Here is a 55,239-nt window from a genome sequence, read left to right as displayed (position 1 = left end):
TAACAAGCGGATCATTGAGCTGGCCGGGAATATTCCGCGCCTTGGACGGTTGCCGGACCCCGATGCCACCGCCACCGCCCATTCCAAACTGTGCGGCTCGACCGTGAAGATCGACCTCAAGATGGAGGGCGACACCGTCACCGACTTCGCGCATGACGTGAAGGCGTGCGCGCTGGGACAGGCCTCTTCATCCATCATGGCAAGTCACGTGGTCGGCTCGACTGCGAGCGAACTCCGTGAGTTACGCGAAACTGTTCGCAAGATGCTCAAGGAGAACGGCGCTCCTCCCGAAGGCAAATGGGAAGAGATTAAATTCCTCGAGCCGGTCCGCGACTACAAGGCGCGTCACGCCTCCACGCTCCTCACCTTCGATGCCGTGGTCGATGCGATCGGTCAGATCGAGGCCAAGGCGAAGCAGCCGGCCACTGTACAAGCCTGAGGCTGAGGATCTTACTTCTGCGGCGGCGCGGCCGGCGTCGCTACGCCCCCGGTCGGGACCAGCGCTTCCGCTGTCTTGGTCGACTTGGCAGGCTGCGGCTCCGGTTCCTCGCCGAACCTTGCCTGCGTCTTTGGCGCAAGCTCCGCCATTGCAGGCGCAGTGACGTCCACATGTGGCAGCACGTCGGACACCAGGTCAGTCGTCACGAGATTGGTCAGCTTCAGCTCAGAGGCATCGAGCTCATGCAGATCTTCCCACGGCGGCACGTTCAGCGAGAGCGACAGCAGGTCCCCCGCCCCGCCCATGTCGAAGGTGTATTTGGCGAGCCGGCCGATGTCGCGTTCCACGATCATCAAATCCTGCGCGCTGTAGCTTGCCGCCTTGGCATCGTCGGCGCGATCGCCCATCCAGATCTGATGGACGCGAACATGGGCCGCATCAGGCACATACCGCTTCTTGCCCGCCAGCAGCAGGAACACGCACATGGATTCACAATAAGCCTCCGAAGCGACCCTCGGACGGGCGCCCTTCTCGCCGCGATTCTGCTGCGTGACGCCGACGGTGGTCAGGAGACCGAGATTGCGGAAACGCCGGCCAAGCGTGATCGCGTCGTTGACCGAACCGCCGCTGGAGTCGAGCACCACTGTGGCGCCCCCGAGCTGCCGGCCGCGGGCGAAGTCGTCAAAGTCCTTTGGTGTGTCTGCAGTGATAATACCGACCGCGCTGACCCAGCCGCGGCAATTGGGCTCGCAGGCAACCCAGCCAAACTTCATCGGCAGCTTGCGCTCTTCGAGCGAGGCGCCAGCGCTGGCCGGCGAGCCAAAGGTCGCGATGGCCCCCGCCAACACGATGCCGCAAGCGGCGGTTCCCACCAGCAACCAACCACGAAGGTTGAGCGACTTCAGAACTCTCAAACTGGTTCCTTCCCCAAGCCCCAAAAGCAATCAGGCAAGCCCCGTTCCAACGTTCCATTGAGTCTACACATGGACGTCACAAAAATGGTATCCGGGGGAATACAGATCGTCCATAGGTACTTGCTGCACTGCTCCCTGAAAGCAGGCAAAATATGGCGCGCATACAACAGCTTCCTGTTCCCTGCGCTGGAACCGTGCATTAACGCGCACAGGATGTCGGCACATCGCACATGAAGCACTCAGCCTGCGAGCATTGTTCCGTACCCGCTGCCCAAGTACTGCGGCTGCCGCGCAGATTCGGTCGCGCGCTGATTTGGCTCTACCGGCATACACTGTCGCCGCTGGTCGGCTACAACTGCCGACATCTGCCGACCTGCTCCGTGTACGGCGACGAAGCCATCGAGCGCTTCGGACTCTGGGCCGGTGGCTGGATGACAGTCGCCCGGCTGTTGCGCTGCAATCCCTTCGGTACGTCAGGCATCGACAACGTGCCTCTCACTGCGCCGCAAAGCGCGCGCTGGTATTTACCATGGCGCTACGGCCGTTGGCGCGGCGTCAACGCTTCGTAGGTATGCTGCGGTGCTTTACGCATTGCTGCCCTGAGTGGAACCGGAACTTTCACCTCGCGTTGTTGTGTTGCTCCCACGGGAGGAAACAACAATGCGCTGGAAAATCAGCCATCATTTCCATTTCGGGCCTGGTTTACATCTTGGCTTCAATCCCAGGGATCACGATCCACGTACCGTCGACGTGATCGCCATGGTCGCTTTGCTCGTGCTGGTCGTCGGCTCCGGCTGGTATCTGGCAACGAGCCTTGCAACGCCGCCAAGCACGACAGCATTCATCGTGCCGAGTCAGAGCGTGCACTGGTAGCTAGCGGAACCAGAAGAATCGTCCCGATGGCGGCGGGATTGGCTCGGGGGGACGCGGCCGCTTCGGACGCGGCGGCTTCGGCGGCGGCTCGGCGGACGAGGACGCCTCCGCGGCAGGCAGCGCATCGCTCCCCGCGACCTTCACCGACAGCAGCAAATTCGACTCGTTCATGCGCCAGCGATAGCCGACGCCGAAATCGATGGGCTGGGCGCGCGAGAACAATTCGGCGTAACGCTCCTGATAGCGGCCGGGGAATTCGTTGATCGGACCGAGATAGCGGCCGAACGGGAAGAAGCGCCATTGCCGCGGATTGTAACTGGCGAGAGGAATGCCGGAATCATCCTGGATGATGGTCGCGCTGTTGGCGAGCAGCCAGTCACGCGCGACAGTGAAATTGCCGGAGTGCAGCAGATAGGACGCGCTCTTGATAAGGCTGTTGCCCGGGCCGAGCGTCTCGCAGAATTTCAGGAAGCCTGCGGCGCGAGCACCAGGATTGGAGAGATCCGTCGAGAAATAATACAGCGTGCGTGCCTCACTGTCCGCCCCCGCGAAGGTGATGCGGACGCCGCGCGTGGCGTTCGGCCCAGGATTGTCATTGCCTGTGTGCACCCCGCCTTTGTCGTCGAGCGCGACCATCTCGACGTTGCGGATGGTTTTGCCGGAGCGCGCCAGGAAGACGTAGAGGATCGGCAAGGTGCCGTTGACCTGATTGGTGTGCAGGTCGACTTTCATCTGCTTAGTGATGAAGAAGGAAAAGCTCAGGATCGAACCGAGCGAGCGCTCGACATTGTACAGCGCGGCATCGACGGAGCCTCGCGACAGCCTGGTCAAATCAGGCACCGCGCCGACCGGCTCGAGCGCGCCGAGCACATAGGTGCTGGCCTTGGAATAGAAGGCGTTGGCGTAGAGGAAATCCGGGCCACTGAACAAATAGAACATCGTCGGCCGCGGCGCGGCGAGATTGACGTCGGACCAGCTCCGGATTTTCGATAACTGCCGCTGCTCGAGCTGGGCGAAGGCGCCGTCGAAGAATTTTGCGTGATGCTGCCAGGACGGGTCCTTGGTCAACGCCGTCAGCGGCGAATCCGCCGAAGGCTGCATGCCCGCGAGGAAGCGCGCGGTGTCGTCGAAAGTCACCTCGGCCGCACGCGTGGACGAGATGGCCGCAGCCATAAGGGCAAGGGCGACGGCCGCAAGTCTCATGGGTCGAAACATGTCTATTCGCGATTGTGTGACGTAGCAGCGGCGACCGGCCGCCTGCGGAAAACAGCATAAATCAACAAGCCCGCGAGCATGACGAGCATGCCCGACAGCGACTGCACGGGCCGCTCGGTCAAGAGGTAGTACATCATGAACGCGGTCACGAGCAGGAAAACGAGCGGCGTGAACGGGTATCCCCAGGCGCGGTAGGGCCGCGGCAAATCAGGGGCGGTGATGCGCAGCTTGATGACGCCGGCCACCGTGAAGAACGAGCAGAATAGAAGTGCAAACTGGATGAAGTCGAGCACCGCCTCGAAGCTGCGCGTGAACAGCAGCAGGTTGGCGACCGCGAGCTGAAACAAGATGGCGTAGGCCGGCGCACCTCTCACCGATCGCTTCGAGAACACGCGCAGCGCCGGAATGTCCTCCCCCATCGTCATCATCACGCGCGGGCCGATCCACATCATCGCACTGATCGAGGAGATCAAGCCGACGCAGATCATCGCGCCGACGATCCGGCCGCCCAGCGCGCCGAAGATGGCGCTGCCGGCGACGCTTGCGACATCGAGCTGGCCGGCCAGCGCGCTGATTGGTGTCGCGTAGAGGAACACGGCGTTGAGCGCGACATACAGCACCAGAACGATCAGCGTGCCGGCAAGCAGCGCGCGCGGCAGACTCTGCTGCGGCGTGTTCATCTCGCCGATGATGTAGGTCGCGGCATTCCAGCCGGAGAACGAGTACATCACGAAGACGAGCCCGATCGCGAAAGGCGCGCTCCCGATATGGGCGAGATCGCCCGCGTGCGGTGCAAAGGAGATCGGCTGCGGAGTCCCGACGACGAAGCCGGCTATCAGGAAAGCGACAATCAGCACGACCTTGAGGATGGTCGAGATCAACTGAAAGGTCGACGAATGCCTCACGCCGGTCAATTGCACGATCGAGACCAGCCAGACCACGCCGATGGCAAGCGGGATCGGCGGTAAGTCGGGTATCACCGACTTGGCGTATTCGCCGAAGGCCATGGCCGCAAGCGCCACCGGCGCCGCAAAGCCGACCGTCGCCGAAACCCAGCCGGCGAGAAAACCGAAGGCCGGGTGATAGGCGCGACCGAGGAAATTGTACTCGCCGCTCGAGCGCGGAAACATCGCGCCGAGCTCGCTGTAGGAGAATACCCCGCACAGTGCGACGATGCCGCCGACCGTCCAGAGCGCGAGGATGGAGAAGCCCGAGGGGATATCCTTGACCTGGAAGCCGAGGCTGGTGAACACACCGACCCCGATCATGTCGGCAACGACGATCGCGGTCGCGACCAGAACGGAAACCCCGGAGCCGCCGGTCAGTCGCCCCGTCCAGGGCGCAGTTCCCGCATCTGATGCCGTCATCTGGGTCCCTAACCTCAGGCGTCGAGCCCCGTGAGAGGCATCGTGCAGATTGGCTCAGTCAATTCAAGCAGGGTTAACAAGGGTTAAATGAGGCGGCCAAAATAGGTAATTGGCCACCTTCTTTGCCCCTTTTGAGCCAATAAACCCGTGGTCGCCCGCGCAAACGCGCCCGCCTCTCCCACAATCGCGACACGATTGCGTGGTCTTTCTCGGTCATTCCGGATGTGGGGAAGTTTCTCCGGACACTTAACGTCGCCTAAACGCCAGTCGGCTCAATTGTCTTAATGATTGCCGATGGTTCGTGACTTGGGGTCATGCTTGGGGTCATGGGTGGATGGTCGGGGCCGTTCCGAAATTGAAAGCAGACATGCGCGCTGACCGGACCAAGGCGTCCGGGGCGCGCGGTCGTGCGCTTCGGATCGCCCTGATCTCAGGCTTGGTGCCACTGTCGCTCACCTTGGTTCAATGCGGCCAGTCGCCGAACCCGACAGCACTCGCCGCAAGCTCGCAGGCCAATGTCCAGGTCGTTGCGAAGACCAACCCGCAGGCTGCCACTCGACAGGTCGCAAGCGGCGACACGTTCGAGGATCGCTTCCCTGCCCCGCAGTTCAAGGAGCGCTTTCCTTCGGCGAGCGAGAGCTTCCTGCAGCGACAGATGTCGGACTTCTCGCCCAAGCGCGCCGTGCAGCAGCAGCCGGAGCAGGCGCCCTACAAGGTTGCCTCGCTCGCGCCGCAGGTCCCATATCAGCGTCCACCGCGCCAGGATCTGACGACACTCGTCAGCATGAAGTCCTCGGCCTTCCCCTATTTCGGCAACAACCCCGCCTCCGACGCGCCGTTCCTCAACATCTCCAAGGGCGACCGCCGCGGCCATCGAAGCTATTCGGGACGCGTGTTCTGGCAGGACGAAACCTATAACGACAGCCGCGTGCTGGTGCACGTCCCCGAACATTTCGACGTGCGCAAGCCTGGCGTGATCGTGGTGTTCTTCCACGGTAATGGCGCGACGCTCGAACGCGACGTACGCGACCGGCAGCTGGTGCCGCAGCAGATCACCGATTCCGGCGCCAACGCCGTGCTGCTCGCGCCGCAGATGGCCGTCGACGCCGCCGATTCCAGCGCCGGAAAATTCTGGCAGCCCGGCGGCCTCAAACGCTTCATGGAGGAATCGGCGAACCACCTTGCGCAGCTGACCGGTGATCCCAACAGCGCGCGCGCCTTTGCCAACATGCCGATCGTGATCGTCGGCTATAGCGGCGGCTTCCTCCCGACCGCCTGGAGCCTCGAGGTCGGCGGCATCAGCGATCGCGTCCGCGGCGTCGTGCTGCTCGATGCGGTCTACGGCGAGATGGACAAGTTCGCGTCCTGGATCGAGAGCCACCGCTCCGGCTTCTTCGTCAGCTCCTACACGCACTACACGGCGCGGCGCGACCGCGAGCTGATGAGCGCGCTCAGGCAAAAGGGCATCGGTGTCTCCGAGGACATGGACGGCCCCTTGCGTCCCGGCAGCGTGGTGTTCGTCGAGACCGGTGAGGGCATCACCCATCGCGACTACGTCAACCGCGCGTGGACGCAATACCCGCTCAAGGATGTTCTGGTGAAGATGTCGGCAACGCCGGCGCTGGCGCTGACGCGCGTCGCAGCTACCAGCTCATCAGCATCGAGCCGCTAATATTGCGCATGCCGGCATTTCGGCGCGCTGCCTGCAGTTCTCTCAGCGCATGATCAAGATGTGATGTTGATGGCCCACGATCCCCGGCAGCCACCGGATTGTTTCCGCTGGCCACGACCATAATTTGCCGGCCAAGTTGAGTTCGAGCTCTGCGGGGACAGGCAGTGCGTCAAGGACTGTACAAGGTCGACTTCCACACGGTTCACGGGACCGGCTGCGGTGTCGTGTACGTGACTGAAGGCAAGATGCGCGGCGGCAATTCGGCTTTCGCCTTCATCGGAACCTATACAGGCCAAGGCGACAGCATCAAGGTCAAGATCTCAACCGAGCGCTACAACGACGACCCGTCGTTCAAGGCCTTGTTCGGCATCGACCGGATCATGCTGACGCTCGCCGGCCGCGAGGATGGCGACACGGCCGAGTTCGAGGGCACCGCACTGCAACTGCCGGGCGTTGCCTTCCGCGCCGTGCTGAGCCGGCTCAGCGATTAGGCCGCCGGCTCTGAGATCAGCCTCTCGAGCTTCAGGTTTTGGGCAGCTTCGGAATGCTTTCGGCGAAGCCGTTGAAGCAGGCCAGTCGCTCGTCCTCTTCCTTGAAGAATTTGCAGTCGGCGTAGCCCTTGGCCTTCGCCGGCTTCGGCTTTGGCGCGGGCGGGATAATAGCGTCGTAGCAGTTGAGCCGGTCCTTGGTGCCATCGTCGAGGTCAAGGCAGGCCTGGAGCCGTGCCGCGATCGACTGCGGCTTGCCCTTCGGCGCCGCGGCGGCCGGCTTGGCAGCCGCCTCCTTTGCACCGGCCTTGGTCCCTTTGGGCTTGACCTGCACCAGCGGTTTGTCCCCCACCATCGGTGGCTTGTCGGTTTGCGCAAACGCGGAGGCTGAATAGAGCACCGCGGCAACCGCCAGAATCATCCTCATTTCAGTCAACTCTCTTTGGTCCCCATGTCTGGCCTTCTAGCGCTCTCCCGCGCCGTTTGCCAAGCGCCTTGCGCCGGGCAAGGACAGCCATCAGACCAGGACGGCAGCCGCCGGCCGGGGCCGGCTCACGACCAGCAGGACCAGCGCCAGGACGACGAAGCCGACCGCCACGAAGCCTGTGCTGTGCAGCAGGTCGCGGGCAAACAACAGCCCTCCGACGGCAGAGCCAATGGCTTGGCCGATATAGAGGACCGACGTATTGAGCGCGACGGTTGCGGGCGCGAGCGCCGGGGCGGCCGCGACCAGCCGCACCTGTTGCATCGAATTGGTCGAGGCAAAGCCCAGTCCCCAGATCGCAACGCCTGTCGCCATCAACACGAGGCTGCCCGCGCCAACTGCCCACCCCGCAATGCCCGCCAGTAACAGGCACGTGAACAGCAGCGACGTCCGATATGGCCCCCACGTGTCGACGATGCGGCTCGCCACGACAACGCCGAGGAAGCCGCACACGCCATAGATACCGAACACGAGGCCGATTGCGTCCGGACTCGCATCCGTCAGCTTCTTGAGCAGCGGGCCCATGAAGGTGAACACCGCAAACTGGCCGGACATCTGCAGCATCGTGATCGCGAGCAGCAACAGGATCGCCCTGCTACGGCCGACCTCGCTCCAGGTCTTCAGGTCGACCGGGGTGCCCTTCAGGCCGGCGGGCAAGCGCACCAGCAGCAACAGGACGCTCACACACCCGAGCGCACCGATCATGCCATAGGCGGCGCGCCAGCCATAGCGGCTGGCGATGAAGGTGATCAGCGGAAGGCCGACCGCGGCCGCGAGTGACCAGCCAAGGAAGATATACGCGATCGTGCTGCCGCGCCGCTCCGCCGGCACGATCAGCGCCGCGGTGCCGGCCGCCTGCGGCGTATAGAGCGCGCCGACCGCGAGCATCGCCAGACGGATGACGAGGAGGCTTGCGTAGTCCGGTGCAAAGGCGGAGGCGAGATTGCCAAGGGCAAGCACCGCGAGCGTGGTCGTGAGCAACATCCGCCGCTCGATGCGGCTGGTCAGCCACGCCGTCAGCGGCGAGCCGATACACAGCGTGATCGCGCCAAAGGTGATGAGCAGCCCGGCCGCACGGATGCTGATGCCGAGCCCGGTCGACAACTCCGGCAGCATCCCCGCCGGCGCCAACACCGAGCAGCCAGTGACGAGATTGCCAAGCATCAGGGCTGTCGGCGTGAGGCGGCCGGCGCGGGTATTTTCCATGCAACTGCATGTAGAGCAGGCGTATGGCCAGTTAAAGGGTGTCGTCCGAAATAGTTGGCGCACTGCCCCGGCTTTTGCGCGCCACTTTCTTGGAAATGCCGGATTGCACAGGCCGAATCGCCTGATATATCGCTCGTTCCCGCTTACCTGCGCTCGTTCGCAGGAGTGAGCCTCAGGAGAAAAGCAATGTCCGACCAGCCCAAATCCGAATCCGGCTTTCAATATTCCCTCAGCAACCTGAAGCCCGTGACCCCAGCCGCCAAAGTCACCCTCACCTTCCCCGACGGCGCCCGGCGCGAATACGAGAAGAGCATCACCGGCCTCGAGATCGCCAAGGGCATCTCGCCCTCGCTCGCCAAGCGCACCGTGGCGATGACGCTTGATGACGTGCTCACCGATCTCAACGATCCCATCGAGGCCGACGCCAAGCTCAGGCTGATCTCGCGCGACGAACCGGAGGCGCTCGAACTGATCCGCCACGACTGCGCCCACGTGCTCGCGGAAGCCGTGCAGACGCTGTGGCCGGGCACCCAGGTCACCATCGGCCCGGTGATCGAGAACGGCTTCTATTACGACTTCTTCCGCAACGAGCCGTTCACGCCGGAAGACTTTGCCGCGATCGAGAAAAAGATGCGCGAGATCATCGCGCGCGACAAGCCTTTCACGAAGGAAGTCTGGGACCGCGAAAAGACCAAGCAGGTGTTCCGCGACAAGGGCGAGGCGTTCAAGGTCGAGCTGGTCGACGCCATTCCGGGCAACGAGCCGATCAAGATCTACTACCAGGGCGACTGGTTCGATCTTTGCCGCGGCCCGCACATGACCTCGACCGGCAAGGTCGGCAACGCATTCAAATTGATGAAGGTGGCCGGCGCCTATTGGCGCGGCGACAGCAACAACCCGATGCTGACCCGCATCTACGGCACCGCCTTCGCCAAGCAGGAGGACCTCGACGCTTACCTCAAGCAGATCGAGGAAGCCGAGAAGCGCGACCATCGCAAGCTCGGACGTGAGCTCGACCTCTTCCATTTCCAGGAGGAAGGTCCCGGCGTCGTGTTCTGGCACCCGAAGGGCTGGACGATTTTCCAGCAGCTGATCGCCTATATGCGCCGCCGCCTGACCGGCGATTACAGCGAGGTCAACGCGCCGCAGATCCTCGACAAGGTGCTGTGGGAGACCTCGGGCCATTGGGGCTGGTACCGCGAAAACATGTTCGCGGCGCAGTCGGCCGGCGACGAGGCCGAGGACAAGCGCTGGTTTGCGCTGAAGCCGATGAACTGCCCCGGTCACGTGCAAATCTTCAAGCACGGCCTGAAGAGCTACCGCGACCTGCCGCTGCGCCTCGCCGAGTTCGGCGTGGTGCATCGCTACGAGCCATCGGGCGCCATGCACGGCCTGATGCGCGTGCGCGGCTTCACCCAGGATGACGCGCATATCTTCTGCACCGAGGACCAGCTCGCCGAGGAATGCCTGAAGATCAACGATCTCATCCTGTCGACCTATGCCGATTTCGGCTTCACCGGCGATCTCACCGTGAAGCTGTCGACGCGGCCGGAAAAACGCGTAGGCACGGATGCGATGTGGGATCACGCCGAGCGCGTGATGGCGACGGTGCTGCGCGAGATCCAGGCGCAGAACAACCACATCAAGACCGAGATCAACCCGGGCGAAGGCGCGTTCTATGGGCCAAAGTTCGAATATGTGCTACGCGATGCCATCGGCCGCGACTGGCAGTGCGGCACCACGCAGGTTGACTTCAACCTGCCGGAACGGTTCGGTGCGTTCTACATCGACCATGACGGCGGCAAGAAACCGCCTGTGATGGTGCACCGTGCGATCTGCGGTTCGATGGAGCGCTATATCGGCATCCTGATCGAGCACTATGCCGGCAACTTCCCGCTCTGGCTTTCGCCGGTGCAGGCAGTCGTCACCACCATCACCTCGGAGGGCGACGAATACGCCAAGGTGGTGCTGGAACAGGCGCGGCGCGCGGGTCTTCGGGTCGAGATCGACCTGCGCAACGAAAAGATCAACTACAAGGTCCGCGAGCACTCGCTGGCCAAGATCCCGGCGCTGCTCGTGGTCGGCAAGAAAGAGGCCGAGACGCATTCGGTCTCGGTTCGCCGACTCGGTAGCGACGGCCAGAAGGTGATGACGACCGGGGAGGCTATCGCCGCCCTGGTCGACGAGGCGACCCCGCCTGACGTCCGGCGGGCGCGCGGCGCGGCCTGATCCCTGAAATCGATCTAAACTCGCTTTCGGTTGCGGGCGTGCATGCCTATCTCGGCATGGCACGCCCGCCGACCAGCCGAAGAGGCCATCGCAATGCCAGATGCCATCGAACTCCTGAAAACCCGCCGCTCGGTCAAGCCGCGCGAGATGACCGGCCCCGGCCCCTCGCCGGCTGAGCTCGAGACCATTCTCACCATCGGCGCGCGCGTGCCCGATCACGGCAAGCTCGCCCCGTGGCGCTTCATCATTTTCGAGGGCGATGCGCGCCAGCGCGCCGGCGAGGTGATTGCAAGAGTCTTTGCCCGGAAGAATCCCGGCGCCCCCGCCGCCGATATCGAGACCGAACGCAAGCGCCTCACCGATGCGCCGCTGGTGATCGGCATCGTCAGCTTCACCAAGCCGCATCCCAAGGTGCCGGCGTGGGAGCAGGAGCTGTCGGCCGGCGCCAGCGCCATGAACATCGTCACGGCCGCCACCGCGCTCGGCTACGGCGCGGCCTGGCTGACCGGCTGGTTCGCCTTCGATCGCGACGTGCTTGATGGCCTCGGCCTCAAGGCCGACGAGAAACTCGCAGGCCTCGTGCACATCGGCAAGCCGACCAAGCCGAGCGAGGATCGTCCGCGACCGGTGCTTTCCGAAATCGTGACCCGTTTTTGATCGAAGTTTTGTTGACGCTTCTGATGTCTTGCGGCTTTGCTCCCGGCGAGTGAGGAAGCCCGCATGAAGCGTCGTGAATTTCTGGTCGGGGCAGCGATGCTGGCCGGCACGATGGCGCGGAGCCGCGCTGGCGACATCCCCGCTCCCGCACCCGACAAGCTGCGAGGCATCACCGCGTTCTTCGAAAACGAGGTGACCACCGGCCGTTTGCCGGGCGCGATCGTTCTGGTCCAGCAGCACGGCAAGCCTGTTTATTTCAAGATGTTCGGCGTACGGGATGTCAGGACCCGCCTGTCCATGACGCCGGACACGATCTTCGCCCTCCATTCCATGACCAAGCCGATCACCAGCCTCGCGGCCATGATGCTGATCGACGAGGGCAAGCTTGCGCTTACCGATCCCGTGTCGAAATACATTCCCCTCTTTGCCGCTACAAAGGTGGGAATGGAAATCACCAAGCCCGACGGCTCGATGGCGCTCGAGATGGTGCCGCCTGTTCATCCGGTGACCATCAGGGATTTGATGCGGCACACCTCGGGCATCACCTACGACTATATCGGCGGAAGGTGGGTCGAGCTTGCCTACAGGGCTGCGCATATCTTCGAAGGCCCCTTCAACAACCGGGAATTCGCCGACCGTATCGCGAGGCTCCCGCTCGCGCGCGAGCCGGGGACGCTGTGGCGCTATGGTCATTCCACCGATGTGCTCGGAAGCGTCATCGAGATCATCACCCAGCAGTCGCTCTACGATGCGCTGAAGCAGCGCATCTTCGATCCGCTCGGCATGACCAGCACCAAATTCGTGCTGTCGACACCGGACGAGATCGAACGGATGGCGCGACCGCTGCCGAGCGACCAGATCCTGCTCGATGGCGAGCGCGAACGTCTCGACCATCCGGAATGGCAATCCGGCGGCGGCGGCCTGCTCTCGACCATCACTGACTATCGACGCTTCGCGCAAATGCTGCTCAGCGGCGGCGAGCTCGACGGCAAGCGTTACCTCAGCCCGACCGCCTTCAAGGCCATGACGAGCGATCAGATCGGGCCCGGCTCCGGCGTCGAACGCGACTATTTCTATTACCCCGGCGATGGCTTCGGCTATGGCTACGGAATTGCGGTCCGAACCGATCCCGGCAACGCCAAGCCGCCGCCGGCGGGCTCGATCGGCGAATTGAAATGGGACTCAGGCAGCGGCACCTATTTCGGCGTCGACCCCAAACTCGACATGGTCTACATCCTGATGGAGCAGACCCAGAACGAACGCGGCCGCATCACGCCCGCGTTCAAGGAACTGGTCTACGGCAGCTTTTCGCCCGCATGAGTCGTTTGTTCGAGCATGATCTTTTCGGAAAACCGCTGCGCACTTTTCCGGATCATGCTCATGCCGCCCGTGAGGTGCGCTGACCGAACTCGGCCAGCAGCTTTGCGATCTCGCCAGCCGGGCGCGCCGCGCTGAACAGAAAACCCTGCACCTCGTTGCAGCCTTCGGCGCGGAGCCAGTCGAGCTGATCCTCGGTCTCGACGCCCTCCGCGGTCGTGGTGATGTTGAGGCTGCGGCCAAGCCCGGAGATCGCACGCACGATCGCGACGCAATCGGGCCGCTGCGCCAGATCCTTCACGAAGGAGCGGTCGATCTTGATCTTGTCGAACGGGAAGCTGCGCAAGTAGCTGAGGCTCGAATAGCCCGTGCCGAAATCATCCATGGAAATGCCGACACCCAGCTCGCGCAATTGATGCAGGATCGCCAAATTGGCGTCGGTCTCGGCGAGGAAGATCGATTCGGTGATTTCCAGCTCGAGCCGCTTCGGCGACAGGCCGGATTGCGCCAGCGCCGAGATCACGACCTGAACCAGATTGCGGCTGCGGAATTGCGCCGGCGACAGATTGACCGCGACCTTGACGTCTGACGGCCACTTCACCGCTTCATGGCAGGCCTCGCGCAGCACCCATTCGCCGAGCTGGGTGATCAGGCCGATGTCTTCCGCGACCGGAATGAATTCCGCCGGCGAGACCATGCCCTTGTCGGGGTGACGCCAGCGCAACAGCGACTCGAAACCGGAGATGCGGTCGGAGGCGATCGACACCAGCGGCTGGTAGTGCAGCTCGAACTCGCCATTGGCAAAGGCGCGGCGCAGATCGACCTCCATGTCGCGGCGCTTCTGCGCCTGCAGGTCCATCTCGCGCTCGAAGAAATGGTGCACGCCGCCGCCGTCGGACTTCGCCCGGTACAGCGCCATGTCGGCGTTGCGCATCAGTTCCTCGGACGTGGTGCCGTCGCCCGGCGACAGCGCGATGCCGATGCTCGCGCCGATGACCATTTCCTGACCGTCGATGTCGTAAGGCGCCTTCAGTATCTCGATCAGCAGCGTCGCGCAGGCGCTCGCCTCGTTCGGCGAAACGTCCGCGGCGAGGATCACGGCGAACTCGTCGCCACCGAGCCGCGCTGCGAGATTGGCGCCGCGAACCGCGGTGGTGAGGCGTTCGGCAACTTCTTTCAACAGGCGATCGCCTGAGGGATGCCCGAAGGAATCGTTGATGTTCTTGAACAGGTCGAGGTCGATATAGAGCACGCCGACCCGTTTTCCCGCAGCCTGGTCGAGCGCCTGCTTCAAGCGCTCCTGGAAATGTTCCCGGTTGGGCAGGTCGGTGAGCCCGTCGTGGTGCGCCATATAGGCGATCCGCGCTTCCGCCTTCCGCCGCTCGGTGATGTCGGCCACTGCGACCAGATAACCGTCACGGTCGTTGAAGGGGACGCGGCGGCCAAAGGTGAGCACTTCGATCTCGCTGCCGTCGGCGCGCAGGTGCCGCCAATTGCGCTGGGAGTGATAGGTTTCTCCGACGCGCTCGAGCGCCTCGGTGTGGCTTTCCCACTCGTCCTCGGGCCAGATCTGGTGCAGCTTCATGCGCAGGAAGGCGGCGCGACTATAGCCGTAATGCTGGACAGCGGCGTCATTGACGCTGAGGAACTGCCTGGTCTCGGCGTCGAACACCCACATCGGCATCGGGTTGTTGTCGAACAGCAGGCGGAACGAGGCGTCGCGCCGCTTCATCGCAGTGACATCGGAGATGGTCAGCGAAATGACGTCGGCGAAGGCCGTCGCGCTCATGCGCAGATGACGGCCGTCGCTCTCGATCTCGAGCTGCTCACCGCGGCCGCCCAAAACCGCTTTCAGCAGGAACTCCAAGATTTCGGCCGCGGCAAGCAGTGTGGTGCCATGGCCGATCTTACGCCACAGCAGGCCGCCGCTCGCGACATCAAGCAGCAGCTCCGCGCTCTTGTTGTGATGCACGATTTGGAAATCGGACGGCTGACCATTGGCATCGCGCAGCGTCGCCAGCGAGACCACGGCATCGTCGGTCGCGGAAAAGATCGCATCCAGCAGATTGTACTGCGCACCGCGCTCGTTGACATAGGCGCCGACCAGCGTCGCGCCCCAGCGCGAGGCAGTCGGGAGCGCCAGCAGATCGTAGGTCCTGACCATGCCGTCGCGCACGCAATGGGCGCTGGCTTGGTGCGGCCGTCCGTTCTTGAGCGCGCTTGACACCGCTTCCGACAGCGCTGTGGCGCAATCCGGCGCCAGCTCCTCGACCGGAATGTCCCAGCGCTCGTCGCCGAGCCATTTCTGCACGTAGCGTCCGCTGCGCGACAGTTCGAGCGTGCCCTCACCCTTGAGCAGCGCGATGTGATCGGCCATCCGTCCAAGGCTGCCGAGCATCACGTCTTCATATCGCGGCAGCCGGTCACCCGGCCTCAATGCGGCACGCCATTTGCGCTGAAGCACCGGGATGTCGTCGAACATTTCGGTGGCCGGTTTGCCCGGCATCTTCTTCGCGGCACTCATTGCAGTCCCCAACGCACTTTCCGTGCGCATCCAAGGGCTGGCTCGCTTAATGGCGTGTAAAAAGGACGCAGACGCAGGTTCCGGATCAGTGATTATGACAGTTTTAAGTCGCGCGTTGGTTAGTGGGCGTTAGAGACTGTGACGGTTGCTTGAAATGCGGGGTGTCTCTTTTGCGAACAGCTGCATCCACGTCGTCATTGCGAGCGTAGCGAAGCAATCCAGGGTCTTTCCGCAGACGCATTCTGGATTGCTTCGCTACGCTCGCAATGACGGAGCAAAGCAGACACACCTTCGCATCCTCGCGGCTACGACGCCTCCCCGGCCAATCGCTCAATCACGAGATCCAGCAGCGCGCGCAGGCGCGCGAGCCGCCGGAGATCGCGGTGATAGCCGACATAGGTGTCACGGCCCGGCGGGCTCACGCCGATGTGGAGCGCGACCAGGCGGCGGTCGCGATCACCGAGCGGACGCGGCAGCACTGCGAGGCCGCCACCTGCGGCGCAAAGCTCGGCCTGCACCTGCCTGTTGTTGCTGCGCGCGGCGATCTCCGCCTTCGGCAAATTGCGCTTCAGCCAGACGGCGTCGGGCATCTCGGCGAATTCGGCGTTCATGGTCACGACGCGGACACCGCTGCCGTCGCCGGCGCGCGGCGGCTTGCAGCCTTTCTTGCCGTAGAGCGCATAGGGAATGTGCAGCAGTTTCCTGGAAATGACCTCGGGCTCGCTGAACGGCTTGATGCGAAAGACGAGATCGGCTTCGCGCCGCGGCAGGCTGTAGAGCCGGGCATCGGTCAGGAGCTCGACAATCACCTTGGGATGGCGCTTGCCGAAGGCCGCGATGACCGGCGACAGCATCAGCGTGCCGAACCAGTCCGACGAGGACAGACGCAAGGTCCCGTCGAGCTGCGTCTCGGCACCTGTCGCCTGCCGCTGCAGCGCGAGCGCCTCCTCCTCGATCCGCTCCGCATGGGCGAGCACAGCCATGCCTTCGTCGGTGAGGACAAAACCGTCGGCCGTGCGCTGGAATAGCGTTTGCCCGAGCGCATGCTCCAGCACACGCAGCCGCCGTCCCATCGTCGGCTGGGTCTGCCCGATTTTTCGCGCGGCAGCCCCTAACGTACCCTCGCGCGCAATCGCCAGGAAGATGCGCAGATCGCTCCATTCCATCGGATCCCCCGCCCATTCAAAAATGCACGAATATCGTACGCTATTGTTTCTTCTCATGCAAAAAATCATGGGCATATTGGAGGCCGACAACGGGAGCAAGACGGCCATGACCAGACCATCGACGATGCGAGCAGGCGTGCTGGAGACCCACAACGCCCCCTTGCGCATCTCAACCATCTCCACGCCCGAGATCGGCCCGCGCGAGGTGCTGGTGCGTATCCGCGCCAGCGGCGTCAATCCGCTCGACACCAAGATCCATGCCGGCGCGGCCGCGCATGCGCGCCAGCCGCTGCCGGCGATCCCCGGCATCGATCTCGCCGGCGTGGTCGAGCAGACCGGGCGCGAGGTCTCGCGCTTCAAGGTTGGCGATGAGGTCTATGGCATGACCGGCGGAGTCGGTGGCGTGCAGGGATCGCTCGCCGAGTTCGCCGCCGTCGATGCCGACCTGCTGGCGCTGAAGCCAGCCAATCTCAGCATGCGCGAGGCTGCCGCCCTGCCCCTCATTTTCACCACCGCGTGGGAAGGCCTGATCGACCGTGCCGCCCTGAAGGCCGGACAGAAGGTATTGATCCATGGCGGCGCGGGCGGCGTCGGCCATGTCGCGATCCAGATCGCGCGCGCGTTCGGCGCGGAGGTGTACGCAACGGGCTCGGCCTCACAGCGCGCGACTATCGAAGGTTTTGGTGCTGTATTCATCGACCGCGACAGTTCGGTCGAGGCCTATGTCGCCGAACATACCGGCGGCCGCGGCTTCGACATCGTCTACGACACCGTCGGCGGCAAGGTGCTCGATGCCTCCTTTGCGGCGGTGCGCCACTTCGGCCATGTCGTCAGCGCGCTCGGCTGGGGCACGCATGCGCTGGCCCCGCTGTCGTTCCGCGCCGCCACCTATTCCGGCGTGTTCACGCTGCTGCCGCTGCTGTCAGGCGAAGGCCGTGCGCATCACGGGGAGATCATGGCAGAGGCCACGCGCCTCGCTGAGGCCGGCAAGCTCGTGCCGTTGCTGGATGCCAGGCGCTTTTCGATGGAGAGCGTTGGCGAGGCCTATGCGCTGATCCGCGATCACGCCGCCAAGGGCAAATTGGTGGTCGATATCTGACGGCGCAGAACTGCCGCTAATCCTCGCTCGACGCCGCCGAGCGGTTGCGCAAATAGGCCTGCGACAATAGGAAAAATAGTGCGCGCTCGCCGTGATATTTGGCTGACGGCCGCGTGCGTTCGAAGCCGTCGGCAAAGATCTTGCCGGACTGGTCGGAGACCTGCCACCGCCAACCGAACCGTTTGCGCCTGGTAAGGATCACTTCGAACATGCCGACGCGCTTTGGTCCCCTGCCCCTTGCCGGCTACGCGAGCCGCCAAGGCTGCGCCGGCGTCCCCCATTGGACGGATGCCCGACATATAACCCAGCAGGATGGAAAGCGAATGAAATTGATTATCGGAAATGCGTATCTTGCAAAGGTAATAGCGAAGTCGAGGTGAGGCCGGAATAAGCCGATGTCGCCGGTGTTCTCTATCTCCTTCGCTGGCGGCTTGGTCGCGCTTACTGCAGTATTCAAAGCGAAACACAGTGGGAATGCCCGGTAAGCGAACGCTCACCGAGCCTTCACAACAAATGTTAGCGGCCAACCCGTGCCTGGAGGTGCGCAGGATAGCGCTCGCCTTGCACCGCGACCGTGGCGAGCACGTCTGCAATGGCCGCAAGATCGGCTTGCGACAGCGTTACTGCAGCCGCGCCGAGATTTTCCTCGAGCCGGTGCAGCTTGGTGGTGCCGGGAATCGGCACGATCCAGGGCTTTTGCGCCAGCAGCCAGGCCAGCGCGATCTGCGCCGGCGTCACTTTCCGGGACGCAGCGATCTCGGCGAGCAGATCGACCAATGCCTGATTGGCCTTGCGTGCGTTGGATGAGAAGCGCGGTACGATGTTGCGGAAGTCGCTGCTGTCGAACGTCGTGCTCTCGTTGATCGCGCCGGTGAGAAAGCCTTTGCCGAGCGGGCTGAAGGGCACGAAGCCGATACCCAGCTCTTCCAAAACAGGCAAGATCTCCTGCTCCGGCTCGCGCCACCACAGCGAATATTCGCTTTGCAATGCGGTGACGGGCTGGACCGCATGCGCGCGGCGAATGCTCGAGGCGCCCGCCTCCGACAGGCCGAAATGCAGCACCTTACCCTCGCGGATCAATTCCTTCACCGCGCCGGCAGTGTCCTCGATCGGCACCGCGGGATCGACGCGATGCTGATAGAATAGATCGATGCGGTCGGTCTTCAGCCGCTTCAATCCGGCCTCCGCCACCGCCTTGACGTTGGCGGGGGAGCTGTCGAGCCCGGCTTCGACCTTGCCGCCCTTGAAGCCGAACTTGGTGGCGATCACCACCTTGTCGCGGAAGGGCGCCAGCGCCTCACCCACCAGTTCCTCGTTGACGAAGGGGCCATAGGCTTCCGCGGTGTCGAAGAAGTTGACGCCGCGCTCGAACGCGGTCCGGATCAGCGCGATCGCCTGCGACGTCTCGGTCGCGGGGCCATAGCCGTAACTCAGTCCCATGCAGCCGAGACCGAGGGCCGAGACCTCCAGGCCACTTTTGCCGAGTTTGCGTGTCTGCATGTCAAGCTCTCCTTGCAGATTGATATCCGGCGGCGAACTTAGGCCGCGCGCGAGCCTGCAATTAGATGATAAAACCGGCATGTACTCATAATCTGGATTCATGAATGGCTCGCACCAACACCAACGACCTGCTCGCCTTTCTCGCCGTCGCGCGCGAGCGCAGTTTTACCCGCGCTGCCGCACAGCTCGGGGTGTCGCAATCGGCGCTCAGCCACACCGTGCGCGCGCTGGAGGAACGGCTTGGCCTGCGGCTCCTGACCCGCACCACCCGCAGCGTGGCGCCGACCGAGGCCGGCGAGCGGCTGCTGCGCACGATCGGGCCGCGTTTCGACGAGATCGACGCCGAGCTGTCGGCGCTCACCGCGCTGCGTGCCACGCCAGCGGGCACGGTCCGCATCACCACCGGCGAACACGCGGCACAGGCGATCCTGTGGCCGGCGCTCGCAAAGCTCCTACCGCGCTATCCTGACATCAAGGTCGAGCTCATCATCGACTACGGCCTCACCGATATCGTCACTGAACGCTACGACGCCGGCGTCCGTCTCGGCGAGCAGGTCGCCAAGGACATGATCGCCGTACGGATCGGACCGGAGATGCGGATGGCCGTGGTCGGCGCGCCCGCCTATTTTGCGGCGCGCAGCAAGCCGAAACAGCCGCAGGATCTCACCGAGCACAATTGCATCAACCTGCGCCTGCCGACCTATGGCGGAATCTATGCCTGGGAGTTCGAGAAGCGCGGCCGCGTCGTGAAGGTTCGCGTCGACGGCCAGCTCGTATTCAACACCGGCCTGCTCAGGATGAATGCTGTGCTGGCCGGGTTTGGCTTGGCCTACATCCCAGAAGATCTGGTGAAACGCGAGATCGCCAATGGCCGCCTGATCCGTGTGCTCGCCGAGTGGTGCGCGCCGTTCGCGGGCTATCATCTCTATTACCCGAGCCGGCGACAGCCGACGCCGGCCTTCGCCGTGCTAGTGGAGGCGCTGCGCTATCGGAAGTGAGGGTCAGCGCACAATGCGACAAACTGCGATGCGCTCGTCATACCGCTTGCGGCGAATTCCGAAGGCTGTCAGGGCAGAGCTAACTCCGGCCGCCTCGATCTGGCGCCGACAAAGGATGCGCTCCGCGCTCGCCAATTCCATCGACGGGACTCATTCGCGTTGCGACGATGCCGATTCGATTTCGATAGACCAACTCGCCACCTTTCCAACCCGTGACGGCAAGCGGCCCGATAGCCACAACCAGCGCGAACGCGACTACCAGATTCGCCTTCTTGCCTTGAATCGCTCTCGCCGCCTCAAACACGGCAATGAACCACCAGACGACGGCAGTCGCGATCGCCCATCGCCGGTGGTCGATCATGAAGATCGTTTGAGACGCGTCATGAGCGACCGTGAAGAAAGCGTCGATTCCCGCAATCACGGTCAGGATCGACAGCGCAGCTCCTGTCCAGAGGTTTATCCGGGCCGCGACGACCACGACGCCCGCCCAACTGCGTCCGCCCGCGATTTGACCGAGGGCATACAGCGCCGTTGCCACGACGTACAGGGCGATCGTGAAATGCACAAAAATCGGATGCCAATTCGGAACGATCTCGGGCATCGCAATACTCCTATTTTGCTTTCTCGACGTGATCGGATTTCCGCGTCTTCGCTCCCGTCTGCAAATTCTCCAGCGCAGTAACGAAGAATAAAAACATTCTGGACGCGAGGCTCGCGAGCTTGTTCGCCCGCAGACCAGCGATCGCTGACTGGAAACCGAGACCCTGTATGATGCAGAAGTACAGGGTTGCCGCATCGGAGATGCTTGTGCCCTTCGGAAGTTGACCATCCTTGACTGCCTCCTTCAGCAGATCGGTCACGTGCCGTTCGTACAGGACATGAAGCTTTTGAAACTGTTCGTTGAGCGTCGGGTAACGATGCCGAAGATCGTCCGACATCACCACCTTAACGATTGCGGGAAATTTCTCGATCAGCCCGACGTGACCGACGAGGATTTTCTCGAGGCGAGCGAGCGGCGGCTCGTTGCTGTGGTCGTGTAGAGCGCGCCTCCAGACGCCTTCCAGGCTCTCCTGCAGCCACGCCAAAACCTCGGTCCAGAGCGCCTCTTTTGTAGAGAAATGCCGAAACACCACGCCTTGGGATCGACCAATCGTATCTGCAATGAGCTGCGTACTTACCGAGTCCGCACCTCGTTCGTGGACCAGTCGCAAGACCGTCTGCACGATCTGCTCCTTCCGGTCTTCGGCTTGCAAGCGTTCGCGGCTGAGAGACGAGGTGGTTTCGGCGGCCATTTCTGACATCCTTGATTAGATAGCGAGTACATACTATCTATCGGCCTTGAAGTTTGCTGTCAACTCCGCACAAACGACAGGAGCATGCGTTGGATCTCAAACAGCTTCGCTTGGTCATGCCTCTTGCGACCTGCCAGGCAGCGCTACTGACAAACAATATCGTCGTTATCGGCCTCAACGGCTTGGTGGGCTATGCCCTGCTCGGCGAAGACAAGTCGCTGGCAACATTACCTATCGCGACCTACATCGCCGGTACTGCAGCCATGACCTTCCCCGCGTCGCTCTGGATGAGACGGTTTGGACGCCGACACGGGTTTCTGGTGGGGACGGCCATCGGGCTATTAGGCGCACTCATCTGCATCGCCGCGTTGTTCATGAGCAGCTTTGTAATCTTGTGCATCGGAACGCTGCTGATTGGAGCCTACAACGCGTTCGGACAATATTATCGGTTTGCTGCTGCGGAGATGAGCGGCCGAGAGTTCGCTGGCCGCGCCATTTCGATGGTCCTTGCCGGCGGCATCGTGGGGGCAATCGTGGGTCCCGAGGTAGCCAAGCGGACCAAAGACCTCTTTGCGGTCCAATTCGCGGGGACCTACATTTTCCTGGCCTGCCTGGCGCTTGTGGCCCTGGCAATCCAGGCCAGCCTGCGTTTGCCGATCATCAAGGACGAAATGGAGCAATCCGAGAGTCGGCCGATTTCGCAAATCGCGCGTCAGCCCGGATTCATCATGGCGGTTCTCAGCAGCACACTCGGATATGCAGGCATGAGCATGCTGATGACGTCGGCTCCGATCGCGATGATCTCTCACCATCACGGATACGCTGACGCTGCGTTCGTGATCCAGTGGCATGCTTTGGCAATGTTCGCCCCGTCGTTCGTGACGGGTGCATTGATCAAGCGCGCGGGTGCAGCCGCGATCATCCGGCTTGGCGCGCTTTTGATGCTCGCTTGCGCTGTCGCGGCCGTAATTCTTGGAACCGGCGTAAACGCCTTCTGGGTTTCGCTGGTTCTCTTGGGAGTTGGCTGGAATTTTCTCTATGTCGGCGGAAGCACGCTGCTGACGAAAAACTATCGCACTTCAGAGGGCGCCAAGGCTCAGGCATTCCACGATCAAACGGTCTTCCTATCAACCGCCATCAGCACGGCATTGTCCGGCTGGCTACTCCAGCGGGTCGGATGGCAGACCTTGCTCGGCCTGACGGCCGCCTTGGCCACGATCGTCTTGCTGGGGAGCGTCTGGTTTACCGAACCAAATCGCAAGGGGGCACAACTCGCAAGGGAGTCGCGGTAAGCCACATTACGTCGAGGCCCGCGTTACCTTCGCGCCCTACCGCGCCACGACTTCGACCTCGCCGTCGACGCCGTTGACGACGTTGAAGCCGCGCTCGTAGACCTTGCCCTCGTTCTTGGCGATGGCGCGGTATTCGCCCTCGGAGAGCACCACGCGCGGGAAGGCGCCGATCGATTCCTTGATCACGTCGCCGCCGGGCGTCAGCACCGACCATGCGGTGTTGGCGAGCGCCTCGCCGCCCTTGTCGCTGACGAGCTTGAGCGTGATCACGGCTGCGCGGTGGGTGATGGTGACGTCGGTGAGCTTGCCGGCCTGGACGCGGATGTCCGAGCGCACCACCGAGTTGGCGTCGCCGTAATTGGAGATGATGTAGTAGGTGCCCTCGGGCAGCAGCACGACGTCGCCGGCGGCGACGTTCGGCACCAGCGAGGCCCGCTCGCCGGACTCGAACTGGCTGCCCTTGTAGATCGCGAACGATATCTGGTTCTGCGGGATGCGGCTGGTGCCGACGCGGCCCTCGATGCGCAGGCCCCCGGCCGGCAGCACGAAGGACTCGCGGTCGGTCTCGGCTTTCAGGCTGACGGTGCGTACCGCGCTGACCAAACCGAAGGCGACGTGCACGACGTAATTGCCGGGCGGCAGCACGATGCTGGGCGTGGCGCTGCGGTCCTCCTTGATCAGCTTGAAAGTACCGTTCTCGTCGGGACGGTCGGAAAAGACGCGCCAGACCAGGCCGCCGTTGATCGCCGGAGAATCCTTGCCGTATCTCGCGGTCAGCGACAGCACACCCTGGCCCGGCACGGCCGCGTTGAGCGGCGCGGACGGCGGCACGGTCGAGACGGCCGGCGGCGGCATGCTGGGCGTATTCGGCTGGGTCAGGGTCGGCGGCAGGCTCAGGGGACCGGCGCCTGGACCGGACGGCGGCGCCAGGCTGACGGCGCCGCCGGGATCGGGCACCGAGGCCGGCGGCACCGGCGGCGGACGATCAGAGAAAAGCTGCGCCTGCGCAGCGTTTTGGCCTGAGGTAACGAGGCACGCAGCAACGATCAGCGCCGGCAGCAGCCTGCCGCCGCGCCGCCATCTGATGATGCCGTCACCCCCTGGAGTCATGCTTCCTGCTTTTCACCGAAAACGCGGCAAATTCAAGCCTCTGAAATCCCATGGATTACGGTTCTATGGAACCCGGTTGACGCCTGCGTGATTACATCTCTGAGGCAACGGGCCCTCGCCACACTCCTGCCCCCTGCGTCCCGAACGCTATAAACCATGCTTTGCCCTGTTTCTGGCGAAGCGGAAGCGCGGCGCCTACTCTGGAGTGAGGACGGCCCGGAGTAGGAGAGTTTCGGTGCTGGATATCTTGAGAGGTCGGGGTGTGAACGGCGCAAATGGCGAGAAAGTCGGTCTCGGCAGCATCCGCCGGCCCGTCATTGGTCTTGCCCTCGGCGGCGGTGCGGCGCGCGGTTTTGCCCATATCGGTATCATGAGAACGCTGCTGGCCAACGGCATCGTGCCCGATGTCGTGGTCGGCACCTCGATCGGCGCTGCGGTCGGCGGCGCCTATGCGGCCGACCGGCTCGACGCGCTGGAAGACTGGGCCCGCAGCCTGCAAGGCGTGCGCAACATCCTCGGCTATCTCGACATCCGCCTCAATGGCTCGGGCCTGATCGGCGGCGAGAAGCTCGCTAGCCGGCTGGAGGAATCGATCGGCCAGACCCTGATCGAGGACCTGCCGATGAAATATGCCTCGGTCGCGACCGAGGTCCGGACCGGCCACGAGATCTGGCTGACGCGCGGCCGTCTGGTCGAGGCGATGCGCGCCTCCTATGCGCTACCCGGCATCTTCTCGCCGGTGATGATCGGCGACCGCTGGCTGGTCGATGGCGCGCTGGTCAACCCGGTGCCGGTGTCGGCGGCGCGGGCGCTCGGCGCCGAGATCGTCATCGCGGTCAATCTGTCCACCGACATCTTCACGCATTCGACGACGATCCATGCGCATGGGGCGATGCCCGTGCCTGTCGCCACCCCTGTCGCCGAAGAGGTCCCGGCCAAGCGGCGCTTTCCGCGCATCTTCTCGCCGGAGAAGACCGTCAAGCGCGAGTTCTTCGGCAGCGCCGGCCGGCCCGGCATCTCGTCGGTGATGATCGATGCCTTCAACATCATGCAGGACCGCATCACCCGCGCGCGGCTCGCCGGCGATCCACCGGACCTCCTGATCACGCCGCGGGTCGGCCAATTCGGCTGGTTCGACTTTCATCGTGCCGAAGATCTGATCGCGCACGGTGCGCGCGCCGCCGAGCGCGCGCTCGAGTCGATCCAGGAAACCATCCACGTGCTCGCACCGGCGCCCCAAGGCGATGCGCCGAAAGCCGTCGAATGAGACGGGCTTAGGCCGTCTTGATGTAGTCGCGCAGGGCTTCCTGCTCGGACTCGTATTCCCGCACGCGCCATTTGACGATGTCGCCGATCGAGATCAGGCCGACCACCTTGCCGTTGTCGACGACTGGCAGATGGCGGAACTTGCCTGTCGTCATCATCTCCATCAGTTCGGCGACCGTGTCGGTCTCCTTGCAGCTCACGACCTTGCGCGTCATGACCTGGGAGACCGCCTCGTCCAGCACGCCGGCGCCACGCTCTCCGAGCACGCGCACGATGTCGCGCTCGGACAGGACGCCCTCGAGCCGGCTCTGGTCCATCACCAGCACCGCGCCGATCTTCTTCTCGCCGAGCAGCTTGACGGCAGCGGCGAGCTTGGCGTCCGGCGCGACGCTCATGATCTGATGGCCCTTGGTATTGAGAATGGAACGTACCGTCATTGTCGCCTCCCTGAATCGGCTCCGTCCGCTTTGCGCGGTCCGGACTTGTTCGCGAGTCTTCAACTAACAGTTTCAGCGCCGGTTTCACGCTCGAGCGCTTTGCGAAGTGCAGCTTCTATGAGCTTGCTGCTTCGGAACATTCTTCCGCAGAATGATGGATGAATTCGGGCTGCGCCGCAAGCGCCGCTTCAAATACCGTTTGAAATGTCCTGTGATGACGCATCCGCAGCATCATCGCTTCGCACGCGCGGCACGGGATCGAACAGTGCGAACAGCAACAGGCCGGCGAAAAAGCCGCCGATATGCGCTTCCCAGGCGACGCCAGCGCTCTCGCTGTCGACGCCGATCGCGCCGACGCCGAAGATGATGTTGAGGGCGAACCACACACCGAGGAAACCGACGATCCGACGATCGCGCAACGCCTGGACCAGCGGCAGTGCCGGAACTCTCGCGGCGGTATCGGCGTCCGAACGACTGAACGACAGGAAGCTGCCGCGCACGAAGGCGAACCGGATCGCCGCCGCCATTGCGCCCGAGACTGAGGCCGAGGCGCCGATCATCGGCACCACCGCATGCTCGTGGGTGACGAGATGGGCGAGCGCGCCGGCGGCGGCCGTCACCGCCAGGAAGACGAAGAAGCGCAGTGCGCCGAAGCGTCGCGCCAGCGCGCTGCCGAACGGCAGCAGCCACAGCACGTTGAAGGCGAGATGGGTGAGATTGGCGTGCAGCAGCGAATAGGTGACGAAGGTCCAGACCTTCGCGCCGGCGCCGCCCTCGAATTGCAGATTGACCAGGGAGGAATCGTAGCGCTTCGGGATGAAGCCGAACACGTCGATGGTCCAGTTCTCGAGTTCCGGCGGCAGCAGCACCCGCAGATGGATCAGCGCCAGCAGCACGACATAGGCCGTCAGCGGCCACGGCAAGGTCAGGATCGGCTCGCGCCGGGCCTCTTCGGCGACGACCGGATGGTTCGACGGGGGTTGTGACGGGGAATCCAAGGCGGTTTCGCTTTCAGGCGCGATCGAGGCAACAAAGCTGGAGATAGTCGCGTTTGCCGGCCTTGCGCAAGTGCACAAAAGGAAAAGGCAGGGCCCTGGGAAAGCCCTGCCTGTCCGTGTCGGCCTTTCCGACGCAACGGGAGAATAAGGTGTATCCCCACCCCTCCCCGCGGCCAGTGACCAAGCTGTTTGACGCCCGTGTACAGGCCTCGCCGAGAACCTGGAGAAAGCGGCGAGGCTTGCGACTGGAATCACCATAACAGGCGCGCGGGACACGCAAAGCGCATAGTTAATTTAACGTTAACGCCGTAAAGGCAGGCCTGCGGATGCCAAAAACGCCTCCGCGGCATGGACGCTGCAATTCCCCTCCTGCACAACATCAAAGGGATCTCAGGTGCGCTGAAGCGGGACAGCTTTGTCCCACGAGGTTGCGCCGAGGGTAAGCGTCGATCATGAAACATCCATCGAGCCGCGCATTCTTCGCGTATTGGGACACAAAGCGCGGTAGCGCGCGGGCTCCTGACCGGGCCGATATCGACCCGGCCGCGGTGCGCGAGCTGCTGGGCGACATTTTTGTGCTGTCCTGCGAGCCGAAGGCAGGCTTTCCGTTCCGCGTTGCCGGCACCCGCGTCTGCGCGCTCGCAGGCCTTGATCTCAAGGACCGGGACTTTGCCGCCTTGTTCACGGATGCGAGCCGCAGCGAGATCGAGGAGATCACGACCGTCGTCGCCGACGAGACGCTGGGTGCGATCGCCGGTCTCACCGCGCAGCGCGAGGACGGCAGCAAGGCGCATCTCGAGCTGCTGCTGCTGCCCTTCAACGCCCGCCCGCATACGCCTGTCAGCGTGACCGGCGTGCTCGCACCGTTCGACGACGAATGCGGCGCGCTCGGCCCGTTCACCCTCACTTCCTGGCGCTACCTGCACCAGCCGGAGAAATTGCTGCCGCGCACGATCCGCAAACTGCAGATCGCACGCGGGCTGATAGTGTATGAGGGGCTGCGCTAGGCAGCCTCCCTATCACGGCATCGCCAGATGCCAGGCGCCATTCAGAAAGCCGTCGCCGGTGATGTCGCCGGGCTTGGTGTCCTTGGCGAAGGTGTAGAGCGGCTTGCCCTTGTGCGCCCATTGCTTGGAGCCGTCGTCGCGGGTGATGATGGTGTAGCCGTCGCCGGGCGCGTCGCTGGCCTCGGCCTTCAGCGCCGGCCAGTTAGTCGCACACGGGCCGTTGCAGGCCGATTTGCCGTCCATGTCCTTGTCGAACGTGTAGAGCGACATGCCCTTGGCGTCGGTAAGCACGTTGCCCTTGTCGGTCTTGCCGGTCTTGGTCGGCGGCGCCGCGAACGCAGCCGAGGTGAGTGCGAGTGACGCTGCGAGCGTGAACACGAGGCGGATCGAGGATGTCGTCATGGTGTCTCCTGTCATGCAATTGGCTTGCACGGGGTAGGACGCCGCGGCCCCCGCACTATTCCTCGAAAGCGGGCAAAGATATTTTTGGCTGCGCGCATCAAGGGGGCGGAATAAATTGCGGCTGATGATACGGAATAGCGAAGATGAGCAGGCCACATTGGCGTCGTGCGCACATCACCGATCTCGAGGCGATCAGTGCGATCGCGGCGCGGATTCATCCCGATCTTCCCGAGCGGCCCGACGTGCTCGCGGAAAAGATGCGGCTCTCTCCGGATGGCTGCCGCGTGCTCGCCACGGGCAGCGGGATCGCAGGCTACGGTCTTGCACATCCCTGGATGCAGCAACAGATTCCGCCGCTCGACGGTTTCCTCGGCCAATTGCCTGAGGCCGCCGACTGCCTCTACGTGCACGACGTCGCCGTGCTGCCCGACGCCCGAGGCGGCGTGGCGCGCGCATATGTTGCGGAGATCGAACAGCTCGCGCGATCTTCAGGCATCACGACGCTTGCGCTGGTCTCGGTCTATGGCACGCGCGTGCTGTGGGAACGCCTCGGCTTCCAGCCCGTCACGCCGGATGCGGCGCTGCGCGCCAAGCTCGCGTCCTACGGCGCGAGCGCGACCTACATGCTGCGCGAGCTCGCCCGATAGGCCCCTGCCCCGCGACCGCTCAGCCGCGGTGCTTCTTCTTGTTCTTCTTACCCGACGCGCCTGGCCATTCGGTGACCGACGGCGCATATTTGGCGTCACCGGATTTGTCTCCGAATTTCTTGTTCTTCTTCCCGAATGCCGGCTTGCCAGATTTGCCGCCGTCGTGAGGCTTGAAATCACTCTTGGCGTGCGGCTTGCCCTGATGCTTGCCCTCCGGCTTTCCGCGCGGCCTGTCGTGAGGCTTCGGCCCCTTGGCGTTCCAGGTATCGTCGCTCCGGCGGGCGACTTGATTGTCGTCGCCTTGATCGCGCTGCGGAGCGCGTGCGCGCTTCTCCACCGGAGCCTGCTCCTGCGGCGCGCCCGTCACCAGCTCGATGCGGATGCTGTCTTCCTTGTCCGGACGCTTGACCTTGGCGGCGAAGGATTCGGCGACGCGCTCGGAAATCTCGAACTCGGTGGTGGTGTCGCTGATCTTGATCGCTCCGATGTCGCGCTTGTCGATGCCGCCGCGGCGGCAGATCATCGGCAACAGCCAGCGCGCCTCGGCATTCTTGCGGCGGCCGATGGCGGCCCGGAACCAGACGGTAGGCTCCGTCATCACATGTTTCGGCGATGACTTCCCCGCCTTGGCGCGAGGCCGCTCGGAGCGGTCGTCGCCACGCGGTGCGCGATCGTCGCGATGACGATCATCGCGCGGCCGGCTGCTTCGTTCACCGGGATCGATAATGTCTTCCGGCGACGGAAGCCGCGCGCGATAGAGCCGAGCCAGTGCTGCGGCGATGTCCTCGGCCGACCGCTCGGCCAGCAAGGCCTTCGCCAGCTCGAGATCGTCGGCGGACGTTTCCTCGGTGAACAACACGTCCTTCATGCGTTCATGATCGAGCTTGCGAATCTCATCCGCTTGCGGCGCCGTGCCCCAGTTCGCCTCGATGCCGGACAAATTTAACAGTACATCGGCACGCCGCCGTCGTATTGGCGGCACCAGCAGAACGCTCACGCCCTTGCGGCCCGCGCGCCCGGTGCGGCCTGAGCGATGTTGCATGACCTCCGGATCGTTCGGCAGATCGGCGTGAACGACGAGGTCGAGGCTCGGCAGGTCAATGCCGCGGGCGGCCACGTCTGTCGCCACGCAAATGCGGGCGCGTCCGTCCCGGAGCGACTGGAGCGCCAAGGTACGCTCGTTCTGCGTCAATTCGCCTGAGAGAGCGACCACGGAAAAACCGCGCTCCAGCAGCGCCGCCTGCAAATGCCTGACCGCATCGCGCGTATTGCAGAATACCAGTGCGCTCGGCGACTCGTAAAAGCGCAGCACGTTGACGACCGCATGCTCGACATCGCCGGCAGCGACCCGGATCGCACGGTACTCGATATCGGCGTGACCGCCCTCGTCGCCGGCGACCTCGATTCGAAACGCCTGCTGCTGATACTGTTTCGCAAGCGCCACGATGCCGCGCGGGAAAGTCGCCGAGAACAACAAGGTGCGGCGCGTCTCCGGCGTGGTCTTGAGGATGAACTCCATGTCCTCGCGAAAGCCGAGATTGAGCATCTCGTCGGCCTCGTCGAGCACGACGACCTTCAATTCCGAGATATCGAGGCGTTTGCGGCGCAGATGATCGCACAAGCGGCCGGGCGTGCCGACGACGATATGGGCGCCCGCGGCCAGCTCACGCTGCTCGCGGCGCGGGTCCATGCCGCCGACGCAGGAGACGACGCGCGCCCCGGCATGCTCATAGAGCCAGGTCAGTTCGCGCTGGACCTGCAAGGCGAGCTCGCGGGTCGGCGCGACGATCAGCGCCAGAGGCGCCGCGGCCTGCGCGAACCGCTCGGCATCATCAAGAAGGTCCCTGGCCATGGCCAGCCCGTAGGCAACGGTCTTGCCCGAGCCTGTTTGCGCCGACACCAGCAGGTCGCGATCGACGGCATCCTTGCCGAGCACGGCGAGCTGAACAGGTGTCGGTGAATCGTAATTGCGCTCAGCCAAAGCACGGGCAAGCGGCGGGGTCACGGCCGGAAAAGACACGGAATGGAAAACCTTGGTTGGTCCGGGCGCGGAGCGGAAAGAGCCGAGGGGCCTCGACGCTGCAATCACTGCAGAAGGCCCGGTCACACCCATCATGATTTTGATTTGGACGCTCTTTACGCCAGAAGCTGCCAAATCACCATGGCTTTGATGCATGGCATTGGCGACAGGGTGAACAGGTTCGGGGGCGCTCAGCCCTGCCTTTAGCGCGATTTCGGGCCGGAATGGCGGGCTTTTGCGGCCGTCGCGCCTGAATTGGGCTCGATCGGCCGTGCGAGGGAGGCATGCATGCCCTGCTTTGCCGCAAGGTAACAGCCATTGCAGCGCTCGGCAGGTTGACGGACACATGTCATGCCACGTCAGTCATGCCACCCCAAATCCTGCCTTACGAAAGAGTGCGACGTGATGGTGGTGAAGGTGAAGGGCGAGTTCACCTGGCACAGGCACGACGACACTGACGATTTCTTTCTCGTACTCAGGGGCAAGCTCGACATCGAGTTGCGGGACCGCACCGTGACGCTCGGCCCAGGCCAGCTCCATGTGGTGCCCAAAGGTGTCGAGCACCGCCCGGTGGCCCGTGAGGAGGTTCATCTGATGCTGATCGAGCCGACCGGCACGCCGAACACCGGCGACAAGGCCACGGCCGCGCCGCGCAAGCTCGCGTAGCAAGCGCGGCTCTAATCCCTCGATGTCACGGGCCTGCTGAAGCTTTCGGCGAGCCTTGCTCTCACCCGCGCGACAGAGTCCTTGGCCGCGTGACTTAGGGAGCGAATAGCGCGCCAGGCTTCGGTCGCCTGCAGCCATGCCCTCATCTCAGTGAATTTGCCGTAGGCCCAGGCGAAAGCCGGGATCCGCATCAGCTTGTCGCGCGTCAGATGAAACAGGCGCTCGACCAGCACCAGCTTGAGCAGCTCGCAGCCGACGAACGCCACCATACCGCTGAGGAACTGACCGGTCGCAACGAGGTACGCCGCAACCGGCTTGATCGGCTCCAGAATGAGCACGGGCACGGAAAACAGCGCCAACGACGGATAAGGCGGCAGCGATCTGATCCAGGCGCGCAGCCGCTTGAATTCGAAGTGCCGGGCAAGCCAAGCCGAGATCGGCCGCGCCACGGCCACGAACACCGCATCCACCAGGAAGTAGACGGCCGCCAGGAAGTAGGTGATGGGTTTCAGGATTCGCTTCACGGATACTCTCCCGCGAACTGAAAGCCGGAACCCGCGCTTAAGTTTCACGCCCAGGTGGATCATTCGCGGATTCTCTGTGGAACTTTTAGGGCATGCGGTTCCATCAATCTCAGATCTCGGCGTAGACCTCCAGTAGATTGCCGTCGGGATCGCGGAAAAACAGCGTGCGATGCCCGAAGGCTTGGTTTGTCGGTGGCGACGGCAGCACCACGCCGTGCTGCACGAGTTCCTCGGCGCAAGCGTCGACCTCGGTGGCCGAGACCTTGAACGCCAGTTGCAGTGAGGCACTCCCCGCCGGCGGCGGTGCATCAGTCGCCGTGCGGCTCGGTCGCGCCAATGCGAGCGTGTTGCTCCCTATCCCATACTCGATCCAATTCGGCGATAGCTCGCGCAGCAGGGATAGAGCGAGCACGTCCTCGTAGAAGCTACGCATCGCGGCCATGTCGCGCACGAAGATGACGGTGTAGTCGATCGCTCGGATGGCGCTGAAGGGTGAGCTGGTGCGGCTTGGTTGTTCGTTTGTCATCGTAGCTCTTATTCCAGATTCCGACTCGTAGCCTGGCGCAATGTCGGACCGGCAGCCCGGATTACGCCTGCGCTCCACCCGGGCTACTAGATCTCACTCCACCAGATCCGGCCACGGCACGATGGTCGATTTCACCGTCTTCATCGCCATCGCATCTTTCACGGCTCGCGCGACGCCCTCCTCCGTGAACGGATAGATCGTTTGCATCTTCAGCCAGGGATATTTATCGCGGGTGCGGTAGAGCATGTCGACACCGAGCGGGAGATCGTTACCCGTGAATCCCCAGGAGCCGAGCACGTTGAGGTCCTTGGTGCAGATGCGGTGCCATGAGGTCTCGATCGAGCCGGCGTCGGTGAACTGGCCCATCTCGACATAGGTGCCGCCGTCGCGCAGCATCTCAATGCCTTCGGGACCGGCTGAGGGGTGGCCCGAGCAATCCATCACGAGATCGGCGCCAAAACCGCCGACGATCTCGCGGACGCGCGCGATGCGCTCTTGCGGCGATGCGATCTCTTCGATGTTCACGGTGGCTTCCGCGCCAAACTCGCGCGCGAGTTTTAGGCGCGGCTCCTCCGGCGCGCCGACGCAGATGACGCGCCCTGCCCCCATCTCCTTCGCCGCTGCGACCGCCAAAATGCCGATCGGGCCGGAACCCTGGATCACCACGGTGTCGGCCCAGGTGAAGCCGCCGGCGCGGCTCGCGCGATTGAACGCGCGGATGCACGATGTCAGCGGCTCCGACAGCGCACCTAAGCGCAGCGACATATCGTCGGGCAGCTTGTAGATCTTGGTGCCTGGCAGCATGTCGAGATCGACATAGACATATTCAGCCCAGCCGCCCCACATGTGCGGCGCCTTGTCGAAGCCAAGGTAGCGGCCGTAATAAACCGGCGTCAGGCATTTGTTGGCGGTCTGCGGATAGTGAATGCAGTAATAACAGCGGCCGCAGGGCATCAGTGGCGGGATCATCACTTTCGAGCCGACCTTGAGCGGCTTGCTCATGAAGTCTTCCGTGAATTCATCGCCGCATTCGACGATGACGCCGCCGAGCTCGTGGCCGAGCGTGAACGGCCAGGGTAGCGGCTTCGGCCAGTGTCCTTTCAAAATATGCAAATCGGTGCCACAGACGCCGCACGCGCCGATCTTGATCAGCGCACCCTTGCGACCGACCTTCGGCCACGGCACGGTCTTGATCACGGGCTCCGAGCCCGGTCCGGCGTGGGTGCATACGCGGATTGAATCCATGGCTGTTTCCTCGCGGCCCGTCTTGTGTTGAATGATGGCGCGGGCTCGGACAGAGCGTATGTGAGGTTCGGCCAGATGCCAACCGAGGCAGCGATCATAGGTGCCGCGGGCGCAATCCTGCCAAGGTGATCGTTTGAACCCAATCCCCCAAAATCCCGTAGCCGCGTCCGGCTCGTTCGCGGCGATGAAGTCCGTGCCGTACCGGCTGCAGTTCATCGCCTATGTGCTGGCGATGATGGCGGATAATATCGAGCACGTGATCAGCTATTGGGTGGTGTTCCAGAAATTCCACTCGCCGACGCTGGGCGGCTTTGCCGTGCTGTCGCACTGGCTGCCATTCCTGCTGTTCTCGGTCGTGGTCGGCGGGCTCGCCGACCGGTTCGACCCGCGCCGCATCATCCAGTGCGGCATGTTGCTGTTCATCGTCGCCTCGGCGGGATGGGGCTTCTTCTTCATCACCGACACGATCCAGATGTGGCACGCGATGCTGCTCCTGGTGATCCACGGCTGTGCCGGCGTGCTGTGGCAGACGCCGAACCAACTGCTGCTCTACGATCTAGTCGGTCCTGCCGATCTTCCGAGCGCGGTGCGGCTAAATGCAATGGCGCGTTATCTCGGCATCCTGGTGGGGCCGGCCGTGGGCGGTCTCATCATGCTGACGCTCGGCACTTCGCACGGCATCATCTTCAACACGCTGTTCTATCTGCCGATGCTGCTGTGGCTGTTCTGGGCACCGGTCCGAGACAAGAGCGTCGCCATGCGGCGCTACGCCGTGCGCGGCTTTGCCGACATCCTGCTGACGATGCGCGCGATCGGCACCCAGCCGGTGCTGATGGCGATGACATGGCTTGCCGGCCTCACCTCCTTCATGATTGGCAATGCCTATCACGCGCAGATGCCGGGCTTTGCCGGCGATCTCGGTCATGGCGATCCTGGCGTGTCCTACAGCGTGCTGCTCGCGGCCGACGCCGCCGGCGCGCTACTCGCCGGCATCGCGCTGGAATCCTGGGGACGGTTGAAGGGCACGGCGCGCACGGCGATCACGCTCGCGATGCTCTGGAGTGTCGCGCTGCTCGGCTTCGCCGCGGTGCGGATCTACCCCGTCGCGATCGTGCTGCTGTTCTTTGCCGGCTTCTTCGAGCTTTCCTTCAACACCATGGCCCAGGCGCTGGTTCAGCTGAATGCGCCCTCCGACATTCGCGGTCGTGTCGTCGGCCTCTATAATATGGCGGGACTTGGCATGCGCGCGTTCAGCGGCATCACCGTCGGCGTCTTTGGTGCTGCGATCGGGATTCACTGGTCGCTGGGACTCTCGGCCGCAGTGCTGCTGGCGCTGCTGTGCCTGCTCTATGGGCGGGCGACCAGGAAAGCCTAGGGGCCCGGTCGTCGGCCCGGGACGGCTGCGCTCCTCCGGTCCGGGAACACTGGGATACTGCCCGCCGCTGATGTGGCTTTTTGAACGCATTGTGTCGGTCCGTCATCGCCACGCCAAATCATAACGCGGCGTTAACCCTATGCACCTTAGGGTCGTGTCGGACTCCGCCCGGGCGGGGGGTCGGGTAGTGAAAATGGCGTTGGCGAACAAAAAATTTCTTCCGGCCGCCGAGGAACGTCGGCGTTTCCAGCGGGTGAAGGTGCACCTGCTCGGCCGTTACATGCTGCCGGATCGCCGTGAATTCCCCTGCCAGGTGATCAACATGTCGCCGGGGGGCCTTGCGCTGCTCGCGCCCGGCATCGGCAATGTCGGCGACCGCGTGGTCGCCTATCTCGACCATATCGGCAGGGTCGAGGGCAAGATCACAAGGATCATCGACAACGGCTTCGCGATGACGGTGGGCGCGACGCCGCGCAAGCGCGACAAGCTCGCGGCCCAGCTGACCTGGCTCGCCAACCGCGACATCCTCAATTTGCCGGAAGACCGCCGCCACGACCGTATTGTGCCGCGCAACCCGATCGCGGTGCTGACGCTCGAGGACGGCACCAAGATGACTTGCCGCATCATCGACCTGTCGCTGTCCGGTGCCGCCATTGCTGCGGAGAACCGCCCGCCGCTGAAATCGATCGTTCTGCTCGGCCGGGTCCAGGGCCGCGTGGTGCGAAACCTCGAGGACGGCTTCGCGCTCGAGTTCATGCACGCGCAGCCGATCGAGACTCTCGAAGAGAGCGTTACCGCGCGGTAAAGCGCGACAGCGCCAAAACCCCTGTTTTACCAGCTCTGAAGGCGGCCTCTGCGATGCAGACGCCGCCTTTCTCGCGTCTTGCAGCGGCCGCGGGCGGGTTAACGCGCGGCCTGTTCATGCCCCCAACCAGCGGTTCCGCCAGCGTTTCCGCGTTAATCCCTAAAATTTGAATCAATTGCAGTATTTTCGAATTTTAGTCGAATTCTATTCAAGTATAGATCGAATTCGCCGCCAGTTTTACTTGCATTCGTCTCGACTTGACTTGGTCGACTTAGCGGCAACTCAAAAGCTCCGTGCGAAATGTGGTCCCAACAAGAAACGGGGGCCGCAATGTTGGACTTCAGGGGACAGGGAAAGGCACTGGCGCTCGCCGCCATGCTGTTCGGAATGAGCTCGGCGGTGCAGGCCGGCGAAAGCCGTCTGCTCTACGCGAGCCTCGGCGACACGACGCGTGCGCCGATCGGCTGGGTCGAGTTTTGTGCAGAGAACGCCGCTCAGTGTCAGGGCGGAGCGACGCAGCCGCGCGACATCGTGATGTCGCAGGCCGCGTGGCGCGACCTGACCAAGGTCAATCGCTGGGTCAACGAGACGATCAAGCCTTTGACCGACCAGGAGCACTGGGGCGTCGTCGAGAAATGGTCGCTGCCGACCGACGGCTACGGCGACTGTGAAGATTACGTGCTGCTGAAGCGCAAGATGCTGATGGACGCCGGTTGGCCGCGCGAGGCCCTGCTCATCACGGTCGTGCGCGACAAGAAGGGCGAAGGACACGCGGTGCTGACGGTGAAAACCGACAAGGGCGAGTTCGTTCTCGACAATCAGAACGAGAACGTCGTCGCCTGGACGGAGACCGGCTACCGCTTTGTCAAGCGCCAGTCGCAGAGCGATGCCAACGTCTGGGTCTCGCTTGGCGATACCAAGCCGGCGGTCTCGACCGCCAGCGCGAGAGACCAGTAGTTCGATCAGTAGAGACAAACAAACGAGTTACGCGACCCGGTCACATCCCCACCCCTCCCCGTCCCAGACCGGTTCGCGCGCGGCCAGCCATCCCCCAATGGCTGGCCGCAACTTTTTGGGGCTTGTGTTCCAAGCTCTAGCGGTCTGCCGGAGCGGCAAGAGCGAGTTGCAAGCCGGCACGCAAGGCCGAACCGGGATGACGACCGAATTGCGAGGCGAGGCCATTGTTGTCCAGCGTTGGCGCGAACATCCTGAGCCGCTCCGCCATCCGGTGGGACTCCTCCACATCCCCTGTCAGCGCATAGGCCGCGGTCAGTCCGGCCCAGCCGCGGGGATAGCGCGGATTGAGCGCGACCGAACGTTTGAACAGCGCGATGGCCTCCGGATATCTCTTCAATTCAAGCTCGCCATTACCGGCAAACTCCAGCCAGATCGGCATGATCGGATCGCGCGGGCTAAGCCGGATCGCGTAACGCACATGCGCGAGCCCCTCCGCGGGGCGGCCCGAACGGATCAGCCCGTTGCCGATCTGCGCATGCGCGCTGGCATCGCTGGGATCGATCCTTATCGCGCGCTCCAGATGCTCCATTGCCTCCGGCAGCGTCGGCAACGTGTTGAGCGCGAGCGCGAGATAGAAATGCGCGTTGCTGGAGTCGGGATCGCGTTCCAGCACCTTGCGCAGGATCTCGATCGCCGCCTTGCGATGCGCCCTCGACTCGGTATCCAGCACCTGCGCCCCCATCCGGGCGTGATAGGCGCCGATGCCCGTGAGGGCGCGCAGATTCTGCGGCTCCTTCTCCAGCGCGCCCTCAAACAGCGCCAGCGCCTGGCGATAGCCGTCAAGACGCACCTCCGACAGCGCAGCCCAGCCGCGATAGGCGAGCGCGGCGGCGTCCGAGCTCTGCGACAGGCGCGAGCTCTCGATCGGCAGCATCTCGAACTGGAGCTCGCGGGCGAGCCGCGCGACGATCTCGTCCCGCAAGCCCTGCCGGTCGGCGCCATCGCGTTCGATCCGGCTGCTCCAGATCGACAGCCGGCTCGAAGGATCGACCAGCTCGACATTGACGCGCAGCCCCTCCTCCTGCCGCCGGACGCTGCCTTCGAGCACGTAACGTACCTTCAACTCGTGGCCGAGCCTGCCGACATCGATCGGCTGACCGGCGAAGCTGCGTGCCGTTTGCTGCGAGATCACGCGGAACGACGGCAGGCGGGACAGCGTGTTGGTGAGATCATCGGTCAGCATGTCGGCGGTGAGCTGGAGATGGTCGTCCGCGGCGCCGAGCGTCGTGAAGGGCAGCACCAGGATCGGCACGAGGCCGTTCGGGAGTGTCACCTCGCCGCCTGAGGACGGCGAACGCCAGAAATCGCCGGCCTCGGGGGACGCCCCCGCGGCAAGTTCCGCGACATCAGTATGCTGCCGCGCGCGCAGCTCGAACAGCGCGCCCAAAGTCAGGACCAGCACCAGACCGGATCCTGCCAGGACCCTTCCCACCATTTGGCGCAGCGCGCTCTTTTTGTGTCTTGGCGCAACCGCCGCCGGCGACAAGCGCGGCGCATCCGGGATAGCTGGTGCAGCTGCGCAATCGACCGCAACCGCGCGATCGGCTTCGACAGCGCTGGAGCGCAAGCCGTCGAGCATCTCGCGCGTCGCCTTCTCGGGGCCGACGCCGAGCTCGCGCTGCAACACATCGGCAAATCCGGCGGCGCGGGTCAGCGCCTCATGACGGCCGTGATAGCGCGCATAAAGTGCGATCGCGAGCCGCTGGACATCCTCGCGCAGCGGATCGAGCGCGATGAGTTGCTCGACCGCTGCGATCGCATCGTTGGGATCCGTGACGAGATCAGGGCGCTCGACAAATGTCGCGCAGAGATGCGCCGCTGCAAGCTGGAGCCGCGTTCGCTGACCGGCCACCCACTCCTCGATGCCCTCCTCATCAATGTGATGACCGGCGAGAAAGTCGCCGGTGAACAGACGCGCGGCAAGCGCAAGCTCCGCGGCCTTGGTCGATCGCGACAGCTGCTCGAATTCGCGCGCGTCGATCGACCATAGCTCGCCGTCGAGCCGTACCACTCCCGCGTCGGCGATAACGAGCGATGGACCAAGATGCTTGCGCAGCATCGCCAGCGCCTGCCGCAGGCTTTGTCGGGCCTGCTGGTCCGAACAGTCCCCCCACAACAGCGTCGCGAGCTCTTCGCGCTGCGCCGCGTAGTCACGGCTCATGGCAAGATAAGCAAGCAGGACGCCGGACTTGCGCGTCGGCAGGGCGATTGCCGAGGACTGGTCATGAATGGTCGTCACGACCAAGCGGCCAAGCAGCCGCAATCGCATGGTGCTGCGCGATGTCAGTTGCGGACCCACACCGGCTCCTCCCCCTAGCGACGGTTGATCCGCTCTTTTCACGCGATCCTACGAGCGCCACCGGCGAGGGCAAGTGGGATAGGTCACACCTTCCTGCCGGGTTTCACGTTTTTTTTGCGCTCCCGTGACGGCGGCTACCGCACTGTTTCGAATCTCGATGTGCGACAGCGCGGGAGGCTGGATTTGGAAGCGCTGCAACATCCGGCACGATCGTCAGAGGCACCGCGTCCGCGACGTCGTGAGCACCGATATCACCAGGCGTTTTTCCGTTCAGGCACTCAGAAAATTCATTGAGGAGGACTCCATGCAATTCAATTCACGCATTGATTTGGCCGGCAGCCTTGTCGTTCTTGGTTTGCTCGCCGGCGTCGGCCCGGCCTCAGCCGATTTCGATGGTCCCAGGCTGAAGGATCCTACGGCTTCACGGGATCGGCCGAATGCCTGGTCGCGCCGGGTCATGTCGGCGATCCGAACGGCCCGGGGCTTCCCAACCCAACGCCGGGCGTTGCACTGCCGAACTCGGGATTCCAGACCAATCTGCGCCCGAATGACGCCGTGCCGGGATCCTCGACAGACGCCTATGCCAACTCATTCGCAGTGGAAGGCATCCGCAAGTTCAACGGCAATGGCACCGGCACCGTGAAAGGCACCGTGGTCGGCATCACCATTCGTCCCACCCCCGGCCCCGGCGGCTTTCCGCATTTCCCGCCGGCCGCCGGCTCCGCCGATTTCAGCTTCTCTTTTACCTACACCGTCAACGAGGACGGGACCTGGACCAGCACCATGGTGCCGGGCAGCTACACCGAGACGCACCTGACCGGCCCGCGGACTGGCCAGACCTCGACGGTCGACGCGATCCCGCCGACGACGGGCATAATCTCCGAGGACGGCAAGACGCTGACCGCGGCGCATGTGACGACAGCCGTGGAAACGCATACCTACTCTAATGGCGATGTCGAGCCGCGGATCTGCCATCGCTCGCGAATCTACATCAAGCTCAGGCACAGCGATGACGATGACGATCAAGGCAACGGCAATCATTAGCCGTGGCTGATCGTCCTTCCGCCCCGCGCGACCGCCATGCCGCTCTGGCGGTCGCGATGAGTCTTGCCTGCGGCCTGATTGCCCCGGCCAAAGCCGACATTCGCGTCGACGGTGATCTGCAGGCATTACAGTTGCAGACAAGTGGCGACAGCCTTGCCGACGTTCTGGCCCGCTTCGACAAGCTGTTCGCAGTGAAGGTCCGGTCCGCGGTCCCGCTCATGAGCGAGGTCAGCGGCAGCTACTCCGGCACACTGTCGCGGGTCGTGGCGCGACTGCTCGACGGCTATAACTATGTGATCAAGATGGATCGCGACGTCACCGAGATCCTGGTGTTCGGCCGCGGTGGCGAGGTCGCAATCGTGCCGAAAGTGAAGCCTGCGGCTGCGGCAAAGACAGTGACGGCCCGCTGGCGTTGACGGCGACTCCGGCCGGGAGGCGCACGCGCCTCTCGGCCTTACAATCCCACAATCCCACGCCGCCCAAGGCGCGATGCTCAGCGTGGCAGAACATTCTTGTAGATCTTGCCGTTCTTCATGATCACCACGAAGTTCTTCGCGGGGTCCTCGACCAAGTTGATGTTGTCGAGCGGATTACCGTCGACCAGCAGAAGATCGGCGAAGGCGCCTTCCTCCACCACGCCGAGCTTGCCCGGATATGGATTGCGCGGGCCGGACAAACTCAGCAGTTCCGCATTGGTCGACGTTGCCATGGCCAGCGCTTCGGCCGGCGTGTACCAGCGTGTCAGTGCCGCCAGCATCGAGCCCTGCTTCTCCGCTAGCGCCTGCGAGAACAGGACGTCGGTGCCAAACGCGGTCTTGAGGTGGTATTTCCTGGCCAGCTCATAGACACGGTCCGTGCCGGCGACAACCTGCCGCAGCTTGTCCTGCTCCGCCGGCCCAAGCCCGGCACCCATGGACATGTCCAGGAACGGCTGGGTGCTGAGCCAGATTCCCTTCTCGGCCATCAGCTTCGCGCTCGCTTCGTCCATGAGATGGGCGTGCTCGATGCACTTCACGCCGGCTGCAATCGAGCGTTGGATCGCAACCGGCGTATAGGCGTGCGTGGCAACATAAGTGCCCCAGTTCTCGGCGGCCTCGACGGCGGCGCGCAGCTCGGGCTCGGTGAAGGTCGAGACGTCCAATGGACTGAACGGCGAAGCCACGCCACCGCCCGCAGTCAGCTTGACCTGGGAGGCGCCCTGCATCAGCTGCTCACGTGCGCGCACGCGCACCTCGTCGGGACTGTCGGCGACCATGCTGCCGCCGATCCGCTCCATGCGGCTGAGCATTCCGCCGATGGTTCGCGGCAGGTCGGAGAGCTGGCGGAAGTCACCGTGGCCGCCGGTGATGGTGATGATGGCGCCAGACGGATAGATGCGCGGGCCGGCGACGAGATCCTCGTCGATCGCCTGCTTGAGGCCGAAGGTCGGTCCACCCATGTCGCGTATCGTGGTGAAGCCGCGCATCAGCGTTGCAGTCGCCTCGCTTGCAGCAACAAGATTGTTGTAGCCGATATCGCCTGCAAGCGCCGCCATCGGCGTCGGGCGTACCAGCATCGCGTGCCAATGCGCATCGATGAGTCCAGGCATCAGCACCCGGCCGCCGCCGTCGATGACCTGGCCAGTGGCCGCGATATCCGCGATCGAGATCTTCTCGATCTTGCCGTCCCTGACGAGGACATTGGATGGCGCCGAGAGCGCTGCGTTCTTGCCATCAAAGATCTTGACGTTGCGGAACAGGACGGCGCCGTCCTGCTGAGCCGGTGCAGGCGATGCGCTGCAGACGATCGTCGCGAGCACCGCCGTGAGGCCGATCCGCCTACGCAATCCCGACATGTTCAACTCCCCGCTGGGGTGCCGCTATGCGGCCACTGCGACAGGTCGCCAGGCAAAAGTCAGCCAGCCGATGTCATGGGAGAGCGAGAGTTGATGCCTGCCATCAGGCAGAGTCAATTTGCAACTATAGGGCGATTCTGCATTACAGCCATTCGAGTCCAACGGAGATGCATTTCCAGAAACATTTATCGGGAAGTTGCGGCACATAAGTAAGCGAGGCTGCCTCGCTTGCATCGAACTCTATTCAAAAGTCGAGCAATAGGAGCAACCGACAAATCAACGAAAGATTGCAACCATCACAGTCAGGCGCAACGAAGGATCTTCGCGGCCATAGCCGAGCGATGCGGCCCGCTTACGCGCCGAGCACGTCGGCAAGCCGCAACTTGTCCGCGGCGGGATCCTTGAGGAACAGCTCGGCTTCGATCTCATTCAGATGCGACAGCATCTGCGTGCGCGCCGCCTGCTTGTCGCGCTTGCGGATCGCGGTGACGATCTCGGCATGATGATCAGTGCCGCAGGCGGGCGTGTCGTGGCGGCGATAGAGCAGGATGATCAGCGAGGAGCGCGCGATCAGCTCCTTGAGGAAGCCGAGATAGATGCTGTGGCCGCTCATCTCGGCGATGAGCCGATGAAAGTCGCCGGAGAGCCGGACCGAGGCGCGCGCGTCGCCGCGCAGCTCGGCTTCCCGCTCCTCAGTGAGGTGTTGCTGAAGGCGCTCGATCCACGCGGGCGAAACGGCATCAACGGCGTGATCGACGATAGTGGGCTCGACCAGGCGGCGCGCCTCGAACACCTCGCGGGCATCCGCGGGCGTCGGGCGCGCAACAAAAGCGCCGCGGTTCTTCTCGATATTGACGATGCCCTCATGCGCAAGCTGTTGCAGCGCGGTGCGGACCAGCGTGCGGCTCGCCCCATAGATCTCGCCGATCTCATCCTCGCCAAGCTTGGTGCCCGGCAACAGGCGATGCTCGAGGATCGCCGCGGTCACGCCCTCCCTGATCCGGCTGACGCGATCGCTCACGTCGGGCGCATCGGGTTTCGGGCGGGATTTGGCGGCCATCAGTTCGAAGTGTGGGTTTGAGGGCGCGATCAGCGTTCGGCCTTCGATGGTAATCGACGAGCTGTATCCAATCACAGGCGAAACTTTATACAATCTTCGCCCATTTTGTGTGCACATCTCTGCCGGCACCATGTGCCGCACAATCGTACTGGATTCAATCTAACGATCTGACTCCGCAGCACAGTTTCCGAATTCGGCAATCCTGCCGCGGTTGGCACGGACCTTGCGGAGAGAGGCGGAGCACCGCCCTCCTCTCGGACACGCCATGGCCACTCCTGCCGCTCTCGAACTGGTTGCCGTCACCAAGCGCTATGACACGACGCTGGCGGTGGACAATGTCAATCTGAAGATCCCGGCCGGCACTTATTGCTGCCTGCTCGGCCCGTCCGGCTGCGGCAAAACCTCGACGCTACGCATGATCGCCGGTCATGAAGCGGTCAGCGAGGGCGACATCATCCTCGGCCCGCAGAACGTCACGGACCTCGAGCCCGCCAAGCGCGGCACGGCCATGATGTTCCAGTCCTACGCGCTGTTTCCGCACCTCACCGTGCTCGACAATGTTGCGTTTGCCCTGAAAATGCGCGGCATCGACCGCGCGACCAGGCACAAGCGCGCCGGCGAGCTTCTGGAGCTGGTGGCGATGAGCCCCTATGCCAGCCGCCTGCCGGCCCAGCTCTCCGGCGGCCAGCAGCAGCGCGTGGCGCTCGCCCGGGCGCTGATCACCGAGCCGCAGATCCTTCTGCTCGACGAGCCGCTGTCCGCGCTCGATCCGTTCCTGCGGGTCAAGATGCGCGGCGAGCTGAAGCGCCTGCAGCGCGAGCTCGGCATCAGCTTCATCCAGGTCACCCACGGCCAGGAAGAGGCGATGGCGCTTGCCGACCACATCGTGGTGATGAACCAGGGCAAGATCGAGCAGCAGGGCACGGCCCGCGACATCTTCCACCATCCCCGCACCGAATTCGTGGCGCGCTTCATCGGCGGCCACAACGTTCTCAGCGACGCCGGCAGCCTCATCGCCGTACGCGCCGATCAGCTCGGCATCATGCCGTTCGTTGACGGCGCATTCGGCGCGCCGGCGCGGCTGACCCAGACCGAGTACCAGGGCTCCTATGTTGCCGTCTCGCTCACGCTCGACGACGGCACCGCCCTGTTCTCCCATCTTCCCGAGTCCACCTTCGACGTCCACCCGTTCCGGCCGGGCGATCGCGTGCTGGCCACCTGGGATCCCGCCAAGGCGCAACGTCTGCAATAGCGCCGTCATTTTAGAAAATGCGCAACACAGAGGAGTGATTGGAATGACCGAGACGACCAAAAAGACCGGCGTCAGCCGCCGCACGCTACTCAAGGGCACCGCGGGTCTCGCGGGCCTTGCCGCCGGCTCCGGCGCCATCACCGGCTTTCCCTACGTGATGTCGGCCGAACCGAAGGTGCTGCGCTATCTCGGCACCGCCGTGAACGAGGGCGACGACATCTCCAAGCAGTGCCTGAAGGACACCGGCATCAAGATCGAATACATCACCGCGACGACCGACGACGTCACCAAGCGCGTGATGACCCAGCCGAACTCCTTCGACGTGCTGGACACCGAATATTTCTCGCTAAAGAAGCTGGTGCCGTCGGGCAACATCCTTGCCCTCGACGCCAAGAAGATCAAGGAATTCGACAACATCACCCCCGTCTTCACCAAGGGCGAGACGCCCGGCGGCAAGAAGATCGGCGGTCAGGGCACCGCGCCCTGGAAGGTGCTCTATCTCGAAGGCAAGGACTCCAAGACGTTCTCCAAGACGGCGACCGAGTTCGTCACGCTGATCCCGACTGTCTACAACGCCGACACGCTCGGCATCCGCCCCGATCTGATCAAGCGACCGATCAGCTCGTGGTCGGAGCTGCTCAATCCCGAATTCAAGGGCAAGGCCTCGATCCTCAACATCCCCTCGATCGGCATCATGGATGCCGCGATGGTCGTGGAAGCCACCGGCAAGTACAAATATGCCGACAAGGGCAACATGACCAAGGAAGAGATCGATCTCACCATGAAGGTGATGACCGAGGCAAAGAAGGCCGGCCAGTTCCGCGCGTTCTGGAAGGACTTCAATGAGAGCGTGAACTTGATGGCGTCGGGTGAGACTGTCATTCAGTCGATGTGGTCGCCCGCTGTGACGAAGGTGCGCTCGATGGGCATCGCCTGCACCTTCCAGCCGCTCAAGGAAGGCTATCGTTCCTGGGCTTCCGGCTTCTGCGTCTCCAAGGGCGTGTCGGGTGCGAAGCTCGACTGGGCCTATGAGTTCGTCAATTGGTTCCTGTCCGGCTATGCCGGCGCTTACCTCAACCGCCAAGGCTACTACTCGGCCGTACTCTCGACCGCGAAGGCCAACATGGAGCCCTACGAGTGGGCCTACTGGATGGAAGGCAAGGCGGCCGAGAAGGACATCAAGGCGCCCGACGGCTCGCTGCTGGAGAAGGCCGGGGCGGTGCGTGATGGCGGCTCCTACGAGGACCGCATGGGCGGCGTCGCCTGCTGGAACGCCGTGATGGACGAGAACGACTACATGGTCCGCAAGTGGAACGAGTTCATCGCCGCGTGATGGATACGTCGGAAGACATTCTGCAACAGGCATCCCCGGACCTCGTCCGGGGATCCGAGACGAGGCGCGCGGCGAAATCCGCGCGCCTGTCGCCGTCTTTGGTCTCCTGGCTCCAGGCCGGGCCGATGATGCTGGTGTTTCTCGCCTTCTTCCTGATCCCGCTGGTCTTCGTCGTCATCGTCTCGTTCTGGGACTACAACGAATATCAATTGCTGCCGGCCTTTTCCGGCCGCGGCTACACCGACACGTTCGAGGGCTGCATCGCGCAGCTTCCCGATCTCTGCACGATCGGCAAAACCTATCTGAAGACGCTGAAGCTCTGCTTCCTGGTCTGGGCCATCACGCTCTTCATCGGTTTCTGGGTCGCCTATTTCCTCGCCTTCCACGTCAAGTCCAAGACCTGGCAGATGGGACTGTCGCTGCTCTGCACGATCCCGTTCTGGACCTCCAACGTCATTCGCATGATCGCCTGGATCCCGCTGCTCGGGCGCAATGGCCTCGTTAACTCCGGCCTGATGAAGACGGGCCTGGTCAACCAGCCGGTGGAATGGCTGCTGTTCTCCGAGTTCTCCGTGGTGCTGGCGCTGGTCCACCTCTTCACCTTCTTCATGGTGGTGCCGATCTTCAATTCGATGATCCGCATCGACAAGTCGCTGATCGAGGCCGCCTATGACGCCGGCGCCTCCGGCTTTCAGACACTGGTCAACGTCATCATTCCGCTGGCCAAGCCAGGAATCGTGATCGGCTCGATCTTCGTCATCACCATCGTGATGGGCGACTTCATCACCATCGGCGTGATGGGCGGCCAGCAGATCGCCGCCGCCGGCAAGATCATCGAGACCCGGGTCAACGCGCTACAATTCCCGGCTGCGGCCGCGAATGCCGTGATCCTGCTCGTCATCACGTTCCTGATCATCACCATGATGTCGCGCATCGTCGACATCAAGAAGGAGCTGTAGGCGATGAAGGAAGGACGCCCGCGCTCATTCTACCTGCTTGCGATCTTCTTCGCGGCCTATGTGCTGTTTCTCTACGGCCCGATGATCGCGATCTACGTGCTGTCGTTCCAGGGACCGCAGGGCGGCCTCACCTTCCCGATGAACGGCGTGTCGACCTACTGGCTGACAAAGCTGTTCCAGGGCACCGGCATCGTCGATCTCGGTGCGTCCTTCCGCCGCTCGCTGCTGCTCGGCGTCATCGTGATGGCCGTCACTGTCGTGCTGTCGGTCGCCGCCGGCATGGCCTTCCGCAGGAAGTTCAAGATGCAGAGCATCCTGTTCTACTCGGCGATCGCGAGCCTGATCGTGCCCTCGATCATCACCTCGCTCGGAATCTCGCTGGAATTCCGCATCATCGACGATTTGATCAAGGCGCACTGGAACGAGAATTTCGAGACCTCGATGGGCCTGCTCACCTCCGGTCTGGGTGCGCACCTGACCTGGACGCTGCCGTTTGGCCTGCTGATCATGTTTGCGATCTTCAACCGCTTCGATCCCAGGCTCGAGGAAGCTGCGCGCGATCTTGGCGCGACGCCGTGGCAAACGTTCCGCTACGTCGTGCTGCCGATCATCCTGCCGTCGGTGATTGGCATCGGCCTGTTCGGCTTCACATTGTCCTGGGACGAACTCGCGCGCTCCAGCCAGGCGATCGGGGCAGTGAATACATTGCCGCTCGACCTTCAGGGCCTTACCACGACGGTGACGAACCCGGATATCTATGCGCTGGGCACCATCATCTCCGCGGTGTCCTTCGCGGTGATCACGCTTGCGCTGGGGACCATCCACATGCTCAACAAGCGCCAGGCGGCCAAGGGCTCGGACGCCGGCAAAGGGCTCGTCTGATCGCGATGCGACTGCACGTCGTCAATCCCAACACCACGACCACGATGACGGCGAAGATCGCCGCGGCGGCGCGCGCGATCGCGCTGCCCGACACGGTGATCGACGCGCGGCAGCCCGCGATGGGGCCGGTTTCGATCGAGGGATTCTACGACGAGGCCTTCGCTGTCCCCGGTATGCTCGGCTGCATCCGCGAGGCCGACCGCGACGGTGCCGATGCGCACATCATCGCCTGCTTCGACGACACCGGCCTCGATGCCGCGCGCGCCATCGCGAAAGCGCCGGTCATCGGCATCGGCGAAGCCGGCTTTCACGTGGCGAGCCTGGTCGCGGCGCGCTTTGCCGTGGTCACGACGCTTGGCGTCTCCATCGTGCCGATCGAACATAATTTGCGGAAATACGGCCTTGCCGAGCGCTGTGCCTGCGTCCGCGCCGCCGAAGTCCCGGTGCTCGCGCTCGAGGACCGCAATACTGAAGCGCTCGGCAAGATCTCCACGGAGATCACGGCTGCGATCCGCGGCGGCCGCGCCGAGGCCATCGTGCTCGGCTGCGCCGGCATGGCCGATCTTGCAGCTGAACTCGCCGGCACCCATGGTCTGCCCGTGGTCGATGGCGTTGCTGCCGCGGTGACGCTGGCGGAAGGACTGGTCCGGCTCGGGCTTTCGACATCCCGGCTCGGGCCCTACGCAGCGCCGCGCGCGAAGACCTATTCAGGCCCGTTTGCGCCGTTTCAGCCCTGACATTCCGCGCCTGACGGCGCGATCAACTTTGATGTGTCTGTCACAAGCGACCCCAGTTTGCCTCAAGCCGTGCTAAGACCCGCACCAGTATTTCTACGGGGCCGTGCACGAAAAAGAACGATGTCACCTGTTTAGCGTGCGGAGCCGGCTTTCGACGGCTCGAGCTTGCCACGCCGCCCGCCAACTCGGGCGAGTATCGCTGTCCGGCTTGCGACGAGGTCGTGGAAACCTTCGACGGCACCGCGTTCATCGCCTATCGCATGACGATCCAGCCTTCGTTGACGGCAGCCCGTCACTAAGCGGCGCCGAAGCTCCGCCGGAACCTTAGCTTTTTCCCCAAGCGGCCACCTTTTCGTCCCAATTGTTGCCGAACAGTAACACTTTCGGGGCGCACCGGCCGCCTTGTTCTGCGTTCTTGTGCTGCCGTTCTTCGCCACTCTCCAAGTTTCAATTTGGGCTTTGTCAGCGATGATCGATCTCGCAGAGGACACACCGTCCAATCCCCTCCTTCGTCTCGGTGCCCAGCCGATAGCGTTGACGGCTGCCGCGCTGCTGCTCCTGATCGCCGGCGTCACCTCGATCGCGATCTGGCGCGCCTATACTGGTGCTGCGCCTGAGACCGACCGTGTGGTCGCCTCGCGGCAGCTTCAGGTGCGCGCGGCGCAGGCCTCCGAACAACTGGTCGAGAAGACCAAGGGATTGGAGGCGACCCAGCAGGAATCGATCGACCAGCTCCAGGTCGTGCAGGACCAGCTTCAGACCATGAAGAAGCTGCTCGCCTCGCAGCAGGCCGACACCAAGCGCCTGTCGGATCAGGTCGCCAGTCTGAACGAGTCCATCGACGGGTTGCGGCAATCCTTTGCCAGCGTCCGGTCAACCGAGGCCGACACACCCTCGGTTACTCCAAGGAAACCGGCACGTCACCGCGTTCATGCCAGCGCCCGCAAACGCTCTCGCGGCTGATTGGATCCCGCGCCGCGGCCCTTTATTTTCGCCAGATGTGAAATGGATCACATTCGTCCGTATGATTCCGCGCCATGCTGCCCTCTACCGGATGGCGTGAGCCGATTTCAATATCCGGGGCTGGCAAGGTCGTTGACGGTATACTGCGTCAACGGCCTTGTTTTTTAATGTTGCGGTATCCCGGTGCCTCGATCGAGTCGCACCCTACTGGCAGCCGCTATTCACAGACCTGAACACGGCGGACGCGCCAGCCCCATTGCGTCATCACGCGCTGCCGCACGGGGTAGCACTGCGCGCCATAGTCCTCGTAACCGACGCCGTAGTATTCGCCATAGTACGGGTAGCCGTAGCCATAGGCGCCGTAATAGCCGGCGCCTGCAATACCGGCGCCGATCGCGACACCCGGCCAGAAGCCGCCGCCGTGCCAGCCATGGCCAAACCCGCCACCGCCCCAATGGCCACCACCACCCCAATGGCCGCCACCGAAACCGCCTCGCGCCTGCGCCGCCTGGGGCGCTGCGAGGCCAACCGCCGCGATGGCCAGTGCGGCCACGATCATCTTGCGCAACATCAACTCACCCTCCGCGTGGAAACACTCCACACTTGAAAACCGGGGCAAGCTAATGTCCCTCGACCGTTGATGATAGGCGGACCGGCTCACTTCCGCGCGAGCGTCAGCAGCCGCGGCAGATGCTCTTCATCTTCTTGTCGAGCAGCCGGTTCTCGGCACTCACCGCAGCATCGGCGTCGGGGTTCGTGCCCGAGGCCGCCCCGGTGGTGACGCCGGCCGCAGTGTTCGCGCCGGAGGATTGCGCCGTGCCCAGACTGTTGGTGCCGGGCGGCGGCGCCGGCGCATTGGCGACGCCGCCGGTCGATCCGGTCGCACCGCCGGTCGTCTGTCCGAACGATACAACGGGCATTGCAGCGAGGCCGATGATGACGATCAACATCTTGATCGAAGCGCTTGCAGACGGTTGGGCCATTGGAAAATCTCCCTGCCCGATCAACCGTTGCAGCAAAGACAGGTTCCGGAACAAATCCCGTCACATCAGCTTGAAACAGGAAGGCAACCACGATCATGCGCAAATTGATCGCATTCGACGAGGACACGTTCGACAAGCTGAAGCAATTGGGACGCGACAGGATGGCGACCTTTCAGGAGCTTGCGGATGAAGCCTTCGCCGACCTCCTGAAGAAGCACGGCATTCCCATCGACCTCAGGGACGCCCTGCGCGAGAGCGCGCGCGTCGAAGGCGCGACAGACAAATCGCCCCCACGCCCCCGGACCAGAAAGGCAAGAGCACGATGACCGATCGCGATCCCTTTGCAGAGGGCGAGTGCGCAGCGCGCGAGAACATCCCCGCCGAAGCCAATCCTTACCTGGACGGCAGTGATGAGCACGCGTTGTGGGCCGCCGGCCACGAGAAGGTCGCGGGCGCAATCGAAGCGCGCGAATCCGAGGGAAGCTGACGCGTCGATGTACGCCGCGCGGGCCGCTATGCAGCGGCCACCATCTGTTCGGTCCGGTCCTCGACCATGGTCACGAACATGTGGGATTCCTCGCCAGCGCCGCCGATCTGGACCCGACGGGCCGAGATCACGCGGCGGCCGCGGGCGGGATTGTCGATGGTGTCGACGATCGGCTCCAGCTGCTGCTTCTGCGCCAGGAGCTGCTGGTCGCGTTTCTCGATCAATGCGGCGGCATCCGCGGAGAACAATTCCCGCGCGGTCTTGCCGATGATCTCGCCGCGCGACATCCCGATCATCTTCTCGGCGGCCCTGTTGACGAAGACGTAGCGCAGATTGCGCGCGTCCTTGGCGATGATGCCCTCGGCGACATTCTCGATGATGGTGGCGAGGAAGCGCTCCATCCGCTCGAGGATGCGCTCGCGCTGGCGCTGGTCGGTGACGTCCTCCTGAACCGACACCCAGCCGCCGCCGTCCATCGGCCGTTCGTAGATCTTGATGATGCGGCCGTCGTTCAAGGCGATCTCGTAGGCGGTTGGCTCGCGCTTGGCGATCCGATCGAGCACGGCCCCGACATATTTTGCGACGTCGCCGCTGAACAACCCGCTTTTGACCCGGTGCTGGAGGATTTCCTCGAGCGTCGAGCCGGCCTGGATCGTCTCCGGCAGATTATAGATCCGTCGATAATTGGCGTTCATGGCGACCACGGTCGCCTTGCCATCGAGCATGATCAGGCCCTGCGGCATGCTGTTGATCGCGGCGGAGAGCTGCCACTTCTTGGCCTGGTACTTGTCGTTGAACTTGTCGCGCTCGGTCATCGCCGCGTCGCGCGCCTGCGCGGTGTCGAGCTCGAGCTCCTCGAGCTCGAAGATGCGCGCAACGGCGTCGCGGAAGTGCTGCACGGCGCGCGCAAGATGCCCGATCTCGTCGTGACGGCCAAGATGCGGCACCTCGCTCTTGACGTCCCCGTCGGCGATCCGGTCGGTCGCCCGCGTGATCTCGGCCAGCGCCCCGACCACCGAGCTTCGCATCACGACGACGTTGAGGCCGGCGAGATAGAGCGCGGCGAGCCCGAGCATGAACAGATAGGCCGCCGCGTAGCGGTTGGTGTCGGCGAGCTCGTCGGCTTCCTGGGCCCGTTGGCGATAAATTCTTTCGAGCGTCTCGAGGTCGACGTTGAGCTTGCTCCGCAGCGTCCGGTTGGCGTCATTGTCGCCCCATTCGCGCGCGGCCGCCGGACCGATCTCGAGCCCGCGCCGCACCAGCTCCTGGCGGAATTCGATGAACTGCGCGATGCGCTCGCGGAAGCTGGCCAACTGATCGGCATCGTCGTCACCGGCGGTCCGCTCCAATCCCTTCACGGCGTCAGCGAGCTCACGGTTGCGACGCTCGAGCCCTTCGGCAAACGGCTTCATCGTGCTGCGATCACCGGACATGTAGATGCCGCGCGATTCCATCACGATGGCATAGATCAGCGCGTTGATGCGTCCGATGCTGATCGCGGCTTCCGCCGAGGTGGCATACATGTGGCGGTAGGTCGTCTGCAACCGGACGGTCTGAACCGACATCACGAGCAGGAAGGTGGTGACGATCGCGAGGCAGCCGGCGATGCTGTAGACCTTCTCCGCGACGCTGAGCGTGTCGGCGCCGCGCGCGAAGCGAACGAATTTCTTCAAAAGCCGGATGACGGCCTCGAGACCCGACTGTGACGCTGCAGCGTCCATGGCGCCGCTCTCCCTGGTTGAACGAGCGTCACGATAGGCCTGATTGCGCTAGCGGAGGATTAAAATACCTGCCGGTATTTTTACGGCAGGAGCAAATGGAACCGGAGTGCGGATCAGCCGATCCGCTTGAGGCCCTTTTTGAAGCGGGGGCCGTTGGCGACATAGAACCTAGCCGCGCTTCCCATCTTCTGCACCTGGGCGTCGTCGAGCGTGCGGATGACGCGCGCGGGCGAGCCGATGATGAGCGATCGTTCGGGAAACTCTTTTCCCTCGGTGATGACCGAGCCGGCACCAACGATGCTGTTGCGGCCGATCTTCGCGCCATTCATGACGATGGAGCCCATGCCGATCAGCGCGCCCTCCTCGACGGTGCAGCCGTGCAGAATGACGTTGTGGCCGACGGTGCAGTTCTTGCCGATGACAAGCGGAAAGCCGAGGTCGGTGTGGCAGGTCGAGCCGTCCTGCACATTGGCGCCCTCGCCGATCTCGATCCACTCGTTGTCGCCGCGCAGCACCGCGCCGAACCAGACGCTCGCGCCCGGCTTCAGGCGCACCTTGCCGATCACGGTCGCGGTTTCCGCGATGAAGTAGTTGCCGTCGGTGGGAAGATCGGGCGCCTGCCCGTCGAGCTCGTAGATCGCCATGGAGGTCTCCTGTCACGTCAACCCAAGCCATAGCGAAACGACGACACGGAAGCAAAGGGCTGCCGCACAGCCCTGCAAGGCGTCAGCCGATCACGCCGGTCGCGCGCAGCGTCATCAGGAAGAAGGTGCCGCTCATCATGCTCCAGAAGCAGGCGATGACGGTTGCCATCATCACGAACTCGAAGCGGCGGCTTTCGAGCCGCATGCCGCGCAGCGTATTGCGCATGATGATGAAGGGCGCCGCGAACACCAGGAACGGCACGGCCGCAAACGTCTTCGGCGCCACGCCCTCCTGCAGCAATCCGAAACCTGCGGGCCGTTGCGACATCGCCTGGTATCCATTCGCGAGCGCACCCGCGAGCGCGAAGCCGATGCAGATCGAGAAGAAGGTGTTGAGAGCTTCAGGTGTCATCGGAACAGTCCGCCCATACGCAACGCGAGGACCCTTCCTGTGACAAATAGTGCCGGCTAACGCTACATTATCCTTAAGCGAAGGTTAACGCCGCCGCCCGGCCCAAGCAGAGCCCCCCGCCCTCCCGGCAACCCGGAACCCTCCGCGAAATCGCCGCCACGTGGCATATTCGCCGGTGATTCGTCGGCCATCGGCCGACCGGCCCCGGACCCATTTGCGCGACGTCATGACGGTGTTTTCGGCAACCTCCCCTCGCTCTTCCAGGACGAACGCCAAGATGAGCGCAAAGGCGCGTGCGCGGACCCATCTCATCCCGCTCGCGCTCACCTGTGCCTTCGCCGTGAGCGCCGTCGGCCTGGTTGCCTATCTGCTGTGGCCGACCTGGAGCACGGGCGGCGCTGATGCACCGGACAAGCTGCCCGTCAGCGTCGGCGGCACGCTGTTCAATCTGCCGATCTCCGCGATCCGGATGAAGATCCAGCGGCACTCCGGACCGCAGGAGCGCATCGATCTCGACTTCCTCTATCCTTCGCTTGACGCACCGAGCGGGCCGACGCATGTCACCGCCGACACCGTCGACACGGCGATGCAGCCGATCGACCGCATCTTCCTGTCGATCGCGGCGCATCACGATGCGCTCTCGCCCGAGCAGCGAACGGCGACAATCTATCCGCGCTATCTCGAGCAGGCCGCGACAGCGCCGGACGACGGATTGACGATGCGCGCCTTCCGCAGCGACACGCCCTATGGCAGCGAGGATCTGTATTCCGCAAGCGCGCCCGCACTCGCCGCGCGCTGCACGCGCGATGCATCGACGCCCGGCATGTGCCTGTCCGAGCGCCGCGTCGACGGCGCCGATCTCACCTTCCGCTTTCCGCGGAGCTGGCTGTCGCAATGGCGCGATGTCGCCGGTGCAATGGACAGGCTGACGGCGCAGCTGCGCGGGCCGAAGGGCTGAGCGCTGGCCACCGCAACAAAAAATCGAAAACAACCCCATGCACAGTAGCCGGGGGGCCAGCCGCGCGGTTTCGTATTTTTCGAATTCCGGCTTGACCCGTCGGGCAAAACAGGATCACAATGGCAACGTGGGGTGATCGACCTGAACGACCCGGCTGCAAGGAATGTGACTGATGTCACAGGCCTTAAATTGCATTCGGCCATTCTTCGGATAATCTGACGCTATTGCGTTCGGGGGCTGGAATGCGGCTTCGGCTGTTCATTTTGTCAATTGTTGCGACTTGGCTTGCGACCTGGCTAGCGCCGGCCGGCTCTGCATTGGCCGCCGAAAAGCGCGTAGCGCTCGTCATAGGCAACTCGGCCTACAAGAACGTGGGGCGACTGAAGAACCCAGCGAACGATGCCGCGCTGGTTGGCGACATGTTCAAGAAAGCGGGTTTTGACTCGGTCGATGTCAAGTTCGACCTGGACGTCGCCGCGATGCGCAAGGCGCTGCGCGAGTTTGGCGGCAAAGCGCGCGAGGCCGACGTCGCGGTGATCTACTATGCCGGTCACGGCATTGAGCTGGACGGGACCAACTACCTCATCCCCACCGACGCGACGCTCGAGACCGACAGCGACGTCCTCGATGAAACGCTGTCGCTGGACCGGGCCCTGTTCGCAGTCGAACCAGCCAAGCAGCTGCGCCTCGTCATCCTGGATGCCTGCCGCGACAACCCGTTCGCCAAGACGATGAAGCGCACGATCGCCGCGCGCGCGATCGGCCGCGGCCTCGCCAAGGTCGAGCCGACCAGCCCGAACACCATGATCGCCTTCGCGGCGAAGGCCGGCTCGACCGCCTCGGACGGTGATGCGAAGAACAGCCCCTTTGCCACCGCTTTGGTGGAACGCCTGC

Annotated in this window: 57 protein-coding genes (2 of these 57 running past the window's edge); 30 read left to right on the top strand and 27 right to left on the bottom strand. The window is 63.6% G+C overall.

What is annotated here, in order from left to right; translation table 11 throughout:
• Window positions 1-439 carry the 3' portion of an iron-sulfur cluster assembly scaffold protein gene (locus L6639_RS35695; RefSeq protein ID WP_237866294.1) on the top strand. Its footprint begins 17 nt before the window's first position, so only the last 439 of its 456 coding nucleotides appear in the window; its start codon lies off the left edge, out of view; the stop codon is at window positions 437-439.
• Window positions 440-450: 11 nt separating this feature from the next.
• Here the strand turns inward: L6639_RS35695 and L6639_RS35690 are convergent, their stop codons facing one another.
• Window positions 451-1,353, bottom strand: a complete 903-nt coding sequence (locus L6639_RS35690) for a COG3904 family protein (protein WP_237866293.1) — start codon at window positions 1,351-1,353, stop codon at window positions 451-453.
• A gap of 230 nt (window positions 1,354-1,583) precedes the next feature.
• Here L6639_RS35690 and yidD point away from each other — a divergent pair, with 230 nt between their 5' ends.
• Window positions 1,584-1,922 (top strand): membrane protein insertion efficiency factor YidD, encoded by a 339-nt coding sequence (gene yidD, locus L6639_RS35685; RefSeq protein ID WP_237866292.1) that lies wholly within the window; start codon window positions 1,584-1,586, stop codon window positions 1,920-1,922.
• A 91-nt stretch (window positions 1,923-2,013) separates the two neighbouring features.
• Complete coding sequence (locus L6639_RS35680; protein WP_237866291.1) at window positions 2,014-2,226, top strand: hypothetical protein; 213 nt, start codon at window positions 2,014-2,016, stop codon at window positions 2,224-2,226.
• On the opposite strand, the gene L6639_RS35675 is transcribed toward L6639_RS35680, so the two are convergent.
• Both L6639_RS35675 and L6639_RS35670 read right to left on the bottom strand, forming a co-directional pair.
• Complete coding sequence (locus L6639_RS35675; RefSeq protein ID WP_237866290.1) at window positions 2,227-3,429, bottom strand: hypothetical protein; 1,203 nt, start codon at window positions 3,427-3,429, stop codon at window positions 2,227-2,229.
• 14 nt (window positions 3,430-3,443) lie between these two features.
• On the bottom strand, window positions 3,444-4,808 hold the full coding sequence (locus L6639_RS35670) for an APC family permease (protein WP_237866289.1): 1,365 nt from the start codon (window positions 4,806-4,808) through the stop codon (window positions 3,444-3,446).
• 367 nt (window positions 4,809-5,175) lie between these two features.
• Here L6639_RS35670 and L6639_RS35665 point away from each other — a divergent pair, with 367 nt between their 5' ends.
• Together L6639_RS35665 and L6639_RS35660 are read left to right on the top strand one after the other, a co-directional pair.
• A complete protein-coding gene (locus L6639_RS35665; protein WP_237866288.1) occupies window positions 5,176-6,480 on the top strand; it encodes an alpha/beta hydrolase in 1,305 nt (434 codons plus the stop codon).
• A 164-nt stretch (window positions 6,481-6,644) separates the two neighbouring features.
• Window positions 6,645-6,971, top strand: a complete 327-nt coding sequence (locus tag L6639_RS35660; RefSeq protein WP_237866287.1) for a GrlR family regulatory protein — start codon at window positions 6,645-6,647, stop codon at window positions 6,969-6,971.
• A 31-nt stretch (window positions 6,972-7,002) separates the two neighbouring features.
• On the opposite strand, the gene L6639_RS35655 is transcribed toward L6639_RS35660, so the two are convergent.
• On the bottom strand, window positions 7,003-7,395 hold the full coding sequence (locus L6639_RS35655; protein ID WP_237866286.1) for a hypothetical protein: 393 nt from the start codon (window positions 7,393-7,395) through the stop codon (window positions 7,003-7,005).
• 90 nt (window positions 7,396-7,485) lie between these two features.
• A complete protein-coding gene (locus L6639_RS35650) occupies window positions 7,486-8,658 on the bottom strand; it encodes an MFS transporter (RefSeq protein WP_237866285.1) in 1,173 nt (390 codons plus the stop codon).
• Between the two features lie 186 nt (window positions 8,659-8,844).
• On the opposite strand from L6639_RS35650, the gene thrS reads away from it, so the two are divergent.
• From thrS to L6639_RS35635, 3 genes are all read left to right on the top strand, one after another.
• Window positions 8,845-10,887 (top strand): threonine--tRNA ligase, encoded by a 2,043-nt coding sequence (thrS, locus tag L6639_RS35645; protein WP_237866284.1) that lies wholly within the window; start codon window positions 8,845-8,847, stop codon window positions 10,885-10,887.
• 93 nt (window positions 10,888-10,980) lie between these two features.
• Window positions 10,981-11,544, top strand: a complete 564-nt coding sequence (locus tag L6639_RS35640) for a nitroreductase family protein (protein WP_237866283.1) — start codon at window positions 10,981-10,983, stop codon at window positions 11,542-11,544.
• A gap of 63 nt (window positions 11,545-11,607) precedes the next feature.
• Window positions 11,608-12,864, top strand: a complete 1,257-nt coding sequence (locus tag L6639_RS35635; protein WP_237866282.1) for a serine hydrolase domain-containing protein — start codon at window positions 11,608-11,610, stop codon at window positions 12,862-12,864.
• A 58-nt stretch (window positions 12,865-12,922) separates the two neighbouring features.
• On the opposite strand, the gene L6639_RS35630 is transcribed toward L6639_RS35635, so the two are convergent.
• Complete coding sequence (locus L6639_RS35630) at window positions 12,923-15,385, bottom strand: putative bifunctional diguanylate cyclase/phosphodiesterase (protein WP_237866281.1); 2,463 nt, start codon at window positions 15,383-15,385, stop codon at window positions 12,923-12,925.
• A gap of 305 nt (window positions 15,386-15,690) precedes the next feature.
• Window positions 15,691-16,551 carry a LysR family transcriptional regulator gene (locus L6639_RS35625; RefSeq protein WP_237866280.1) on the bottom strand — a complete coding sequence of 287 codons (861 nt, stop codon included), beginning with the start codon at window positions 16,549-16,551 and terminating at the stop codon, window positions 15,691-15,693.
• A gap of 106 nt (window positions 16,552-16,657) precedes the next feature.
• Between L6639_RS35625 and L6639_RS35620 the strand changes: the two genes are divergently transcribed.
• Window positions 16,658-17,650, top strand: coding sequence for a zinc-dependent alcohol dehydrogenase family protein (locus L6639_RS35620; protein WP_237866279.1), 993 nt, complete (start codon window positions 16,658-16,660; stop codon window positions 17,648-17,650).
• Between the two features lie 16 nt (window positions 17,651-17,666).
• Here L6639_RS35620 and L6639_RS35615 read toward each other — a convergent pair whose 3' ends face one another.
• Window positions 17,667-17,861 carry a hypothetical protein gene (locus L6639_RS35615; RefSeq protein ID WP_237866278.1) on the bottom strand — a complete coding sequence of 65 codons (195 nt, stop codon included), beginning with the start codon at window positions 17,859-17,861 and terminating at the stop codon, window positions 17,667-17,669.
• Between the two features lie 305 nt (window positions 17,862-18,166).
• Window positions 18,167-19,150, bottom strand: coding sequence for an aldo/keto reductase (locus L6639_RS35610; RefSeq protein WP_237866277.1), 984 nt, complete (start codon window positions 19,148-19,150; stop codon window positions 18,167-18,169).
• A gap of 104 nt (window positions 19,151-19,254) precedes the next feature.
• Between L6639_RS35610 and L6639_RS35605 the strand changes: the two genes are divergently transcribed.
• On the top strand, window positions 19,255-20,148 hold the full coding sequence (locus L6639_RS35605) for a LysR family transcriptional regulator (RefSeq protein WP_237866276.1): 894 nt from the start codon (window positions 19,255-19,257) through the stop codon (window positions 20,146-20,148).
• Between the two features lie 79 nt (window positions 20,149-20,227).
• Here L6639_RS35605 and L6639_RS35600 read toward each other — a convergent pair whose 3' ends face one another.
• Both L6639_RS35600 and L6639_RS35595 read right to left on the bottom strand, forming a co-directional pair.
• Complete coding sequence (locus tag L6639_RS35600) at window positions 20,228-20,749, bottom strand: DUF2231 domain-containing protein (RefSeq protein ID WP_237866275.1); 522 nt, start codon at window positions 20,747-20,749, stop codon at window positions 20,228-20,230.
• 10 nt (window positions 20,750-20,759) lie between these two features.
• Window positions 20,760-21,440, bottom strand: coding sequence for a TetR/AcrR family transcriptional regulator (locus L6639_RS35595; protein ID WP_237866274.1), 681 nt, complete (start codon window positions 21,438-21,440; stop codon window positions 20,760-20,762).
• Between the two features lie 89 nt (window positions 21,441-21,529).
• On the opposite strand from L6639_RS35595, the gene L6639_RS35590 reads away from it, so the two are divergent.
• On the top strand, window positions 21,530-22,732 hold the full coding sequence (locus L6639_RS35590; protein WP_237866273.1) for an MFS transporter: 1,203 nt from the start codon (window positions 21,530-21,532) through the stop codon (window positions 22,730-22,732).
• 36 nt (window positions 22,733-22,768) lie between these two features.
• Here L6639_RS35590 and L6639_RS35585 read toward each other — a convergent pair whose 3' ends face one another.
• Window positions 22,769-23,842, bottom strand: a complete 1,074-nt coding sequence (locus L6639_RS35585; protein WP_237866272.1) for a hypothetical protein — start codon at window positions 23,840-23,842, stop codon at window positions 22,769-22,771.
• 235 nt (window positions 23,843-24,077) lie between these two features.
• On the opposite strand from L6639_RS35585, the gene L6639_RS35580 reads away from it, so the two are divergent.
• Window positions 24,078-25,109, top strand: coding sequence for a patatin-like phospholipase family protein (locus L6639_RS35580; protein WP_237866271.1), 1,032 nt, complete (start codon window positions 24,078-24,080; stop codon window positions 25,107-25,109).
• A gap of 7 nt (window positions 25,110-25,116) precedes the next feature.
• On the opposite strand, the gene L6639_RS35575 is transcribed toward L6639_RS35580, so the two are convergent.
• Both L6639_RS35575 and L6639_RS35570 read right to left on the bottom strand, forming a co-directional pair.
• Window positions 25,117-25,545: a CBS domain-containing protein gene (locus tag L6639_RS35575; protein WP_237866270.1), complete on the bottom strand. Its 429-nt coding sequence runs from the start codon at window positions 25,543-25,545 to the stop codon at window positions 25,117-25,119.
• Between the two features lie 188 nt (window positions 25,546-25,733).
• Window positions 25,734-26,543, bottom strand: a complete 810-nt coding sequence (locus L6639_RS35570; protein WP_237866269.1) for a rhomboid family intramembrane serine protease — start codon at window positions 26,541-26,543, stop codon at window positions 25,734-25,736.
• A 452-nt stretch (window positions 26,544-26,995) separates the two neighbouring features.
• Here L6639_RS35570 and L6639_RS35565 point away from each other — a divergent pair, with 452 nt between their 5' ends.
• The gene (locus L6639_RS35565; protein WP_237866268.1) at window positions 26,996-27,550 is read left to right on the top strand and encodes a PAS domain-containing protein; all 555 of its coding nucleotides are present in this window, start codon (window positions 26,996-26,998) and stop codon (window positions 27,548-27,550) included.
• Between the two features lie 12 nt (window positions 27,551-27,562).
• On the opposite strand, the gene L6639_RS35560 is transcribed toward L6639_RS35565, so the two are convergent.
• A complete protein-coding gene (locus tag L6639_RS35560) occupies window positions 27,563-27,952 on the bottom strand; it encodes a COG4315 family predicted lipoprotein (protein WP_237866267.1) in 390 nt (129 codons plus the stop codon).
• Window positions 27,953-28,095: 143 nt separating this feature from the next.
• On the opposite strand from L6639_RS35560, the gene L6639_RS35555 reads away from it, so the two are divergent.
• On the top strand, window positions 28,096-28,599 hold the full coding sequence (locus L6639_RS35555; protein ID WP_237866266.1) for a GNAT family N-acetyltransferase: 504 nt from the start codon (window positions 28,096-28,098) through the stop codon (window positions 28,597-28,599).
• 19 nt (window positions 28,600-28,618) lie between these two features.
• Here the strand turns inward: L6639_RS35555 and L6639_RS35550 are convergent, their stop codons facing one another.
• Window positions 28,619-30,619: a DEAD/DEAH box helicase gene (locus tag L6639_RS35550; RefSeq protein WP_237866265.1), complete on the bottom strand. Its 2,001-nt coding sequence runs from the start codon at window positions 30,617-30,619 to the stop codon at window positions 28,619-28,621.
• A 351-nt stretch (window positions 30,620-30,970) separates the two neighbouring features.
• On the opposite strand from L6639_RS35550, the gene L6639_RS35545 reads away from it, so the two are divergent.
• Window positions 30,971-31,285, top strand: coding sequence for a cupin domain-containing protein (locus tag L6639_RS35545; RefSeq protein ID WP_237866264.1), 315 nt, complete (start codon window positions 30,971-30,973; stop codon window positions 31,283-31,285).
• A gap of 11 nt (window positions 31,286-31,296) precedes the next feature.
• Here the strand turns inward: L6639_RS35545 and L6639_RS35540 are convergent, their stop codons facing one another.
• The 3 genes from L6639_RS35540 to L6639_RS35530 form a co-directional block, all read right to left on the bottom strand.
• Window positions 31,297-31,809, bottom strand: a complete 513-nt coding sequence (locus L6639_RS35540; protein ID WP_237866263.1) for a hypothetical protein — start codon at window positions 31,807-31,809, stop codon at window positions 31,297-31,299.
• 109 nt (window positions 31,810-31,918) lie between these two features.
• On the bottom strand, window positions 31,919-32,335 hold the full coding sequence (locus L6639_RS35535; RefSeq protein ID WP_237866262.1) for a VOC family protein: 417 nt from the start codon (window positions 32,333-32,335) through the stop codon (window positions 31,919-31,921).
• Window positions 32,336-32,428: 93 nt separating this feature from the next.
• Window positions 32,429-33,580: a zinc-binding dehydrogenase gene (locus L6639_RS35530; protein ID WP_237866261.1), complete on the bottom strand. Its 1,152-nt coding sequence runs from the start codon at window positions 33,578-33,580 to the stop codon at window positions 32,429-32,431.
• 133 nt (window positions 33,581-33,713) lie between these two features.
• Between L6639_RS35530 and L6639_RS35525 the strand changes: the two genes are divergently transcribed.
• The 3 genes from L6639_RS35525 to L6639_RS35515 all read left to right on the top strand — a co-directional run bounded on the left by L6639_RS35525 (window position 33,714) and on the right by L6639_RS35515 (window position 36,717).
• Entirely contained in the window at window positions 33,714-34,955 is a 1,242-nt protein-coding gene (locus L6639_RS35525) for an MFS transporter (RefSeq protein ID WP_271604696.1), read from the top strand.
• Window positions 34,956-35,148: 193 nt separating this feature from the next.
• Entirely contained in the window at window positions 35,149-35,760 is a 612-nt protein-coding gene (locus L6639_RS35520; RefSeq protein WP_237866260.1) for a PilZ domain-containing protein, read from the top strand.
• A 330-nt stretch (window positions 35,761-36,090) separates the two neighbouring features.
• Complete coding sequence (locus L6639_RS35515) at window positions 36,091-36,717, top strand: transglutaminase-like cysteine peptidase (protein WP_237866259.1); 627 nt, start codon at window positions 36,091-36,093, stop codon at window positions 36,715-36,717.
• Between the two features lie 136 nt (window positions 36,718-36,853).
• On the opposite strand, the gene L6639_RS35510 is transcribed toward L6639_RS35515, so the two are convergent.
• Window positions 36,854-39,076, bottom strand: coding sequence for a tetratricopeptide repeat protein (locus L6639_RS35510; protein ID WP_237866258.1), 2,223 nt, complete (start codon window positions 39,074-39,076; stop codon window positions 36,854-36,856).
• Window positions 39,077-39,631: 555 nt separating this feature from the next.
• Between L6639_RS35510 and L6639_RS35505 the strand changes: the two genes are divergently transcribed.
• Together L6639_RS35505 and L6639_RS35500 are read left to right on the top strand one after the other, a co-directional pair.
• Window positions 39,632-40,120, top strand: coding sequence for a hypothetical protein (locus tag L6639_RS35505; protein ID WP_237866257.1), 489 nt, complete (start codon window positions 39,632-39,634; stop codon window positions 40,118-40,120).
• A 2-nt stretch (window positions 40,121-40,122) separates the two neighbouring features.
• Window positions 40,123-40,536, top strand: a complete 414-nt coding sequence (locus tag L6639_RS35500; RefSeq protein ID WP_237866256.1) for a hypothetical protein — start codon at window positions 40,123-40,125, stop codon at window positions 40,534-40,536.
• A 77-nt stretch (window positions 40,537-40,613) separates the two neighbouring features.
• On the opposite strand, the gene L6639_RS35495 is transcribed toward L6639_RS35500, so the two are convergent.
• A complete protein-coding gene (locus L6639_RS35495; RefSeq protein ID WP_237866255.1) occupies window positions 40,614-41,954 on the bottom strand; it encodes a metal-dependent hydrolase family protein in 1,341 nt (446 codons plus the stop codon).
• A gap of 352 nt (window positions 41,955-42,306) precedes the next feature.
• Complete coding sequence (locus L6639_RS35490) at window positions 42,307-43,014, bottom strand: GntR family transcriptional regulator (protein WP_237866254.1); 708 nt, start codon at window positions 43,012-43,014, stop codon at window positions 42,307-42,309.
• A gap of 265 nt (window positions 43,015-43,279) precedes the next feature.
• On the opposite strand from L6639_RS35490, the gene L6639_RS35485 reads away from it, so the two are divergent.
• From L6639_RS35485 to L6639_RS35460, 6 genes are all read left to right on the top strand, one after another.
• Complete coding sequence (locus L6639_RS35485; RefSeq protein WP_237866253.1) at window positions 43,280-44,266, top strand: ABC transporter ATP-binding protein; 987 nt, start codon at window positions 43,280-43,282, stop codon at window positions 44,264-44,266.
• 43 nt (window positions 44,267-44,309) lie between these two features.
• The gene (locus L6639_RS35480) at window positions 44,310-45,599 is read left to right on the top strand and encodes an ABC transporter substrate-binding protein (protein WP_237866252.1); all 1,290 of its coding nucleotides are present in this window, start codon (window positions 44,310-44,312) and stop codon (window positions 45,597-45,599) included.
• The gene (locus L6639_RS35475) at window positions 45,599-46,558 is read left to right on the top strand and encodes an ABC transporter permease (protein ID WP_237866321.1); all 960 of its coding nucleotides are present in this window, start codon (window positions 45,599-45,601) and stop codon (window positions 46,556-46,558) included. The genes L6639_RS35480 and L6639_RS35475 overlap by 1 nt, the downstream gene beginning before the upstream one ends.
• Window positions 46,559-46,561: 3 nt before the next feature.
• Entirely contained in the window at window positions 46,562-47,440 is an 879-nt protein-coding gene (locus L6639_RS35470) for an ABC transporter permease (protein ID WP_237866251.1), read from the top strand.
• Window positions 47,441-47,445: 5 nt separating this feature from the next.
• Complete coding sequence (locus tag L6639_RS35465) at window positions 47,446-48,177, top strand: aspartate/glutamate racemase family protein (RefSeq protein WP_237866250.1); 732 nt, start codon at window positions 47,446-47,448, stop codon at window positions 48,175-48,177.
• 468 nt (window positions 48,178-48,645) lie between these two features.
• Window positions 48,646-49,140 (top strand): hypothetical protein, encoded by a 495-nt coding sequence (locus L6639_RS35460; RefSeq protein ID WP_237866249.1) that lies wholly within the window; start codon window positions 48,646-48,648, stop codon window positions 49,138-49,140.
• A gap of 217 nt (window positions 49,141-49,357) precedes the next feature.
• Here the strand turns inward: L6639_RS35460 and L6639_RS35455 are convergent, their stop codons facing one another.
• Window positions 49,358-49,711, bottom strand: coding sequence for a hypothetical protein (locus tag L6639_RS35455; RefSeq protein ID WP_237866248.1), 354 nt, complete (start codon window positions 49,709-49,711; stop codon window positions 49,358-49,360).
• A 103-nt stretch (window positions 49,712-49,814) separates the two neighbouring features.
• Entirely contained in the window at window positions 49,815-50,123 is a 309-nt protein-coding gene (locus tag L6639_RS35450) for a hypothetical protein (RefSeq protein WP_237866247.1), read from the bottom strand.
• 95 nt (window positions 50,124-50,218) lie between these two features.
• Here L6639_RS35450 and L6639_RS35445 point away from each other — a divergent pair, with 95 nt between their 5' ends.
• Together L6639_RS35445 and L6639_RS35440 are read left to right on the top strand one after the other, a co-directional pair.
• Window positions 50,219-50,449, top strand: coding sequence for a hypothetical protein (locus L6639_RS35445; RefSeq protein WP_237866246.1), 231 nt, complete (start codon window positions 50,219-50,221; stop codon window positions 50,447-50,449).
• Window positions 50,446-50,610, top strand: a complete 165-nt coding sequence (locus tag L6639_RS35440; RefSeq protein ID WP_237866245.1) for a hypothetical protein — start codon at window positions 50,446-50,448, stop codon at window positions 50,608-50,610. The genes L6639_RS35445 and L6639_RS35440 overlap by 4 nt, the downstream gene beginning before the upstream one ends.
• Window positions 50,611-50,636: 26 nt before the next feature.
• On the opposite strand, the gene L6639_RS35435 is transcribed toward L6639_RS35440, so the two are convergent.
• From L6639_RS35435 to L6639_RS35425, 3 genes are all read right to left on the bottom strand, one after another.
• Window positions 50,637-52,331 carry a PAS-domain containing protein gene (locus L6639_RS35435; protein ID WP_237866244.1) on the bottom strand — a complete coding sequence of 565 codons (1,695 nt, stop codon included), beginning with the start codon at window positions 52,329-52,331 and terminating at the stop codon, window positions 50,637-50,639.
• A gap of 113 nt (window positions 52,332-52,444) precedes the next feature.
• Entirely contained in the window at window positions 52,445-52,975 is a 531-nt protein-coding gene (locus L6639_RS35430) for a gamma carbonic anhydrase family protein (RefSeq protein ID WP_237866243.1), read from the bottom strand.
• Window positions 52,976-53,057: 82 nt separating this feature from the next.
• Window positions 53,058-53,387, bottom strand: coding sequence for a DUF6949 family protein (locus L6639_RS35425; RefSeq protein WP_237866242.1), 330 nt, complete (start codon window positions 53,385-53,387; stop codon window positions 53,058-53,060).
• Window positions 53,388-53,664: 277 nt separating this feature from the next.
• On the opposite strand from L6639_RS35425, the gene L6639_RS35420 reads away from it, so the two are divergent.
• Both L6639_RS35420 and L6639_RS35415 read left to right on the top strand, forming a co-directional pair.
• Window positions 53,665-54,345: a hypothetical protein gene (locus tag L6639_RS35420; RefSeq protein WP_377803204.1), complete on the top strand. Its 681-nt coding sequence runs from the start codon at window positions 53,665-53,667 to the stop codon at window positions 54,343-54,345.
• 242 nt (window positions 54,346-54,587) lie between these two features.
• Window positions 54,588-55,239, top strand: the beginning of a protein-coding gene (locus L6639_RS35415) for a caspase family protein (protein ID WP_237866240.1). Its footprint extends 1,199 nt past the window's final position; 652 of the gene's 1,851 nt are visible here — the first part of the coding sequence; its start codon is at window positions 54,588-54,590; the stop codon falls past the right edge of the window.

The sequence above is a fragment of the Bradyrhizobium zhengyangense genome (assembly GCF_022012555.1).
Classification (GTDB): Bacteria; Pseudomonadota; Alphaproteobacteria; order Rhizobiales; family Xanthobacteraceae; genus Bradyrhizobium; species Bradyrhizobium zhengyangense.
The sequence above is the reverse complement of the archived record's forward strand: the minus strand, read 5'-3'. Positions and strand labels throughout refer to the sequence as shown.

What these genes read in the sequence shown, in the direction of transcription:
- yidD (WP_237866292.1), top strand. Translation starts at nt 1,584, where the DNA reads ATGAAGCACTCAGCCTGCGAGCATTGTTCCGTACCCGCTGCCCAAGTA.
- L6639_RS35680 (WP_237866291.1), top strand. Translation starts at nt 2,014, where the DNA reads ATGCGCTGGAAAATCAGCCATCATTTCCATTTCGGGCCTGGTTTACAT.
- L6639_RS35675 (WP_237866290.1), bottom strand. Translation starts at nt 3,429, where the DNA reads ATGAGACTTGCGGCCGTCGCCCTTGCCCTTATGGCTGCGGCCATCTCG.
- L6639_RS35670 (WP_237866289.1), bottom strand. Translation starts at nt 4,808, where the DNA reads ATGACGGCATCAGATGCGGGAACTGCGCCCTGGACGGGGCGACTGACC.
- L6639_RS35665 (WP_237866288.1), top strand. Translation starts at nt 5,176, where the DNA reads ATGCGCGCTGACCGGACCAAGGCGTCCGGGGCGCGCGGTCGTGCGCTT.
- L6639_RS35655 (WP_237866286.1), bottom strand. Translation starts at nt 7,395, where the DNA reads ATGAGGATGATTCTGGCGGTTGCCGCGGTGCTCTATTCAGCCTCCGCG.
- L6639_RS35650 (WP_237866285.1), bottom strand. Translation starts at nt 8,658, where the DNA reads ATGGAAAATACCCGCGCCGGCCGCCTCACGCCGACAGCCCTGATGCTT.
- thrS (WP_237866284.1), top strand. Translation starts at nt 8,845, where the DNA reads ATGTCCGACCAGCCCAAATCCGAATCCGGCTTTCAATATTCCCTCAGC.
- L6639_RS35640 (WP_237866283.1), top strand. Translation starts at nt 10,981, where the DNA reads ATGCCAGATGCCATCGAACTCCTGAAAACCCGCCGCTCGGTCAAGCCG.
- L6639_RS35635 (WP_237866282.1), top strand. Translation starts at nt 11,608, where the DNA reads ATGAAGCGTCGTGAATTTCTGGTCGGGGCAGCGATGCTGGCCGGCACG.
- L6639_RS35630 (WP_237866281.1), bottom strand. Translation starts at nt 15,385, where the DNA reads ATGAGTGCCGCGAAGAAGATGCCGGGCAAACCGGCCACCGAAATGTTC.
- L6639_RS35625 (WP_237866280.1), bottom strand. Translation starts at nt 16,551, where the DNA reads ATGGAATGGAGCGATCTGCGCATCTTCCTGGCGATTGCGCGCGAGGGT.
- L6639_RS35620 (WP_237866279.1), top strand. Translation starts at nt 16,658, where the DNA reads ATGACCAGACCATCGACGATGCGAGCAGGCGTGCTGGAGACCCACAAC.
- L6639_RS35615 (WP_237866278.1), bottom strand. Translation starts at nt 17,861, where the DNA reads ATGTTCGAAGTGATCCTTACCAGGCGCAAACGGTTCGGTTGGCGGTGG.
- L6639_RS35610 (WP_237866277.1), bottom strand. Translation starts at nt 19,150, where the DNA reads ATGCAGACACGCAAACTCGGCAAAAGTGGCCTGGAGGTCTCGGCCCTC.
- L6639_RS35605 (WP_237866276.1), top strand. Translation starts at nt 19,255, where the DNA reads ATGGCTCGCACCAACACCAACGACCTGCTCGCCTTTCTCGCCGTCGCG.
- L6639_RS35600 (WP_237866275.1), bottom strand. Translation starts at nt 20,749, where the DNA reads ATGCCCGAGATCGTTCCGAATTGGCATCCGATTTTTGTGCATTTCACG.
- L6639_RS35595 (WP_237866274.1), bottom strand. Translation starts at nt 21,440, where the DNA reads ATGGCCGCCGAAACCACCTCGTCTCTCAGCCGCGAACGCTTGCAAGCC.
- L6639_RS35585 (WP_237866272.1), bottom strand. Translation starts at nt 23,842, where the DNA reads ATGACTCCAGGGGGTGACGGCATCATCAGATGGCGGCGCGGCGGCAGG.
- L6639_RS35575 (WP_237866270.1), bottom strand. Translation starts at nt 25,545, where the DNA reads ATGACGGTACGTTCCATTCTCAATACCAAGGGCCATCAGATCATGAGC.
- L6639_RS35565 (WP_237866268.1), top strand. Translation starts at nt 26,996, where the DNA reads ATGAAACATCCATCGAGCCGCGCATTCTTCGCGTATTGGGACACAAAG.
- L6639_RS35560 (WP_237866267.1), bottom strand. Translation starts at nt 27,952, where the DNA reads ATGACGACATCCTCGATCCGCCTCGTGTTCACGCTCGCAGCGTCACTC.
- L6639_RS35555 (WP_237866266.1), top strand. Translation starts at nt 28,096, where the DNA reads ATGAGCAGGCCACATTGGCGTCGTGCGCACATCACCGATCTCGAGGCG.
- L6639_RS35545 (WP_237866264.1), top strand. Translation starts at nt 30,971, where the DNA reads ATGCCACGTCAGTCATGCCACCCCAAATCCTGCCTTACGAAAGAGTGC.
- L6639_RS35535 (WP_237866262.1), bottom strand. Translation starts at nt 32,335, where the DNA reads ATGACAAACGAACAACCAAGCCGCACCAGCTCACCCTTCAGCGCCATC.
- L6639_RS35530 (WP_237866261.1), bottom strand. Translation starts at nt 33,580, where the DNA reads ATGGATTCAATCCGCGTATGCACCCACGCCGGACCGGGCTCGGAGCCC.
- L6639_RS35520 (WP_237866260.1), top strand. Translation starts at nt 35,149, where the DNA reads ATGGCGTTGGCGAACAAAAAATTTCTTCCGGCCGCCGAGGAACGTCGG.
- L6639_RS35515 (WP_237866259.1), top strand. Translation starts at nt 36,091, where the DNA reads ATGTTGGACTTCAGGGGACAGGGAAAGGCACTGGCGCTCGCCGCCATG.
- L6639_RS35495 (WP_237866255.1), bottom strand. Translation starts at nt 41,954, where the DNA reads ATGTCGGGATTGCGTAGGCGGATCGGCCTCACGGCGGTGCTCGCGACG.
- L6639_RS35490 (WP_237866254.1), bottom strand. Translation starts at nt 43,014, where the DNA reads ATGGCCGCCAAATCCCGCCCGAAACCCGATGCGCCCGACGTGAGCGAT.
- L6639_RS35485 (WP_237866253.1), top strand. Translation starts at nt 43,280, where the DNA reads ATGGCCACTCCTGCCGCTCTCGAACTGGTTGCCGTCACCAAGCGCTAT.
- L6639_RS35480 (WP_237866252.1), top strand. Translation starts at nt 44,310, where the DNA reads ATGACCGAGACGACCAAAAAGACCGGCGTCAGCCGCCGCACGCTACTC.
- L6639_RS35475 (WP_237866321.1), top strand. Translation starts at nt 45,599, where the DNA reads ATGGATACGTCGGAAGACATTCTGCAACAGGCATCCCCGGACCTCGTC.
- L6639_RS35470 (WP_237866251.1), top strand. Translation starts at nt 46,562, where the DNA reads ATGAAGGAAGGACGCCCGCGCTCATTCTACCTGCTTGCGATCTTCTTC.
- L6639_RS35465 (WP_237866250.1), top strand. Translation starts at nt 47,446, where the DNA reads ATGCGACTGCACGTCGTCAATCCCAACACCACGACCACGATGACGGCG.
- L6639_RS35460 (WP_237866249.1), top strand. Translation starts at nt 48,646, where the DNA reads ATGATCGATCTCGCAGAGGACACACCGTCCAATCCCCTCCTTCGTCTC.
- L6639_RS35455 (WP_237866248.1), bottom strand. Translation starts at nt 49,711, where the DNA reads ATGTTGCGCAAGATGATCGTGGCCGCACTGGCCATCGCGGCGGTTGGC.
- L6639_RS35450 (WP_237866247.1), bottom strand. Translation starts at nt 50,123, where the DNA reads ATGGCCCAACCGTCTGCAAGCGCTTCGATCAAGATGTTGATCGTCATC.
- L6639_RS35445 (WP_237866246.1), top strand. Translation starts at nt 50,219, where the DNA reads ATGCGCAAATTGATCGCATTCGACGAGGACACGTTCGACAAGCTGAAG.
- L6639_RS35440 (WP_237866245.1), top strand. Translation starts at nt 50,446, where the DNA reads ATGACCGATCGCGATCCCTTTGCAGAGGGCGAGTGCGCAGCGCGCGAG.
- L6639_RS35435 (WP_237866244.1), bottom strand. Translation starts at nt 52,331, where the DNA reads ATGGACGCTGCAGCGTCACAGTCGGGTCTCGAGGCCGTCATCCGGCTT.
- L6639_RS35430 (WP_237866243.1), bottom strand. Translation starts at nt 52,975, where the DNA reads ATGGCGATCTACGAGCTCGACGGGCAGGCGCCCGATCTTCCCACCGAC.
- L6639_RS35425 (WP_237866242.1), bottom strand. Translation starts at nt 53,387, where the DNA reads ATGACACCTGAAGCTCTCAACACCTTCTTCTCGATCTGCATCGGCTTC.
- L6639_RS35420 (WP_377803204.1), top strand. Translation starts at nt 53,665, where the DNA reads ATGAGCGCAAAGGCGCGTGCGCGGACCCATCTCATCCCGCTCGCGCTC.